The organism is Plantibacter sp. (assembly GCF_059073635.1).
This window is the reverse complement of sequence record NZ_JCACOF010000010.1, coordinates 284,944-342,295: the sequence shown is the minus strand read 5'-3', so window position 1 is coordinate 342,295 and position 57,352 is coordinate 284,944. Positions and strand designations below refer to the sequence as shown.

At 70.3% G+C, this 57,352-nt stretch carries 46 protein-coding genes and 7 pseudogenes (1 of these 53 cut by a window edge); 31 read left to right on the top strand and 22 right to left on the bottom strand.

Features of this window, described 5'->3' with window-relative positions; all coding sequences use genetic code 11:
- Window positions 1-54: 54 nt before the first annotated feature.
- Entirely contained in the window at window positions 55-774 is a 720-nt protein-coding gene (locus AC5JOC_RS13805; RefSeq protein WP_494246582.1) for a glycosyltransferase family 4 protein, read from the bottom strand.
- Window positions 669-1,184, bottom strand: a complete 516-nt coding sequence (locus AC5JOC_RS13800; RefSeq protein WP_494246581.1) for a glycosyltransferase — start codon at window positions 1,182-1,184, stop codon at window positions 669-671. Before AC5JOC_RS13800 ends, AC5JOC_RS13805 begins: the two co-directional genes overlap by 106 nt.
- Window positions 1,185-1,309: 125 nt before the next feature.
- Between AC5JOC_RS13800 and gmd the strand changes: the two genes are divergently transcribed.
- The 4 genes from gmd to AC5JOC_RS13780 all read left to right on the top strand — a co-directional run bounded on the left by gmd (window position 1,310) and on the right by AC5JOC_RS13780 (window position 7,934).
- The gene (gene gmd / locus AC5JOC_RS13795; RefSeq protein WP_494246580.1) at window positions 1,310-2,341 is read left to right on the top strand and encodes a GDP-mannose 4,6-dehydratase; all 1,032 of its coding nucleotides are present in this window, start codon (window positions 1,310-1,312) and stop codon (window positions 2,339-2,341) included.
- Between the two features lie 5 nt (window positions 2,342-2,346).
- Window positions 2,347-4,467: a DegT/DnrJ/EryC1/StrS family aminotransferase gene (locus AC5JOC_RS13790; protein WP_494246579.1), complete on the top strand. Its 2,121-nt coding sequence runs from the start codon at window positions 2,347-2,349 to the stop codon at window positions 4,465-4,467.
- A gap of 123 nt (window positions 4,468-4,590) precedes the next feature.
- Complete coding sequence (locus AC5JOC_RS13785; RefSeq protein WP_494246885.1) at window positions 4,591-5,418, top strand: HAD family hydrolase; 828 nt, start codon at window positions 4,591-4,593, stop codon at window positions 5,416-5,418.
- Window positions 5,415-7,934 (top strand): glycoside hydrolase family 65 protein, encoded by a 2,520-nt coding sequence (locus AC5JOC_RS13780; RefSeq protein WP_124769666.1) that lies wholly within the window; start codon window positions 5,415-5,417, stop codon window positions 7,932-7,934. Before AC5JOC_RS13785 ends, AC5JOC_RS13780 begins: the two co-directional genes overlap by 4 nt.
- Window positions 7,935-8,043: 109 nt before the next feature.
- Here the strand turns inward: AC5JOC_RS13780 and AC5JOC_RS13775 are convergent, their stop codons facing one another.
- Complete coding sequence (locus tag AC5JOC_RS13775; RefSeq protein ID WP_192006772.1) at window positions 8,044-9,138, bottom strand: glycosyltransferase family 4 protein; 1,095 nt, start codon at window positions 9,136-9,138, stop codon at window positions 8,044-8,046.
- Between the two features lie 73 nt (window positions 9,139-9,211).
- On the opposite strand from AC5JOC_RS13775, the pseudogene AC5JOC_RS13770 reads away from it, so the two are divergent.
- A pseudogene (locus tag AC5JOC_RS13770) lies at window positions 9,212-9,703 on the top strand (glycosyltransferase); the annotation flags it as partial.
- Between the two features lie 496 nt (window positions 9,704-10,199).
- Here AC5JOC_RS13770 and AC5JOC_RS13765 read toward each other — a convergent pair.
- The gene (locus tag AC5JOC_RS13765; RefSeq protein ID WP_494246578.1) at window positions 10,200-10,931 is read right to left on the bottom strand and encodes a lipopolysaccharide biosynthesis protein; all 732 of its coding nucleotides are present in this window, start codon (window positions 10,929-10,931) and stop codon (window positions 10,200-10,202) included.
- A gap of 127 nt (window positions 10,932-11,058) precedes the next feature.
- On the opposite strand from AC5JOC_RS13765, the gene AC5JOC_RS13760 reads away from it, so the two are divergent.
- Complete coding sequence (locus AC5JOC_RS13760) at window positions 11,059-11,526, top strand: hypothetical protein (protein ID WP_494246577.1); 468 nt, start codon at window positions 11,059-11,061, stop codon at window positions 11,524-11,526.
- Window positions 11,527-11,583: 57 nt separating this feature from the next.
- Here the strand turns inward: AC5JOC_RS13760 and AC5JOC_RS13755 are convergent, their stop codons facing one another.
- A complete protein-coding gene (locus tag AC5JOC_RS13755; protein ID WP_159879375.1) occupies window positions 11,584-12,429 on the bottom strand; it encodes a glycosyltransferase family 2 protein in 846 nt (281 codons plus the stop codon).
- 60 nt (window positions 12,430-12,489) lie between these two features.
- Between AC5JOC_RS13755 and AC5JOC_RS13750 the strand changes: the two are divergent.
- The 4 genes and pseudogenes from AC5JOC_RS13750 to AC5JOC_RS13735 all read left to right on the top strand — a co-directional run.
- A pseudogene (locus tag AC5JOC_RS13750) lies at window positions 12,490-12,909 on the top strand (glycosyltransferase); the annotation flags it as partial.
- Window positions 12,910-12,922: 13 nt separating this feature from the next.
- Window positions 12,923-13,615, top strand: coding sequence for a glycosyltransferase (locus AC5JOC_RS13745; protein WP_494246576.1), 693 nt, complete (start codon window positions 12,923-12,925; stop codon window positions 13,613-13,615).
- Window positions 13,615-14,061 (top strand): annotated as a pseudogene (locus tag AC5JOC_RS13740) (glycosyltransferase); the annotation flags it as partial. The gene AC5JOC_RS13745 and the pseudogene AC5JOC_RS13740, both read left to right, overlap by 1 nt.
- 334 nt (window positions 14,062-14,395) lie before the next feature.
- The gene (locus AC5JOC_RS13735) at window positions 14,396-14,728 is read left to right on the top strand and encodes a glycosyltransferase (protein WP_494246575.1); all 333 of its coding nucleotides are present in this window, start codon (window positions 14,396-14,398) and stop codon (window positions 14,726-14,728) included.
- On the opposite strand, the gene AC5JOC_RS13730 is transcribed toward AC5JOC_RS13735, so the two are convergent.
- Together AC5JOC_RS13730 and AC5JOC_RS13725 are read right to left on the bottom strand one after the other, a co-directional pair.
- Window positions 14,614-15,951: a hypothetical protein gene (locus AC5JOC_RS13730; protein WP_494246574.1), complete on the bottom strand. Its 1,338-nt coding sequence runs from the start codon at window positions 15,949-15,951 to the stop codon at window positions 14,614-14,616. The genes AC5JOC_RS13735 and AC5JOC_RS13730 overlap by 115 nt on opposite strands.
- Window positions 15,948-16,868, bottom strand: coding sequence for a polysaccharide pyruvyl transferase family protein (locus AC5JOC_RS13725; protein ID WP_124769658.1), 921 nt, complete (start codon window positions 16,866-16,868; stop codon window positions 15,948-15,950). The genes AC5JOC_RS13730 and AC5JOC_RS13725 overlap by 4 nt, the downstream gene beginning before the upstream one ends.
- A 369-nt stretch (window positions 16,869-17,237) precedes the next feature.
- Between AC5JOC_RS13725 and AC5JOC_RS13720 the strand changes: the two are divergent.
- Window positions 17,238-18,500, top strand: a pseudogene (locus AC5JOC_RS13720) (sugar transferase); the annotation flags it as partial.
- Window positions 18,501-18,522: 22 nt separating this feature from the next.
- Here the strand turns inward: AC5JOC_RS13720 and AC5JOC_RS13715 are convergent.
- Genes AC5JOC_RS13715 through AC5JOC_RS13705 form a run of 3 tightly spaced genes read right to left on the bottom strand, consistent with a single transcriptional unit; the run spans window position 18,523 to window position 22,470 of the window.
- Window positions 18,523-19,800: an O-antigen ligase family protein gene (locus AC5JOC_RS13715; protein ID WP_274500741.1), complete on the bottom strand. Its 1,278-nt coding sequence runs from the start codon at window positions 19,798-19,800 to the stop codon at window positions 18,523-18,525.
- Between the two features lie 7 nt (window positions 19,801-19,807).
- The gene (locus AC5JOC_RS13710; RefSeq protein WP_494246573.1) at window positions 19,808-21,235 is read right to left on the bottom strand and encodes an O-antigen ligase family protein; all 1,428 of its coding nucleotides are present in this window, start codon (window positions 21,233-21,235) and stop codon (window positions 19,808-19,810) included.
- Window positions 21,236-21,291: 56 nt separating this feature from the next.
- The gene (locus AC5JOC_RS13705) at window positions 21,292-22,470 is read right to left on the bottom strand and encodes an acyl-CoA dehydrogenase family protein (RefSeq protein WP_086474313.1); all 1,179 of its coding nucleotides are present in this window, start codon (window positions 22,468-22,470) and stop codon (window positions 21,292-21,294) included.
- Window positions 22,471-22,666: 196 nt separating this feature from the next.
- On the opposite strand from AC5JOC_RS13705, the gene manA reads away from it, so the two are divergent.
- Entirely contained in the window at window positions 22,667-23,866 is a 1,200-nt protein-coding gene (gene manA / locus AC5JOC_RS13700; protein ID WP_494246572.1) for a mannose-6-phosphate isomerase, class I, read from the top strand.
- A 31-nt stretch (window positions 23,867-23,897) separates the two neighbouring features.
- On the opposite strand, the gene AC5JOC_RS13695 is transcribed toward manA, so the two are convergent.
- Window positions 23,898-24,878: a GlxA family transcriptional regulator gene (locus AC5JOC_RS13695; RefSeq protein WP_124769652.1), complete on the bottom strand. Its 981-nt coding sequence runs from the start codon at window positions 24,876-24,878 to the stop codon at window positions 23,898-23,900.
- A gap of 292 nt (window positions 24,879-25,170) precedes the next feature.
- Between AC5JOC_RS13695 and galE the strand changes: the two genes are divergently transcribed.
- The 4 genes and pseudogenes from galE (at window position 25,171) to AC5JOC_RS13675 (ending at window position 31,551) form a co-directional block, all read left to right on the top strand.
- Window positions 25,171-26,133, top strand: coding sequence for a UDP-glucose 4-epimerase GalE (gene galE, locus AC5JOC_RS13690; RefSeq protein WP_159879353.1), 963 nt, complete (start codon window positions 25,171-25,173; stop codon window positions 26,131-26,133).
- A gap of 187 nt (window positions 26,134-26,320) precedes the next feature.
- Complete coding sequence (locus AC5JOC_RS13685; protein ID WP_079002812.1) at window positions 26,321-26,650, top strand: WhiB family transcriptional regulator; 330 nt, start codon at window positions 26,321-26,323, stop codon at window positions 26,648-26,650.
- A 111-nt stretch (window positions 26,651-26,761) separates the two neighbouring features.
- Window positions 26,762-27,418, top strand: a pseudogene (locus tag AC5JOC_RS13680) (glycosyltransferase family 2 protein); the annotation flags it as partial.
- 2,849 nt (window positions 27,419-30,267) lie between these two features.
- Window positions 30,268-31,551, top strand: coding sequence for a DUF5719 family protein (locus tag AC5JOC_RS13675; protein WP_494246571.1), 1,284 nt, complete (start codon window positions 30,268-30,270; stop codon window positions 31,549-31,551).
- Window positions 31,552-31,567: 16 nt separating this feature from the next.
- Here the strand turns inward: AC5JOC_RS13675 and AC5JOC_RS13670 are convergent, their stop codons facing one another.
- Entirely contained in the window at window positions 31,568-32,005 is a 438-nt protein-coding gene (locus tag AC5JOC_RS13670; protein ID WP_064295223.1) for a metallopeptidase family protein, read from the bottom strand.
- 107 nt (window positions 32,006-32,112) lie between these two features.
- On the opposite strand from AC5JOC_RS13670, the gene AC5JOC_RS13665 reads away from it, so the two are divergent.
- Both AC5JOC_RS13665 and ahcY read left to right on the top strand, forming a co-directional pair.
- The gene (locus AC5JOC_RS13665; RefSeq protein ID WP_369808449.1) at window positions 32,113-32,322 is read left to right on the top strand and encodes a DUF3499 family protein; all 210 of its coding nucleotides are present in this window, start codon (window positions 32,113-32,115) and stop codon (window positions 32,320-32,322) included.
- Window positions 32,323-32,404: 82 nt separating this feature from the next.
- Window positions 32,405-33,895, top strand: a complete 1,491-nt coding sequence (gene ahcY, locus AC5JOC_RS13660) for an adenosylhomocysteinase (RefSeq protein ID WP_079707263.1) — start codon at window positions 32,405-32,407, stop codon at window positions 33,893-33,895.
- 22 nt (window positions 33,896-33,917) lie between these two features.
- Here ahcY and AC5JOC_RS13655 read toward each other — a convergent pair whose 3' ends face one another.
- Window positions 33,918-34,778 carry an RDD family protein gene (locus AC5JOC_RS13655; RefSeq protein ID WP_085513390.1) on the bottom strand — a complete coding sequence of 287 codons (861 nt, stop codon included), beginning with the start codon at window positions 34,776-34,778 and terminating at the stop codon, window positions 33,918-33,920.
- A gap of 67 nt (window positions 34,779-34,845) precedes the next feature.
- Between AC5JOC_RS13655 and AC5JOC_RS13650 the strand changes: the two are divergent.
- Window positions 34,846-35,842 (top strand): annotated as a pseudogene (locus tag AC5JOC_RS13650) (stage II sporulation protein M).
- Between the two features lie 3 nt (window positions 35,843-35,845).
- Here AC5JOC_RS13650 and AC5JOC_RS13645 read toward each other — a convergent pair.
- Entirely contained in the window at window positions 35,846-36,241 is a 396-nt protein-coding gene (locus AC5JOC_RS13645; protein WP_056012681.1) for a DUF5997 family protein, read from the bottom strand.
- 98 nt (window positions 36,242-36,339) lie between these two features.
- Here AC5JOC_RS13645 and AC5JOC_RS13640 point away from each other — a divergent pair, with 98 nt between their 5' ends.
- A complete protein-coding gene (locus tag AC5JOC_RS13640) occupies window positions 36,340-37,206 on the top strand; it encodes a LysR family substrate-binding domain-containing protein (protein ID WP_411558604.1) in 867 nt (288 codons plus the stop codon).
- Between the two features lie 60 nt (window positions 37,207-37,266).
- Here AC5JOC_RS13640 and AC5JOC_RS13635 read toward each other — a convergent pair whose 3' ends face one another.
- The 5 genes and pseudogenes from AC5JOC_RS13635 to AC5JOC_RS13615 all read right to left on the bottom strand — a co-directional run bounded on the left by AC5JOC_RS13635 (window position 37,267) and on the right by AC5JOC_RS13615 (window position 42,868).
- Window positions 37,267-38,574, bottom strand: a complete 1,308-nt coding sequence (locus AC5JOC_RS13635; protein WP_494246570.1) for a DUF58 domain-containing protein — start codon at window positions 38,572-38,574, stop codon at window positions 37,267-37,269.
- Window positions 38,575-39,565, bottom strand: a pseudogene (locus tag AC5JOC_RS13630) (AAA family ATPase). It abuts the gene before it with no gap.
- Window positions 39,562-40,779 carry a DUF4350 domain-containing protein gene (locus AC5JOC_RS13625; protein WP_274500750.1) on the bottom strand — a complete coding sequence of 406 codons (1,218 nt, stop codon included), beginning with the start codon at window positions 40,777-40,779 and terminating at the stop codon, window positions 39,562-39,564. Before AC5JOC_RS13625 ends, AC5JOC_RS13630 begins: the two are co-directional and overlap by 4 nt.
- Window positions 40,776-41,444, bottom strand: coding sequence for a DUF4129 domain-containing protein (locus tag AC5JOC_RS13620; RefSeq protein WP_274500751.1), 669 nt, complete (start codon window positions 41,442-41,444; stop codon window positions 40,776-40,778). Before AC5JOC_RS13620 ends, AC5JOC_RS13625 begins: the two co-directional genes overlap by 4 nt.
- Complete coding sequence (locus AC5JOC_RS13615) at window positions 41,441-42,868, bottom strand: DUF7847 domain-containing protein (RefSeq protein WP_494246569.1); 1,428 nt, start codon at window positions 42,866-42,868, stop codon at window positions 41,441-41,443. Before AC5JOC_RS13615 ends, AC5JOC_RS13620 begins: the two co-directional genes overlap by 4 nt.
- Window positions 42,869-43,084: 216 nt before the next feature.
- Here AC5JOC_RS13615 and mtrA point away from each other — a divergent pair, with 216 nt between their 5' ends.
- The 5 genes from mtrA to hpf all read left to right on the top strand — a co-directional run bounded on the left by mtrA (window position 43,085) and on the right by hpf (window position 48,775).
- Window positions 43,085-43,768, top strand: a complete 684-nt coding sequence (mtrA, locus tag AC5JOC_RS13610; protein ID WP_064295232.1) for an MtrAB system response regulator MtrA — start codon at window positions 43,085-43,087, stop codon at window positions 43,766-43,768.
- Window positions 43,769-43,774: 6 nt separating this feature from the next.
- Window positions 43,775-45,466 carry an MtrAB system histidine kinase MtrB gene (gene mtrB, locus AC5JOC_RS13605; protein WP_079707256.1) on the top strand — a complete coding sequence of 564 codons (1,692 nt, stop codon included), beginning with the start codon at window positions 43,775-43,777 and terminating at the stop codon, window positions 45,464-45,466.
- Window positions 45,459-47,192, top strand: a complete 1,734-nt coding sequence (locus AC5JOC_RS13600) for an LpqB family beta-propeller domain-containing protein (protein ID WP_159879333.1) — start codon at window positions 45,459-45,461, stop codon at window positions 47,190-47,192. The genes mtrB and AC5JOC_RS13600 overlap by 8 nt, the downstream gene beginning before the upstream one ends.
- 167 nt (window positions 47,193-47,359) lie before the next feature.
- Window positions 47,360-47,989, top strand: a complete 630-nt coding sequence (locus AC5JOC_RS13595) for a ComF family protein (protein ID WP_494246568.1) — start codon at window positions 47,360-47,362, stop codon at window positions 47,987-47,989.
- A gap of 141 nt (window positions 47,990-48,130) precedes the next feature.
- A complete protein-coding gene (gene hpf / locus AC5JOC_RS13590) occupies window positions 48,131-48,775 on the top strand; it encodes a ribosome hibernation-promoting factor, HPF/YfiA family (RefSeq protein ID WP_064295235.1) in 645 nt (214 codons plus the stop codon).
- Here the strand turns inward: hpf and AC5JOC_RS13585 are convergent.
- A complete protein-coding gene (locus AC5JOC_RS13585) occupies window positions 48,750-49,370 on the bottom strand; it encodes a PadR family transcriptional regulator (RefSeq protein WP_079707253.1) in 621 nt (206 codons plus the stop codon). The two genes, hpf and AC5JOC_RS13585, sit on opposite strands and share 26 nt — an antisense overlap.
- Window positions 49,371-49,596: 226 nt before the next feature.
- On the opposite strand from AC5JOC_RS13585, the gene secA reads away from it, so the two are divergent.
- A complete protein-coding gene (gene secA / locus AC5JOC_RS13580) occupies window positions 49,597-52,425 on the top strand; it encodes a preprotein translocase subunit SecA (protein WP_494246567.1) in 2,829 nt (942 codons plus the stop codon).
- 94 nt (window positions 52,426-52,519) lie between these two features.
- Here secA and AC5JOC_RS13575 read toward each other — a convergent pair whose 3' ends face one another.
- The gene (locus AC5JOC_RS13575; RefSeq protein ID WP_249404928.1) at window positions 52,520-53,020 is read right to left on the bottom strand and encodes an Rv3235 family protein; all 501 of its coding nucleotides are present in this window, start codon (window positions 53,018-53,020) and stop codon (window positions 52,520-52,522) included.
- Window positions 53,021-53,167: 147 nt separating this feature from the next.
- Here AC5JOC_RS13575 and AC5JOC_RS13570 point away from each other — a divergent pair, with 147 nt between their 5' ends.
- On the top strand, window positions 53,168-53,758 hold the full coding sequence (locus AC5JOC_RS13570; protein WP_079707251.1) for a hypothetical protein: 591 nt from the start codon (window positions 53,168-53,170) through the stop codon (window positions 53,756-53,758).
- A 33-nt stretch (window positions 53,759-53,791) separates the two neighbouring features.
- Here the strand turns inward: AC5JOC_RS13570 and AC5JOC_RS13565 are convergent, their stop codons facing one another.
- Complete coding sequence (locus tag AC5JOC_RS13565) at window positions 53,792-54,088, bottom strand: helix-turn-helix domain-containing protein (protein WP_079707250.1); 297 nt, start codon at window positions 54,086-54,088, stop codon at window positions 53,792-53,794.
- Between the two features lie 188 nt (window positions 54,089-54,276).
- Between AC5JOC_RS13565 and AC5JOC_RS13560 the strand changes: the two genes are divergently transcribed.
- The 4 genes from AC5JOC_RS13560 to AC5JOC_RS13545 form a co-directional block, all read left to right on the top strand.
- Entirely contained in the window at window positions 54,277-54,933 is a 657-nt protein-coding gene (locus AC5JOC_RS13560) for a hypothetical protein (RefSeq protein ID WP_139382579.1), read from the top strand.
- Window positions 54,933-56,198, top strand: coding sequence for a CpaE/TadZ family protein (locus AC5JOC_RS13555; RefSeq protein ID WP_494246566.1), 1,266 nt, complete (start codon window positions 54,933-54,935; stop codon window positions 56,196-56,198). Before AC5JOC_RS13560 ends, AC5JOC_RS13555 begins: the two co-directional genes overlap by 1 nt.
- Window positions 56,199-56,407: 209 nt before the next feature.
- Window positions 56,408-56,743, top strand: a complete 336-nt coding sequence (locus tag AC5JOC_RS13550; protein ID WP_085513359.1) for a histone-like nucleoid-structuring protein Lsr2 — start codon at window positions 56,408-56,410, stop codon at window positions 56,741-56,743.
- A 139-nt stretch (window positions 56,744-56,882) separates the two neighbouring features.
- Window positions 56,883-57,352, top strand: the beginning of a protein-coding gene (locus tag AC5JOC_RS13545) for a sensor histidine kinase (protein WP_079002802.1). It continues 1,030 nt past the right edge of the window; only the first 470 of its 1,500 coding nucleotides appear in the window; it begins with the start codon at window positions 56,883-56,885; the stop codon falls past the right edge of the window.

Sequence of the window (57,352 nt, the reverse complement as noted above, 5' to 3'; positions counted from 1 at the left end):
AGCAAGCTTCCTCCGGCGGCCGAGATCGCCGGGCCGTGAGCGCCCGATCGCGGTTCAGCGGGGTCGCGCCGCCGTCGGGTCGAGCGCGGCACGGAACGCGTCGAGCGTGCGCTCGGCGGTCGACGCCCAGCTGAAGGCGGCTGCTCTCGCCCGCCCGCGCTCGGTGAGGCTCGTCACCTCGGCTGGGTCGGTCGCCAGGGTGCGGAGACCGGCCGCGATCGACGCGAGGTCGTGGGGATCGACGAACAACGCTGCATCACCGCACACCTCCCGGTGGACGTCGATGTCGCTCACGAGCACCGGAACGCCGCTGAGCATCGCCTCGAGCGGTGGCAGGCTGAACCCTTCGGCGAACGAGGGCACGGCCAGGGCGGTCGTCGTGCGGTAGAGCTCACCCAGCTCCTCCGGGGACAGCCAGGACCGCAGCTCCACGAACCGCTCCAGGCCGAGTTCGGCCACGACGGCGCGCAGCGGATCGTCGAGCCCGTGACTGCCGGTCACGACGAGACGCGGGCGCACCCGTTCCTCGACGAGGGCGAGCGCTCGGATCAATCCTTCGTAGTTCTTGTGCGGGCGGCGGTTGCCCGTGGCGAGGATGAACGGGTGCTCGCGATCCGGTTCCCGGGTGGCCGTCCACGGTGTCGACGCGGCCAGCGGGATGACGTCGATCAGGTCCGGGTCGACGTCCCGAGGTACTTGACGATCTCCGCCTTCGAGACCTCGCTGATCGTGATGATGCGGGAGGCCGCCCGCGAGACCCGACGCTCCATCCACTTCACCGGCCCGGTGTAGAACGGTGTCGACATCAGCTCCGGGTGGCTCCAGTACAGCAGGTCGTGCATGGTGACCACGAGGGGGAGCGCGGTGCGTGCCGGTCCGAGCGTCGCGGGTGCGTGGATGATGTCCGCTCCGTGTTCCGTTTCGCGATCCCGGCGATCCGCCAGAGTTCGCCGGCCGCCCAGGCGAAGCGGTTCTCGCCGCTGATCCCGGTGGCGACGATCTCGCCCGGGAACCAGGAGAGATCGCCCTGCATCGCCTCCGCGCTGGCGAGACCGACGAGGTCGAACTCCGCCGCCTGCGGACCGACTGCTCGGTAGAGCTCGCGGGTGTAGGTCTCCATGCCGCCCTTCGTCCCGGTGAAGGACAGGAGATCGACGGCAAGCAGAGGCACGAGAGCCGAGCATAGCGGTGGGTGAGGGGTGCTCGGGTAAGCTCGGGCGGGTCGATGTGCCTCAGCAGAGGAACGAACCATTCACCGAGGATCAGCGCGAAGCGATCCGGAGCGGACCCCATGACGGAGCAGCACCCCGTGACCCAGACCCCCATCAAGAAAGCCGTCATCACCGGTATCACCGGTCAGGACGGCAGCTACCTCGCCGAGCTCCTGCTGTCGAAGGGCTACGAGGTGCACGGCTTCGTGCGTCGCGCGTCGACCTTCAACACCGGGCGGATCGACCACATCTACGACCCCGAGGCGACCCACGACGGTTCGCCCAGGCTCCAGTTGCACTTCGCCGACCTGGCCGACGGGTCGCGCCTGGCGACGCTGCTCGCCGAGATCCAGCCCGACGAGGTCTACAACCTCGCCGCCCAGTCGCACGTGCGCGTCAGCTTCGACGAGCCGGAGTACACGGGCGACACGACCGGCATCGGGACGGTCCGGCTCCTCGAGGCCATCCGCCAGATCGGTCTCCACTGCCGCTTCTACCAGGCGTCGAGCTCCGAGATGTTCGGTGCGACGCCGCCGCCGCAGAACGAGGAGACCCCCTTCTACCCGCGTTCGCCCTACGGCGTCGCGAAGGTCTACTCCTACTGGATCACCCGGAACTACCGCGAGGCCTACGGCATGTTCGCGGTCAACGGCATCCTGTTCAACCACGAGTCGCCGCGACGCGGTGGCACCTTCGTGACCCGCAAGATCACCCGCGCCGCCGCGCGCATCGCCGCCGGCCAGCAGGACTTCCTGTACATGGGCAACCTCGACGCCGTCCGCGACTGGGGCTACGCGCCCGACTACGTCGAGGGCATGTGGCGGATGCTGCAGGCCGACGAGCCGACCGACTTCGTGCTCGCCACCAACACCGCGTACACGGTCAAGGACTTCCTGCAGTTCTCCTTCGAGCGGCTCGACCTCGACTGGGAGCAGTACGTCAAGTTCGACGAGCGCTACCTCCGCCCCACCGAGGTCGACGCGCTGATCGGCGACTACGCGAAGGCCGAGTCCGTCCTCGGCTGGACCCCGAAGGTGCTCCCGCCGCGGCTCGCGCAGATCATGGTCGACTCCGACGTCGCCGAGCTCGAGGCGTCGGGCAAGCCCTACATCGACACCGCGGAGGTCTAGGCGCGGTGCGCGTCCTCCTCACCGGTGGTGCCGGCATGCTCGGTTCGAGCATCGCCGAGGTCTGGCCCACGCTCCGCGCCGCCGACGAACTGATCGTGGCGACGCGCGCGGACGCCGACCTCACCGATCGAGCCGCCGTCGCAGCCCTCATCGGACGCACGTCGCCGGACGCGATCGTGCACGCCGCCGCGAAGGTCGCCGGCATCCAGGCGAAGCTGCAGCGTCCCACCGACTTCCTGCTCGACAACCTCCTGATCGACACCTCGGTCATCCGAGGCGCGATCGACGCCGGCGTCCCCGAGCTGCTCTACGTGTCGAGCGCGGCGATCTACCCCGAGGGGCTCCCACAGCCGATCGGTGAGGGCGCGCTCCTCAGCGGCACGCTGGAGGGCGCGAACGAGGGATATGCGCTCGCGAAGATCGCCGGGACGAAGCTCTGCGAGTACGCGAGTCGGCAGTACGGGTTCGCCTATCGCGCAGCAGTGCCGTCGAACCTCTACGGCCCGGGCGACGACTACACCCACGGTCAGGCGCACCTCATCGCCGCCGCCCTCGGCAAGGTCCACGCCGCCGTGACCGAGCGGCTCCGACGAGGTCGAGGTCTGGGGCGACGGCACCGCCCGACGCGAGTTCACCTACACGCCCGACCTCGCGGCGTGGCTCGTCACGCAGCTCGGCTCGCTCGACGCCTGGCCCGTCACGCTCAACCTCGGGCCGGGTGTCGACCACAGCATCACCGAGTACTACGAAGCAGCCGGTCGCGCCGCCGGCTTCACCGGTCACTTCCGGTACGACGCCACCAAGCCGTCCGGCGTGCACCAGCGCCTGCTCGATTCGGCCGCCGCCCGCGCGCTCGGCTGGAACCCCACCACCCCGCTCGCGGCCGGCGTCGCCGCGAGCTACCACGCCTACCTCGCAGCTCAGGAGCCACAGACAGCATGACCGACGACACCTTCGACTCCGGTTTCCCCCTCGCCACGTCCTCCTGGGATGCCGCGGAATACGCCGCCATCCAGCGCGTCGTCGACAGCGGCCGCTTCACCATGGGGCCGCTCGTCGCGCAGTTCGAGCGCGACTTCGCCAGCGCGTTCGGCGCCGGTTTCGGCGTCATGGTCAACTCGGGGTCCAGCGCGAACCTGCTCGCGATCGCGGCGGCCGTCCTCGACGACCGGGTCGACCTGCAGGCCGGTGACGAGGTCCTGGTGCCCGCCGTCTCCTGGGCCACCACCTACTACCCGCTCCAGCAGTACGGCCTCATCCCGAGCTTCGTCGACATCGACGTCGACACGCTCAACCTGGACCTCTCGCTCGCCGAGGCCGCGATCACCCCGCGCACCAAGGCGATCTTCGCGGTCAACCTCCTCGGCAACCCGAACGACTTCGCGGCGCTCACGGCGCTCGCCGAACGTCACGGTCTCCTCCTGCTGGAGGACAACTGCGAGTCGCTCGGCGCGAAGGACGACGGTCGGTTCGCCGGCACGGTCGGCGCGATGGGCACGTTCAGCGCCTTCTTCTCCCACCACATCTCGACGATGGAGGGCGGGATGATCCTGACGGACGACGAGGCCACGGCGCAGATGCTCATCTCGCTGCGGGCCCACGGCTGGACGCGTGGACTCCCCGAGCAGAACGCCGTGCACGACAAGTCGGGCGACGAGTGGGACGACCTCTTCCGCTTCGTCCTTCCCGGCTACAACGTCCGTCCGCTCGAGATGTCCGGCGCGATCGGCATCGAGCAGATCCAGAAGGTCCCATCGCTCATCGCCGGTCGTCGGGAGAACGCCGTGTACTGGACGGAACGCTTCGCCGACCTCGATTCCGTGCGCATCCAGCGCGAGCAGGGCGAGAGCAGCTGGTTCGGCTTCTCCCTCGTGCTCGAGGGCGCGCTCGCCGGCCGACGCAAGGAGGTCGTGCGGGCGTTCGCTGCCGAGGGGATCGAGTCACGGCCCATCGTGGCGGGCAACTTCACGAAGAACCCGGTCATGAAGTACCTCGACGCGAAGGTCCCGGCTGAACTCCCCGCCGCCGACAAGATCCACGAGGACGGGCTCTTCGTGGGCAACCACCACTTCCCGGTCCACGCCGGTATCGACCGCGTGTACGACGTGGTGGCCAAACTCTCCTAGGCTGGGTCTGCGCGGTCGCCCCACCGGTCCGCAGCAGCTTCCGTCCCACTGTCCACCTCTTCCCCCGACCGACGAGGACCGTGCACCGTGAACCAGCCGATCAACGCGCCATCGAACGACGTCCTGAGCCTCCCCGAGGCGGCCTCGCGCCTCCTCGGATGCAAGGCGGTGCTGTTCGACCTCGACGGCGTCATCACCCCGACCGCAGAGATCCACATGCATGCCTGGGCGAAGCTCTTCACCGACGAGCTCGTCGCCCGCGGGATCACTGAGCCGTACACCGACGCCGACTACTTCCAGTACATCGACGGCAAGCCGCGGTACGACGGGGTGCGCGCGATGCTCGCGTCGCGTGGCATCACGCTTCCCGAGGGCTCGCCGTCCGACGCCCCCGAGCTCGAGACCGTGTGCGGCCTCGGCAACCGGAAGAACTCGGTCTTCTCGGCCGTCCTGGAAGCCGACGGCATCGCAGCGTACCCGGGATCGTTGACCTTCCTCGACACCGTCGAGCAGGCAGGCCTCCAGGTCGCCGTGGTGTCCAGTTCCAAGAACGCCGAGGTCGTCCTCCGAGCGGCAGGACTCCGTGAGCGGTTCCCGGTCGTGATGGACGGCGTCGTCGCCGCGCGCGAGGGGATCGCCGGCAAGCCCGCTCCGGACACCTACGTCGAGGCCGGTCGTCTGCTCGGTTACGCGCCGTCTGAATGCGTCGTCGTCGAGGACGCGCACTCCGGGGTCGAGGCCGGTCGACGTGGCGACTTCGGTCTCGTACTCGGCGTCGACCGCGGCATCGGGCACCAGGCGCTCATCGATGCGGGAGCCGACATCGTGGTCGACGACCTCGCCGACCTCGTCGACCCGCTGCGGTCGGCCTCGCGAACAGCCGGGCCGGACGATCCGGCCGACTCCCAGACCCCCACGGCACCCCACGACTCCTCCGAGGACCAGGCATGAACCACATCACCAGCGACCCGCTCGACCGTCACCGGTTCCCGCTCGACGACTGGGCGCTCGTCGAGACCCATGTCGACGCGGACGACGAGGGCACGACCGAGACCCTGTTCGCGCTCGGCAACGGCTACCTCGGGTTCCGCGGCAACGTCGAGGAGGGCCGCGACGGCCACGTCCACGGCACGTTCATCAACGGGTTCCACGAGACCTGGCCGATCCGTCACGCCGAGGAGGCGTTCGGCTTCGCCCGCGTCGGTCAGACGATCGTCAACGCGCCCGACACGAAGGTCGTCCGCCTCTACGTCGACGACGAGCCGTTGATCCTCAACGACGCCGACCTCCTGAGCTTCGAGCGTCGCCTCGACTTCAAGACCGGTGTCCTCAGCCGTGAACTCGAATGGCGGACGCCCTCGGGCAAGCGGGTCCACATCCGCTCCCGTCGCATGGTGTCCTTCACCGACCGCCATCTCGCGGTCCTCGACTACGAGGTCACGTTGCTCGATGCGGACGCGTCGCTCGTGCTCTCCAGTCAGATCATCAACCGGCAGGACCGTCAGGACGACTACCTCACGAACGCACCCGAGCCGGGGATGGGCGACCCGCGCAAGGCGGAGTCCCTCACCGAGCGGGTGCTGCAGCCGCGGTTCAAGCTCATCGACGGTCCGCGCGCCATGCTCGGCTACCAGACGACGAACTCCGGGATGACGATCGTGGCCGGCGCCGACCACATGATCGAGACCGAGAACGAGTACGAGGTCTCGACGCACATCGAGGCCGACCTGGCGAAGCACGTGTACACGATCCGCGGCCGCGCGGGCGTGCCCACGAAGCTCACCAAGATCATCAGCTACCACACCTCCAACGCCGTCCCTCCGAAAGAACTCGCCGACCGTTGTGCCCGCACGCTCGACCGTTCCGCGGAGAACGGCATCGAATCGGCGATCCGCAACCAGGAGCTGTGGCTCGAGGACTTCTGGGCGCGCTCCGACGTCGAGGTCCACGGACAGCCGGCAATCCAGCAGGCGACGCGCTGGAACCTCTTCCAGCTGGCGCAGGCGTCCGCACGCACGGACGGTGGCGGTGTCGCGGCGAAGGGCGTGTCCGGCTCCGGGTACGGCGGCCACTACTTCTGGGACACCGAGGTCTACGTCCTCCCGTTCCTCAGCTACACGGCGCCGCTCGTCGCGCGGAACGCCCTCCGGTTCCGTCAGAACATGCTCGACGCCGCCCGCTCCCGCGCGACCGAGCTCAACCAGCACGGCGCCCTGTTCCCGTGGCGCACGATCAACGGGCTCGAGTCGTCCGCGTACTACGCGGCCGGCACGGCGCAGTACCACATCGACGCCGACATCTCCTATGCGCTGCGGCAGTACGTCGCGGCGACGGGGGATGAGGACTTCCTCGCCCGCGGAGCCGTCGACATCTTCGTCGAGACGGCGCGCATGTGGGCCGACCTGGGCTTCTGGCGCGCGAACGGCAAGGACTCGTTCCACATCTACGGGGTCACGGGGCCCGACGAGTACACGACCGTCGTGAACGACAACCTCTACACGAACGTCATGGCGCGGGCCAACCTGCTGTCGGCCGTCGAGGCCGTCGAGCGCCTCCGCGAGGACGATCCGGCCTCCTTCGAACGCCTGGTCACGCGGCTGTCGCTCGACGACGCCGAGGTCCGTGAGTGGCAGCGCGCCGCCGAGCACATGCACATCCCCTTCGACAAGCGGCTCGGCATCCACCCGCAGGACGCCCAGTTCCTCGAGAAGGAGCTGTGGGACCTCGACCACACCCCTCCCGAGCACCTCCCGCTGCTCCTGCACTTCCACCCGCTCGTCATCTACCGGTTCCAGGTGCTCAAGCAGGCGGACGTCGTGCTGGCGCTGCTCCTGCAGGGCGACCACTTCACCGACGAGGAGAAGCTCGCCGACTTCGACTACTACGACCCGCTGACGACGGGCGACTCGACCCTGTCGGCGGTCGTGCAGTCGATCATCGCCGCCGAGGTCGGGTACCAGCGGCTCGCGCTCAAGTACTTCTGGTCGGCGCTGTTCGTCGACCTCGCGAACCTGCACCGCAACACCCCGGACGGTGTGCACGTCGCCTCCACCGGTGGGGTGTGGAGCGCGCTCGTGCTCGGCTTCGCCGGGATGCGCGACCACGGCGGCGTGATCTCCTTCTCGCCGCGACTGCCGGTCGACTGGCAGGGCATCACCTTCCGGCTCACCGTCAAGGGCACGCGGGTGCGCATCTCCGTCCGGCGCACCGAGATGCGGTTCACCGTCGAGGAGGGCGATTCCGCCTCGTTCGTCGTCGGCGGCGGCAACGTCCTCGTCGAGGCCGGCACGACGGTCACCGTTCCGCTCGACAACCAGGGTCCGCACCTCGTCGGCGAGCCGAGCGCGAGCGACATCGAGGGCAGCCGCCGTGCCGACGGCTCGCTCATCACCGTGTCGATGCCGACCATCGCGCTCGGGCCGGCAGACACCGAGTCGATCCCGATCATCCAGCCGCAGTCGGAGTAGGCGACTCCCGTCGTCCACTGACCCGCTCGACCGACCGTCGAGTGGGTCAGTCGACGACGGTCGGCTCCGGGCTCGGTTCCTGGCCGCTGGGACCGGGGACGGCGCCGCGCTAGACGGTCAGTGCCCGCCGGAACGTCTCGAGCGTCTGGGTCGCCGTGCGCTCCCAGGAGAACCGCTCCGCCTGTTCAAGACCGGCCGCGGCCAGTCGTCGCATCTCATCGGGCCGGGTCACGGCGGTGCGCATGACCGACGCGATGCTGTCGAGTGACGTGGGGTCCAGGTAGAGGGCCGCGTCGCCGCACACCTCGTGGTAGACGGGGATGTCGCTCATCATGACGGGGAGGCCGACCATCATGGATTCGAGCGCCGGGAGGCTGAAGCCGTCGACGAAGGACGGCATCGCCATGATCGTCGCCCGGCGGTAGAGCTCTCCGAGCTCCTCGCTCGTGAGCCAGCCCTTCAGCTCGACCCAGTCCTGCATGCCGGTCTCCTCGACGACCGCCTGCAGGGGATCCTCTCCGTGGCTGCCGGTGATCACGAGCCGCGGGCGTTCGTGCTCGGCCAGCAACGGCAGGGCGCGGATGAGGCTCGCCCAGTTCTTGTGCGGGCGGCGGTTCCCGGTCGCGAGGACGAACGGATGCTCCTGATCCGGGTCGCGGTCGCCGTCGATCGTCGGCATGGTGCCGGCCAGGGGCACGAGGTCGATCCGGGCCCGCGGGACGTGCAGGTACTTCTCGATCTCGGCACGTGAGACCTCGCTGATGGTGAGGACCCTGGTGGCGTTCCTGGAGGTGAGGCGCTCCATGAGCTTCACGGGAGCGGTGTACAGCGGCGTCGTCATGAGCTCCGGATTGCTCCAGTACAGCATGTCGTGCATGGTGACGACCGACGGCATCGACGAGCGCGCCGGCCCGAGCGTGGCGGGGGAGTGGATGAGATCCGCTCCGTGTCGCTTCGCCTGGCGGGCCACCTGGAACAGCTCGCCGTAGGCCCAGATGAACCGGTTCTCGCCGCTGATCCCGGTGTCCACCATCTCGCCGGGGAACCAGGAGCGGTCGAGCCGGTATCCCTCTCGGCTGGCGAGTCCGACGAACTCGAACTCGCTGCCCTGGCGGCCGATCTCCCGATAGAGCTCGCGGGCGTAGGTCTCCATGCCGCCCTTCGTCCCGGTGTAGGAGAGGAGGTCGACGGCTACGCGGGGCATAAGGCCCGAGGATACCAGCGGGACGGTGGGGATAGGCTGGTGGGCGGTCCGGCGAGCGGTGAGGAGCGGGTCAATGCCAGCAGCACCAGTCGATGCACGGGTCTCCGTCGCCCTCTGCACCTACAACGGTGAGGCGTTCCTCGGCGAGCAGCTGGCGAGCATCGCCCGGCAGACCGTGCTGCCCGGCGAGATCGTGATCAGCGACGACGGGTCGACCGACGGGACGTCGGCCATCGTCGAGCGCTTCGCCGAGGCGTCGCCGATCCCGGTCCGCTTCCTGCGGAACCCGACCGCGCTCGGCGTGACGCGCAACTTCGAGAGCGCCATCCGTGCGACCGTCGGGGAACTGGTCGTCCTGTCCGATCAGGACGACGTATGGCGGCCCGACCGCGTCGAGCGTGCCCTTGCCGCCTTCGACGCGCGTCCGGAGCTCCAACTGGTGTGCTCGGACGCCAGGCTCGTCGGAGCCGACGGTACCCCGCTCGGCACCACCCTGTTCGCCTCGCTGTCGATCGGGCCGCACGAGCGCGACCGTATCCGCGCGGGCGACGCGTTCGGCGTGCTCTTGCGACGCAACCTCGTCACTGGCGCGACCGCGATGTTCCGACGTGCGGTCTTCGACGCGGCCGCGCCGTTCCCCGCTCCGTGGGTGCACGACGAGTGGTTGGCGATCGTGGCCGCAGCACGAGGACCGATCGAGTTCCTGGACGAACCGCTCGTCGACTACCGGCAGCACGGCGCGAACCAGATCGGGATCGTCGAGCCGACGCTGGCGTACAAGATCTCGAGACTGATGCAGCCGGGGCGCCAGCGCAACCGCGACATCGCCGATCGCGTCGCAGGGCTCGCTTCCTGGCTCGACGATGCCCGTGAGCCCGGCGCCGCGCGCCGATCCCTCGGCCGTCGTCGCCAAAGCGGCCTTCGAGCGGTTCCGGGCCGATCTCGCTCCGGCCCGGTGGCGACGGATCCTCCCCGTCATGCTGCGTGCTCCCCGCGGCGAGTACCAGCGGTATGCGAGCCAGGGGGCGCTGGACATCGTGCAGGGATCTGCTGCAGCCGGCCTAGCCTCGGGTCACCTGCCATACGGCCGCGCCGACCACGACGACGCCGAGGGCGAGGAGGCCGCCCCGCCACGGGGCCCGGTGGCGCGCGGCGAGGAGGAGCAGCGCCATCACGACGAGTTCCCGGGCGTTCACGAGCCAGGCCGCGAGCTGCAGGTCGTGGAGGGCGACGATGCCGACCGGGAGGGACAGCAGCACGCCGACCGCTTTGATCGGACTCGCCCAGCGCATCCGGCTCTCGGCCTGGAGGACCGCCGTGACCGACCAGGCGACGACCGAGGGAGCGACCGACAGGGCGAGGACGGGGACGAGTGCGAGGGCGGGGTCCCAGTCGTCTGCGAGGAAGGGGTCCACGACCAGCTCAGCCCCGATGCTCGTCGCCACGGCGGCCACGACCGCCAGGACCAGCGATCGTCGGAGCGAAGCCTCCGTGACCGCGACGATCTCGGACCCACGGCCGTCGCGTGCCGCTTCGGCGAGGACCGGCCGGAGGACGTTGATCGTGGCCAGCGCCGCCGCATCGCCGATGCTCCGTGACAGCGACATGGCGAACGCGTACTGGCCGAGGCGTGCCCCGCCGGCGAGAGCCCCGATCGAGAGGCGGTCGGTCTGCCCCTGTCCCCAACCGAGGAGCGAGAACAGCGCCGTGTGCAGGTAGTCGCCGAGGACGTTCACGGTCGGTTCGCGGGAACGCGCGTCGGTGGCTGGACGCGCGGGGGAGTCGCGCTGCACGTCGCCGGTTGAGCAGGGCGAACCCCGCCTCCGCGAGCATCGCCTGCAGGGCGCTGGCGAGCAGCGATCCCGTCGCCAGGAGGGTCGGCACGCTGCAGAGCAGGGAGGCTGTCGACGACCACGCCTGATGCGATGCGATCTCCTTCCATCTCCCGGCTCGCTGCAGGCGGACCAGGGCGTCGATGCCCACGGCCGAAGCCGCCGGGACGAGGACGAACGGCGCGAGGGCGATCGCCTGCCATCGGTCCTCCGCGTGATGGGTCAGGAGCAGGGCTCCGACGGTCACGGCGAGCGCGGCGCCTCCGATCAGCGCGGACCAGACCCGGAACCGGAGGACGAACCGGTCCCCGGCCTCGGTGCCTCCGTGGACGACGGCGGTCTGCCGGGCGGCCGTGTCGCCGACGGTCTGGACGAGCGTGAGGGCGAGGACCATCCAGGCGTACATACCGACGAGGGACGGCGTGAGCCGGGCGGCCAGGACGAGCATGACGAGCGCCGACGCCACCCGGGGAAGGATCCGCTCGACGATCGCCCAAGCGAGGTGGATCATCGTCCGCTCACCCGCACGGTGGTCGATCCGCGTCTCGGTCGGTGAGCGTTGTCGTGGCGTCGGCGGGACCCTCGTCGTCGTCGGATGCCACGATCGTCGTGATCACAGGTACCACGTCCTCGATTGCAGGCTCTCGAATGCGCGCCCTGCCCTCGACGAGAGCCGCTCGACACCACGTCGACGGCGCGTGCCGTCGCGGCTCGGGCTGATGACCTGGAGCGCTCCGACGACGAGGACGATGGGGAGCTCCCAGCCGAAGGACCTCGGCATGCCCAGCCCACGGTGTCGTCGGAACAACCGCACCGTTCCCCGGCCGTAGCCGAAGAACTGCCGAGCCACGGCTCGAAGGTCACCGCGAAGTCGGTACTCGACCACGGCCTCAGGGACCGCGGTGGTCGGGTGACCAGCCGCCGCCGCCCGCCAGAAGAAGTCCGTCTCGTCGCCGCCGCCGAGCAGGGTCTCGTCGAATCCACCGAGCCGGTCGAACACCCGTCGTTGAAACCCACAGTTCGCTCCCGGCGGCCATGGATGGAAGCCGTGCACGGTGCTGACGGCCTCCTGTCTTCCCGCAGGTGTGCCGTCCGGGAGGGTCCGCTCGAGCGCGCCGCCGACGCAATCCGCACCGGCTTCCAGCGCGCGCCGGTGAGCCTCGATCCAGCCGGCCTGGACGACGTCGTCGGCATCGCAGAGGAGCACCGCTGAACCCCGTGATGCCCGGATGCCGGTGTTGCGAGCGTGGTTGATACCCGGCCTGCCGCTCGCGTCGACGAGGCGAACGCGCCCGTCCTTCTCACTGAACCGGCGGACGAGTGCTGCGGTGCCGTCGACGGAGCCGTTGTCGGCGACGATGATCTCGATGTCGACGGACGAGCCTTGGGCGAGCAGGGCTTCGAGTTGCGTGGCGAGGGTCTCCGAGCCGTTTCGGCAGGGAATGACGATCGAGTACACGGTCCTCCGGATCTGGCATGGGCGAGGTGACCAACTTTGCCGTCGTCTAACATACAACATATGAGATATGAGCCTGATCGTCGTCGTCCACCCGCTCCTCCCGTTCGACGAGCGGCAGACATGACGACCGTGCTCCATGTCACCGATTGCTACGCGGGTGGGATCCCCGTGGCGATCGAGGCCTACGTGCGGAATTCACCGCCGGGCGTCGAACATCACCTGCTCGCGCAGATCCCGGACGGCGCCCCGGTCGACGACACGCTGTCCGACTGCTTCGCGTCCGTGACCGCGCTCGGGCGGCGACGGCTCGCTGCCGTGCGAGCGATCCGCCGGGTGCGCCGTCGTACCGGAGCGGATATCGTGCACGCCCACTCGAGTTTCGCCGGCGCGTACGCGCGGGTCGCCCTGCGGAGCTCGCCGCGGACCCGCATCGTCTACACCCCGCACTGTTACGCGTTCGAGCGCGCCGACCTCTCCGTCTGGAGCCGCCGCTATGTTCCGGGCCGTCGAGTGGCTGCTCTCGTTCAACGTCGAGACCATCGCTGCCTGTTCCGAGGGCGAGGCCGCAGCCGCGGAACGGCGCGGGCCCCTCCGGCCGCGCGTCGTCCACGTGCCGAACGTGGTCGCGGTTCCGCTGCCCGATGCCCGCCGAGACGACCCGGGGCAGCACCGGCCGCTGCGGGTCGCGAGTCTCGGACGCATCGCTCCCCAGAAGGATCCGATGCGGTTCGCCGAAGCCATCGCGTCGATCCGGGCGAGCGGGGTCGAGGTGGCTCCCGTGTGGATGGGCGGCGGCCGCGTCGAGGACGTCACCCGGCTGGAGAGGGCTGGCGTCGACGTCACCGGATGGATCCCGCACGCCGAGGTGGGCTCGCGCCTCGTCCAGAGCGACGTCTACCTCCACACCGCCGCGTGGGAGGGCTTTCCCCTCGCCGTTCTGGAAGCCGTGCAGGCCGGCGTGCCGACGCTCGTCCGGCCGATCGCCGCGTTCGGAGTGGTCCCGGACGCCCTCACCCTCGAGGGCGGGCTCGAGGCGATGGTCGCCAGTCGGCTGGCCGGACCACAGGCGTTCGCCGCCTGGGCTGAGCGGAACGTCTCCCGCTGGTCGGAACGCCTCAAGGATCACACCCCGGCCCGCCAACGCGCGGCCCTCGCCGAGGCGTACCGGATACCGCAGGTGGCCTGATGCGGGTCGCTGTCGTGCAGTGGGGCCGCACCGGTGCGGGCCCGCTCTTCGCCCAGGAACTGGCTCAGGCGCTGCAGGAGGACGGCTGCGATGTCGTCGTGTCCTATTCCCTCGACGCCGAGGTGGCCGACCGGTTCGTGGCACTCGGTGTGCCGTCCTTCACGATCCGCACGTATCGCGACAAGCGCGGCGCGGTGCTCGGTCTCCCGCGTCTGCTCGGGGCGGCGTTCCGGCTCGACCGGTTCCTCCGGCGGCATCGCATCGACGTCGTCGTCATCGCCATGGAGCAGCTCTGGCAGGGGGTGGTCGCGCCCGTGTTCCGCTTCGGCGGTCGTCGGAGTCTGCTCTGCGTCCATGACGCGACGATGCACCCCGGGGACTTCTCGCGGCTCGAGCACCTCCTGCGTCGTGCCGAGCGCCGGGCGGCGGACGGAGCGATCGTGTTCTCCGCCCCGGTCGCCGCCGCACTCACGTCCCGTGGTGAGTTCCGCGCGGACCGCGTCCACGAGACCGTCCACGCCGCGTACCGTGTCGACGCGGGCCGTGCCGTGGTCCGGTCGACGTACCGGGAGGGTGTTCCGGTCGTCGGATGCTTCGGTCGGCTGTCGGCGTACAAGGGGCTCGGTCTCGGGGTGGGAGCGATCACCGAACTGCGACGTCGCGGGATCCGGGTCCGGTTGCGGGTCGTCGGGTCCGGGACCGACGACGCCCTCGAGCTCCTCCGACACGAGGACGACGAAGCTGGAGAACCGCTGGGTCGGCCAGGAGGAGATCGCGCAGGTGGTCGGCGGGTTCGACATCGCCCTGCTGCCGTACACCGAGGCCAGTCAGTCCGGGGTGCTCGCCTACGCGATGGCGCTCGGGGTGCCCTCCGTCGTGACGCCGGTCGGCGGCCTCGCCGAGCAGGCGATCGCGTCAGGATCGGGCATCGTGGCCACGGCGGTGACGTCGACCGCGCTCGCCGACGCGCTGGAGCAGATCCTCGCCGACGCCGATCGTTACCAGGCGCTCTCCGCGGCCGGTGTGCTCGCCGCAGCGGGTCCGTTCTCCTGGGCGCGCGTCGCAGCCGACGTGCGTGTCGCGGCAGCATCCGTCGTGTCCACGGGTCGCTGACCCCTTCGGGATGCGGCGGACGGCGGCCCCCACCGGGCTGAGGCTCCCGTCGCTCCGGGCCGCAGGCTCAGGAGGAGGCACACGGCGACGATCAGCATCGGTGTGAGATGCCGGAGGAACGAGCCGTAGTCCGGCTCGAAGATCGACTGCACGATCAGGAAGGCGAGGATCGCCGCGAACAACCGGTTCTGGAACGCCGTGAGGACCGACGAGCCGCGGGGCGCTCGGAGCCTCGCCGACCGGATCGCGGCGATGAGTGATCCCCAGATGACGAGCAGGACGAGCGCCACGACGAGGTAGATCGCCCCGCCGCGGAGCATCAGCGGGATCGGGATGATGAACGAGGCGAAGGTGAGGACACTGTTGACGAACCCGGACACGGGGCCGGCACCGGGGAAGAACTGCACGATCAGGGTGTTGACCGATTCCGCGGTGCGGTGCTCGTTCACCGTCAGGCGGTAGTGGTCGAGGTCGACACCGACGATCAGCGGGAAGACGACGGAGAGCCCGGCGTAGAGCACGAGGACGACCGCCACGGTGGCCGTCCAGCCGCGCCGCGCCCGCAGCGCGAGACGGAGCGCCAGATAGAGGCCGGCCACGAGGAACCAGTACGTGCGGAAGCCTTGGGCGTACAGCAGCATCGCGGCCACCGGCACCAGCTCGGCCGACAGGCCTCGTCCGCGGTGGGCGATGAGGGCGAGTACCGCGCCCACGGTCAGCAGGTCCTTCGTGTACGCGCCGTGGTAGACGGCGGCGAGTGCGACGCAGCTGATGATGATGGCCCAGTCCACCCACTCGGCGGTCGTCGTCCGGGTGCGCGAGATCGCCACCGTCAAGACGAGCAGGTAGCTCGCGACACCGACGAGGGCGGCGAGCGTCGGCAGCTCGGCGAGGCCCATCCAGCGGTAGACCGCGGCGATGAGCTGGAACGACGAGTCGGCCTCGGTGAACGTCCCCCGGTTCACGCTGATGATCGTGCCCTCGTCGTTCGCGAAGTGCCCGGGCAGTCCTGGTTGGTCGGCTGCCACCCAGGCGAGGGCGAGGAGCGAGGCGATCAAGAGGAGCGAACCGCCGACGAGCGGGCGGTCAGGTTCCCGCCCGCCGATATCGGGCGTCCGTTGCGTCAGCTGCCGGCGCCACACGGCACGGTGGGCGCTGGCCTCCGCGCGGGCCCTGGCCGCGTCCCGCCGCGTCAGGTGCGCGGACGGCTGCCCGGAGGTCACGGACGGATCGTGTGCTCGAAGCGCAACCTCGGCTGGAGGTCACCGAACCAGGTCTCCGCGTAGTTCGACAGCTTGCGGTTGTTGTTGTCGAGCGCGACGACCCGGCGGCCCATCTGCAGCCCGATGAGCATGGCGTGGAGGCGATCGGTGACGACCACCTCGCCGCGGCCGATCAGCCGGACGGCGGCGTCGAATCGACGTTCGGCTCGCCGCATCCACGCGGCATGGTCGCGCTCCATGAGGGGTTTCAACACCGGGTGCTTCGCCGCCCGCCAGCCGAGCCACTCGTGCGCCCGGAGGTCCAACGGGTCGGCCGGCCAGTCGGCGCTCTCGGAGCCCACGAGCCCACCCGCGCTCTCGCCGTCGGTCCGGGCGATGACGATGCGCCGCTGGGTCGGTTCGGGGGCGCTGATCGGGCCGAGGAGGTGCACCGCGTCCGGCGAGAGGCTGAGGTCGTCGACCTCGTCGCGGAGGAGGTCGTAGGAGGTCTGGTCGCGGACGGCGACCCGCAGCTTGGGCCGGGCGGCGAACCGTCGGGAGAACGCCCGGCGGTCTGCATCCGCGGGGAACACGACCGACTGCGGTGCCTGGATGAGCAACGTGTCGACCGGGAGGCGCTCTGCGAGTTCGTAGCGAGCCTCGCTCAGCACCGGGTAGAGGCCTCCGAGATTGCCGCCGCCCTGGATGAGGACCGGGATCGACGAGTCCCGGACCCGCTCCGGCATGCTGCCGGCGCTCGAGGTGGTGCGGACCGCGATGTCGTGTGCGCGCCAGAACCTGGCCTGTCCGAGCGCGATGGCCGAGTCGCCCGAGTTCCGGTGATCGGGGAACTGTGTGTAGTGGAGTTCGGTGACACCGCGATGCAGCTCGACGAAGGAGGCTTCGGTGCGCTGTCGCATGGTCTCGAGGTAGGGCATGGGTGCTCCGTCCGGATCGACACCGAGCGCTGTGCTGGAATCGGATACTTCAGTTGGTCGAATACATTATGCTCGATTGTCGCCGGGTCGTCTCGCGCTCCGGCGATCGACCTCGCCCGCCGCGACCCGTGCGCGCCGCTGCTCGATCCGATGCACACCAGAACATCCCCAGGGAGGCCACCGTCATGCCCTTCGTCGAAGCCCGCCGCTGCTGGGAGCGACGGTGCTCGCGCATGGTCCTCGTCCTCGACCTCCTGGCCGTCACCCTGGCGCTCACCGTGACCCAGCTCCTGTGGTGGGACGCGTACTGGCGCGGGACCGTGGAGGTCGCGGGGCCGTTCGGACGCCTACGACCTCGGCTACCCGGCGGTCACCCTCGCGCTCGCCGTCGCGTGGTGGTCGCCCCTGGCCGCGGCCCGATCGCGCCACCCGCGGGTCCTGGCGGACGGTTGGACGCCGTATCGACGGGTCGTGGTCGTGACGACGACGGTCTTCGGCACGGTGGCGATGGCGTCCTACCTCCTCAAGCTCGAGATCGGACGCGGGTTCCTGCTCACCGCCATGCCGCTCGGAGTCGCCCTCCTGCTGGCGGTCCGATGGGGCGCCCGTCGACACCTCCGTGCGCGGCGACGCGGAAGCGCACTCGTCTACCGCACGCTGCTCGTGGGTGACCGAGACCACGCGGTGCACGTCGCCGAGCGCATGCGCAGGGGCGACTGGGCCGGGCATCGGGTGGTCGGTGTCGCGACCCCGGGCATCGTCGACGACGACCGCATCGTGGATGCCCCGGTCCTCAGCGGACGACCGTCGATCGTCGATGCCGCCGAGGAGGTCCAAGCGGACACGGTGATCCTCGTCGGCCCCGTCGAACTCACCCCCGCCGAGCTCCGCCGCCTCGGTTGGGACCTCAGCGAGCGCGGGGTGAAGTTCATCATCGCGCCGACGCTCACGGGGGTGGCCTCGACCCGCCTGTACCTCCAGGCGGTGGCCGGCATCCCGCTCATCCACGTCGACCACCTGGAGTTGTCCCGGCTCGAGGCGGCGGCGAAGCGGGCGTTCGACGTCGTCGGTTCCGCGACGCTGCTCCTGCTGCTGGCCCCGGTCATGCTCGCGGTCGCGCTCGCGGTGAAGACGACGAGTCGGGGGACCGTGCTGTACCGGCAGGAGCGCGTCGGCCTGCGCGGCCGCCCCTTCCAGATCCTGAAGTTCCGCTCGATGGCCGCCGAAGCTGACACCGGCGCAGCCCTCGCCGTGCAGCAGCATGCGGACGAACTGCTCTCGAAGGCTCCGGACAACCCGCTCGTGACCCCGGTCGGACGGATCCTCCGGAAGTATTCGCTCGACGAGCTCCCGCAGTTGTTGAACGTCCTGGGCGGTTCGATGAGCCTCGTCGGCCCGCGGCCGCACCGTGGATGGGAGGTCGAACGCTACGATCTGCTCGCCCAGCGACGACTCCTGGCGAAGCCGGGTATGAGCGGGCTGTGGCAGGTCAGCGGGCGGTCCAACCTCTCCTGGGACGACTCGGTCGACCTCGACCTGTACTACGTGGAGAACCGGTCGGCCGCGATCGATCTGAAGATCCTCGCGCAGACGGTGCGAGCGGTCGTCGCCCCGGGAACCGATGCACGGTGATCCGGATCCGCGCGGGCCGGGTTCAGCGTTCGGGGAGCCTGTGCCGCCAGCTCAGCCCGCCGGCACCGATGACCGCGCAGACCACGAGGAGCAGCCAGCCGCCGCTCAGCAGCAGGCTGCTCTCCGCGGCGCCCGATGCGAGCAGGGTCACGACGATGAGCGCAGCCCAGACGTGCACGACGCTGCGCCGATTGGTCGCGATGAGCCAGGTCCGCACGAGCGCCAGGCCGCCGAGGAGGAGGAACAGGGCGAGCCCGATCAGTCCGAGCTGCAGGTACACGTCCAGGTAGGCGTTCAGCGCCGAGTCGTTCGCGCGGCCGAGGCCCGCGTCGATGAACCGGTACGGGACCGCATCGGAGACCCAGCCACCCGTCCATCCCCAGCCGTTGATCTCGCTCGGGGCCAGGCGTCGCAGGGTCTCCTGCCAGAGTGCGTAACGCTGCTCGATCTCGAGTCCGAGACCGAGGACGCGGAACACCTCGGATCGGAAGAAGTACCCGATGAGGCCGACGAGCGCGAGGACGGTGAGGAGGACGAACTGCCAGGTGCGGCGCAGTTCCGGACGGAGTTGCCGGAAGACGTAGAGCACGGCGGTCGCGATGCCGAGGGTCGCGGCGAGGAGCGCGATGCTCGGCGAGCGGGTGCCGAGGATGAGCCCGGCGGCGAGGGCGATGGACCCGATCGTCACCCCATGACGCACGGAACGGGTCCGCCATTCGACGACGAAGGTGACGAGACCGAGCAGAGCCGTGATGCCGAGAGCGCTCCGGCTTCCGAAGACCCCCTCCAACGGGCCACCGAAGGCGAGGTTCCCGCTGATCCCGAGGAACGGCAGCGGGGTGTCGATGAGGACGCCGCTCACGACCTCGAGTGCCAGTGAGGTGCCGAGGAGCGCGCGGAAGGCGGTGCCCGTCGCCCGGACGATCTGGATGGTGTCGCGGGTCAGCGCGATCACGATGGCGATGAAGGCCCACGCGAGCTGTCCGCCGATAGCGGGCACGGTCGCGAGCGGCGTGGCGCTCCACACCAGCGACAGCGCGCTCCAGGCGAGGAACAGCAGGACTGATATCGGCAGGAGGCCACGCCACTCGATGATGGGGAGGCGTGCGAGGAGGATGCCCGTACCGATCGTCGCGAGGCCCACGAGCATCGCGCTGAACCCGGCGACACCGATCAGGCTCGTGACGAGGTGCTCACCGAAGGCGGTCGCGACGGCGATGGTGGCGAACGCGGCGGCCAACGGCGCAGACGACAGGACGCGCGCGGCGACGGAGAACGCGTCGAAGTCCGCCGGTCTCACGCCGGGCTCATCCGTCGACGACGTCGCGGCGGTGCGCGAGTGCGAGGTCGGACGAGGCTGCGACGGTGGGGATCGGCCAGGCAGGTTCCTGCTTCGTCTTCACGACGAGGAGCACGAGGAGGACCCAGCCGGATTCGATGAGCAGTCGACTCTCCGCGACCGACTGCACGACGAGAGAGACCGCGATGAGGACGGGAGCGAGCGAGAGGGCCGTGTACGGCCGATGTGCGTCGAGGTCGACGCGCGGACGGTCGACGGCCAGGAACCAGGTGCGGGTCAACATGGACAGGACGACCGCGGCGAAGAGCACGAGGCCGACGATGCCGAGTTGGAACCAGACGTCGAGCCAGGCGTTGTGCGCCTGGAGCTGTCGGACGCCGCGTCGGATGACGAGGTCGGTGAAGAGCGGCTCCCACGGTGCCCACGGGCTCGAGAAGCCCCAACCGAAGACCGGCCGCTGTTCGATGAGGCGCCAGACGGTCGCCCAGATGTCGAGTCGACCGGTGAGGTCCGGGCTCTTCCCGAGGAGGCCGAGGAGTTGCGTCCGGAAGACGACCGCTCCCACCGCGCCGACGACCCCGATGCCGAGGAAGCCGAGGTACACCGGTGTCCTCGCCTCCGGGCGAGGTGCCCGACGGATCGCGAGTGCAGCGGCGAGGACCACCGCCGTCACCACGGCGGCGAGCAGGATGGTGGTCGAGAAGCTCAGGAGGAACATCACGACGGAGAGACCGAGGCGGATGAGCAGGGTCCAGCGACGTTCCGGGCCGGTCAGCCTGGCTGCGCCGGGCTCGTCGCGCCGCGCCGCCAGCCGAAGCCCGAAGACGATGATCCCGAGCAGCGCCACCACGGCGAGGAGGTTGGCGTTCCCCGAGATGCCCTGGATGCGTCCTCCGGAGAACAGGAGGTCCCGCGACCAGTAGTCGAGCAACGGCGGGTCCGCCGCGTCACCGGCGTAGAAGTTGGGGAGCACCGGGTGCCGGATGATCGCCGCGACGACGAACTCGAAGAGGAGGGAGAGTGACAGCACCCACGTCACGGCACGTCCGAGGACCCGGATGACCTCGGGCCAGGTGAAGCAGCCGGCGAGGGTCACGCCGAGGATGGTGCAGAGCGCCGCACCGAGCAGGGTCGCGGCCGTGCCGCTGGGGTAGGCGGACCAGGCGAGCGAGACGATCGACAGCGCCCCGTACCCGACGAGCGACCACGGCACCCGGGTGCGCCGCCACTTCGGGCGGACGACCATCAGGCACGCGAGCGCGGCGCCGCCTGAGACCAGGGCCACCGCCGTGTACCCCCAGATGGTGAAGAGGTTCGTCCAGAACGTCCCGGCGAGGACCGCGAACGTCGCGAACACGGCGACGTGCCTGACGACGAGCGCGCGTGTCGTCAGCGCTGCCGGCGGGCGGGGCGGGGCGGGTTCGGTTGACAGCATCGTGCCCCCAGGGTAGCGGCTGCGGCCGCCACCCAGGCCCTCGTCGAGCGCGGTGGTCAGACGAACGCCGCAGTGCCGGTGATGGCCCGCCCGACGATGAGCGCGTTCATCTCCCGCGTGCCCTCATAGCTGTAGAGGGCTTCGGCATCCGCGAAGAACCGGGCGGCGTGGTAGTCCAGCACGATGCCGTTCCCGCCCATGATCTCCCGTGCCCAGGCGACCGTCTCGCGCATCCGCGCGGTGCAGAACGCCTTGGCGAGCGCGGAGTGCTCGTCGCGCTGGGTGCCCTCGTCGAGCATCTGCGAGACCCGGACGCACATCGCCATCGATGCCGTGATGTTCCCGAGGCACTTCGAGAGGAGGTCCTGGATCAGCTGGTGGCCCGCGATCGGCTTGCCGAACTGCACGCGCTCCTTGGCGTAGGCGACCGCCGCCTCGTACGCGCCGACAGCGACGCCGACACTCGACCAGGCGACGCCGGCGCGGGTGAGCCGCAGGACCTTCGCCGTGTCGCGGAAGGAGTTCGCGTGCTGCAGCCGGAGGCGCTCGGGGACCCGGACGTCCTCGAGGGTGATGTCGGCGTTCTGCACCATGCGCAGGCTGATCTTGCCCTCGATCTTGGTCGCGGAGTAGCCGGGGGAGTCGGTCGGCACGATGAAGCCCTTCACCTGACCGTCGGCCGTGTCCTTCGCCCAGATGATCGTGATGTCACTGAAGGTCGCGTTGCCGATCCACCGTTTGGAGCCGGACAGGATCCAGTCGTCGCCGTCCCTCGTGGCCGTGGTGCGAAGCCCCTGTGCGCTGTCCGACCCCGACTGCGGCTCGGTGAGGCCGAACGCACCGAGGACCTCGCCCGAGGCGAGCTTCGGGAGCCACTCGTCCTGCTGCTCCTGCGAGCCGCACTCACTGATCGATCCCATGGTGAGACCGTCCTGCACGCCGACGAAGGTGGAGATCGACGCGTCGATCCGGGAGAGCTCCATCGAGGCGAGGCCGCGGAACACGGCGCTGTTCTCGAACGGCGTCGTCTCCGGCCAGGCCCACCTGGCGACGTCGAGCTCGAGGAGCGGGGTGATGAGGTGCTTCGGGAACTCGGCCCGCTCCCAGTACTCGTTCACGATCGGCTTCGCCTCGGTCTCGGCCCAGGCTCGGAGGCGGGCGATGGCCTCCTGCTCGGGAGCCGTCAGGAGGCTCTCGAAGCCGTAGAAGTCGCTGGCGAGGGGTTCGAAGATCATGGTCCGTTGCTCCATTGCGTCCGCTGGCGCCGGATCGGCGTCCCGGCCAGCCTAGGCAGGTGTGCTCGGCGCGGACAACGGCTTGGTAGTTTGGTGCACGGTGCCGGGCGACCGCGTCGCACGGCTTGTAGGACGACGCCAAGCGGCCCCAGGGTCCGGCTGGCGCGTCACCCTCGTCCGTCGAAAGGGCCCCACCATGTTCGTGCCGCTCCGTGCCACTCCTCGTGACTACGCGTGGGGGTCGTCGACGGCGATCGCGGAGGTGCTCGGGTCCGAGCCCTCGGGACGTCCGGAGGCGGAACTCTGGCTCGGCGCACACCCCGGGGCTCCGACGCCGATCGCGGATCCGCCGAGGGTGGGAGGGCACGCTGATCTCGAAAGCTGGCTCGCCGCCGATCCCGCCGCGCTCGGCGGGCACGGCTCGCTGCCGTTCCTCCTCAAGGTCCTCGCAGCGGCCCATCCGCTCTCGCTGCAGGCCCACCCCGACCTGCACCGGGCCGCCGCGGGCTTCGCCGCCGAGAACGCGCGAGGTGTGCCGCTCGACGCTCCGCACCGCAACTACAAGGACGCGCTCCACAAGCCGGAACTCATCGTCGCGCTCCGGGACGGCTTCGAGGCGCTCTGCGGGTTCCGCGAACTCGCCGCGACCGATGCGCTGCTCGTCGAGCTGGTGGCCTCGGCACCCGATCCGGCTGCGGCAGCGCGCATCACGATGCTCCGCGGGATGCTGGCCGCCCCCGACGGGCTCCGCGACACCGTGCGGATCCTGCTCGAACAGCTCCCCGGCGGGCTGCTCGACGCCCTCGTCGCGTCCGCCGCGGCTCCCGGGTCGGGTGCATTCGACGCCGAGCGGGCCCTGGTCGGGCGGCTCGCGGAGGAGTATCCGGGCGATCCCGGCATCGCGGTCGCCCTGCTCCTCAACCTCGTCACGTTGCGAGCCGGCGAAGCGCTCTACCTCCCCGCCGGCAACATCCACGCCTACCTCAGGGGGATCGGCGTCGAGCTCATGGCCGCGAGCGACAACGTCCTGCGCGGCGGGCTCACGCCGAAGCACGTCGACGTGCCCGAGCTGCTCGAGGTCCTGGAGTTCGAGCCGCGGCCGGTGCCGTGGCTGACCCCGACGGACCTGGGTGGGGGACGCAGCCTCTTCGTCCCGGACGTGCCGGACTTCGAGCTGCTGCGGGTGGATCTGCCCGCAGAGCCGTCCGAGCAGGATCCCTCGTTCCACCTCCCCGGACCCGGCATCGCGATCGTGACCGACGGTTCGGTGCGGATCACCGGAGCCACCTCGTCGGTGGAGCTCGCTCGAGGTGGCTACGCCTTCATCACGCCCGACGAGGCGGAACTGCGCTTCTCCGGGACCGGGACCCTCTTCCTCGCGACGACCCAGGGCTGACCGCCCGGCCGACTGGTCCGGTCCACGCAGCTCAGGCGCTCTCCCGCATCCCGAAACTCCGCCGGTAGGCGGCGGGCGTGGTGCCGAGGACGCGGTCGAAGTGGTGACGGAGGACCGCCGCGGTGCCGAACCCGGTGTCCGCAGCGATCCGCTCGACACCGTGGTCGGTGCGTTCGAGCATCTCCTGCGCTCGGAACAGGCGTTGCCGGTTCAACCAAGCGGCCGGCGTGCTGCCGAGCTCCGAGCGGAAGCGGCGTGCGAAGGTCCGCTCGGACATGTGCGCCTGCCGCGCGAGACGCCCGATGGGCAGGTCCTCGGCGAGGTGGTCGAGCATCCAGTCGACGACCGGGGCGAGCGACTCGCACTGCTGCGCCGCGACGGGGGAGAGGACGTACTGCGCCTGACCGCCGTCGCGCTGTGGCGGGACGACCATCCGGCGGGCGATGACGTTGGCGCTCGCCGCGCCGTACTCCTGTCGTACCAGGTGCAGACACGCGTCGATGCCGGCAGCGGTCCCCGCGCCCGTGATGACCTTGCGGTCCTCGACGAACAGCACGTCGGGGTCGACGGTGGTGCCCGGGAACATCGTCTGCTGCTCGCTGGTGTACATCCAGTGGGTCGTGCTGCGGCGACCGTCGAGCAGCCCCGCCTGACCGAGGACGAACGACCCGCTGCACACGCTGAGGACCCAGGCACCCCGCGCCTCCGCCGCTCGGAGGACGTCGAGGTAGGCCTCGTCGACCGCTCCGCCACGCGATCCGCCACGACCGGTGATCACCACGAGGTCCGCCTCGGCCGCGAAGGACAGGTCGTCGTCGACGATCATGTCGAAGCCCCGCGCACCGTCGTCGCTCAGGTTCATCCGGACCGGACCTGGGTCCTTCGTGACGATGCGGAGGTCGAAGGCGGGACCGCCCTGGTCCGACCGGTCGATGCCGAAGACCTCGCAGACGACGCTGAACTCGAACGGTTGCAGCCCCGGAATGGCGAGCAGGGCGACCTTCGACAGCATGGGACCTCCGGATGATCGATTTGGCAGGAATGTGCTGCTTTGCGTCCATCCTGCCACTGGTGGCAGTTTTTCGCTATTCCTAGAGTTTCAGACATGTCCATCATCGCACTCGTCGTCGGCTTCCTCATCGTCCTCGTCGCGGTCGTCGCCTCCGCCGCGACCATCCGTGCCGTCCTGACGGACGGCTATCGCCGCGTCCCCAGTCCGCCCCGCCGCACGGGGCACGCGCCTCCAGTAGTCTGGTCACTCCGTCTGCAGCACGGCAGGTGGAGGACTCCCTGGAGGAAGCATCGTGGCGTGGCTGGTGACGGGCGGAGCCGGATACATCGGAGCCCATGTGGTTCGGGCCTTCCAGGCGGAGGGGATCGACGTCGTCGTCCTCGACGACCTGTCGAGCGGGCACGAGCGCTTCGTCCCGGCCGGGGTGCCGTTCGTCCGCGGAACCCTGCTCGACGGCTCGGTCCTCGAGCGCACCTTCTCCGAGTTCGAGCTGAGCGGTGTCGTCCATGTCGCCGGGTACAAGTACGCGGGTGTCTCCGTGCAGCGCCCGCTCCACACCTACGCCCAGAACGTCACGGCCACCGCGATGCTGCTCGCCGCGATGGAGGAGCACCGGGTGGAGCGCATCGTCTTCTCGTCGAGCGCCGCGGTGTACGGGACGACGGACGTCGACCTGGTCACCGAGGACACCCCGAAAGCGCCCGAGTCGCCCTACGGCGAGTCCAAGCTCATCGGCGAGTGGCTGCTCCGCGACCAGGGTGTCGCCACCGGGCTGCGTCACACCTCGCTGCGGTACTTCAACGTCGTCGGTTCCGGGACGGACGAGGTCTACGACACGAGCCCACACAACCTCTTCCCACTCGTCTTCGACGCGCTTCTCGCCGGACGCACCCCCCGCATCAACGGTGACGACTACCCGACGCCGGACGGCACCTGCGTCCGCGACTACCTGCACGTCGCGGATCTCGCGGCCGCGCACGTCGCCGCAGCCAAGCGGCTCGATGCGGGTGAGTCCCTCGAGGCCGCCTACAACCTCGGGAGCGGCGACGGGTCGAGCGTCGGCGAGATCATGACCGCGATGGCGGAGGTGACCGGGATCGACTTCACCCCCGAGATCATGCCGCGGAGGGCGGGCGACCCCGCGCGGATCGTCGCGTCCGGTGCGCTCGCAGCTCGCGATCTCGACTGGCGGATGCGACACGATCTGCGCCAGATGGTGGAGAGCGCATGGCGGGCCAGGCGCGCCGCCGACTGACGTCGCGCGACCGCATCGATCCGCCCAGGCAGGCCCCGACACCCAGTTCGGGTCACACCCGGCGCGTCGCGAACCCTCACCTCGTGATTGAGGCTTTACGATGTGCGACTTGACTCGACCATAACTACAAGGGTGTAATTATGTATCGCGCCGCGTGGCGCAGGGTACGACTAGGTGGGGAGACGGTATGGCGATTCCTGAGTATCGTGCCGGAGTACCCGACGACTGGTTCGTCGATCCGGTCAATCTCGGAGTCCCCGGCGTCCGTCAGCCCGCTGCCGAGGGCGAGGACGACACCCAGCTCTCCTGGCAGACCGACGCGCTGTGCGCGCAGACCGACCCTGAGGCGTTCTTCCCCGAGAAGGGTGGCTCCACGCGCGACGCGAAGCGGATCTGCACCAGCTGCGACGTCAAGTCGCAGTGCCTCGAGTACGCACTCGCGAACGACGAGCGCTTCGGCATCTGGGGCGGCCTGTCCGAACGCGAGCGTCGCAAACTCCGCAAACGCGCCGTCTGACCCGTCGCCGGACGCTGACCGAACCGCTCCCGACTCACCGGAACACCCCCGATTCGGGGCGCGCCCGCTCGGTTCCCGCTCTTCCGGCCGGACCCGCTTAGTCTGAATCCGATGTCTCCCCGAGTAACGGCGATTCTCGTGGTGCGCGACGGCTCAGAGCCGCTCGCACGCACGCTCGACGCCCTCCGTGCCCAGACCCGTCCGGCGGACGGGATCATCGCCGTCGCCACCCGCGCGAGTGAGGCGACGATCGAGGAACTCGGTCGCGTCCCCGGCATGAAGCTCGTGACCTCGACCGAGGACCTCAGCTTCGCGCAAGCTGTGGCCGCCGGCGTCCGCGTCACCGATCAGCCGGAGGACGCCGAGCAGATGCTCTGGTTGCTCTCCGAGGACACGGCTCCCGAGCCGACGGCGCTCGCCGCCCTGTTGGGCGCCCTCGAGGTCTCGCCGTCCGTCGGTGTGGCCGGCCCGAAGATCCTCGACTGGGACGACGCGTCGTTCCTCCGTCGCTACGGCGAGACGATCACCACCCTCGGGGCGGCGGTCCCGGTGGTCGAGGACGAGCTCGACCAGGCCCAGCACGACACGATGAACGACGTGATGGCGGTCGGTCCGGCCGGCATGCTCGTGCGCCATCAGCTGTGGGACCAGTTGGGCGGCTTCGACCAGGCCCTCGTGGCGGACGACGCCCTCGACTTCTGCATCAGGACCCGCCTCGCGGGCTACCTGGTCGCGGTCGTGCCGACGGCGCGGGTCGCCTCCGCCGGCGAAGGCATCGCCGGGCCCTCCTGGTCGAACCGGCTCGGCGCGCGTCGTCGTCGCCATCGCCAGGCCCGCGCCGCACAGCTCCACCGGCGTCTCGTCTATGCGCCCGGGATCATGGTCCCCGTGCACTGGCTCAGCCTCGTGCCCCTCGCCATCCTGCGGGTCATCGGCCACTTCGTGAAGAAGCAACCCGAGCTCGTGCTGGGCGAGCTCTCGGCGGCGTTCGCCGTCGCGTTCTCCGGAACGAAGGTCGGGAGTGCCCGGCGCCAGCTCGCGAAGAACCGCACCTTGGGCTGGTCGAGCATCGCCGGCTTGCGGATGCGACTCGACGAGGTCCGACGCAAACGCGCGCTCGCGCGGGAGGCGACGCAGATCGGCTTCATCGGTGAGGAACGCGACCTCCGCTTCTTCTCCGGCGGAGGCGCCTGGGTCGTCCTCGCGACGGCGGTCATCGGAGCGGCGATCCTCGCTCCGCTCCTCGGAGCCACGTACCTCACCGGTGGGGGACTCCTCCCGCTCTCGGCGACCGTCGGCGAACTCTGGCAGCACATCGGCTTCGGGTGGCGCGACGTCGGCCTCGGCTTCGTCGGTGCCGCCGACCCGTTCAGTGCGGTCCTCGCGGTGCTCGGGACCATCACCTTCTGGCAGCCTTCGTTCTCCCTGGTCCTGCTCTTCCTGCTCGCGCTGCCGCTCTCGGCGCTCGGCGCCTGGTTCGCCGCCACCCGGCTCACGGAGCGCAGCGGTCCTCGTGCGGTGGCGGCGCTGCTCTGGGCGCTCGCCCCGACGCTCCTGACCGCGCTCGCCGACGGTCGTCCCGCCGCCGTCATCGTCCATGTCCTGCTGCCCTGGCTCTTCTACGCGGGTGTGGTCGCGTCCCGGTCGTGGGCCGCAGCCGGCACGAGCGCCTTCCTGTTCGCAGCGATCACAGCGAGCTCGCCGTCCCTCGCCCCGGCGTTGCTCGTCATCTGGGTCGTCGCGATGGTCTTCGCCGGTCGAGGTGTCGCCAGGGTCGGACTCGTCCCGATCCCCGCCATCGCGCTGTTCGCCCCGCTCATCTGGCAGCAGGGGCTCCATCGCGACAACTGGCTCGGACTCCTCGCCGACCCGGGCGTCGCGACGCCCGGGACCGCGGCGTCCGGCTGGCAACTGTCCCTCGGCTTCCCCGGCGGCAGCCTGGGTGGATGGAGCCAGCTCGGCGCAGCGCTCGGGCTGCCGGGTGCGACTCCCGCCATCGTGGTACCCGCGCTGCTCGCGCCACTCGCGATCGTCGCTCTGCTGGCCCTGTTCCTCCCGGGCTCCAGACGGGCCGTCCCGTTGCTGATCGCGGCGTTCCTCGGACTCGTGTCGGCGGTGTTCGCCACGCATCTCCTCCTCGCCTCCGCCGCCGGAACGGCCGTCCCCGTCTGGGCCGGCGCGGCGATCAGCCTCTACTGGCTCGGGATCGTGGGCGCTGCGACCCTCGGCCTCGACCGCATCCCGCGGTTCCGGGCTGTCCCGGCGCTCGTCATGGTCCTCGCCGCCGCGGTGATCGCCCTCCCGCTCGCCCTCGCCCAGCCCCTCGGCACCTCGGTGGTCCGTGAGAGCTCCGGTCGCCAGTTGCCCGCCTACGTGACGGCCGCGACGCAGACCGATCCTCGGCTCGGCACCCTCGTCATCACGCCCGGCGACGACGGGACCATCACCGCGGTCGTCATCCGTGGCCAGGGGGAGACGCTCGACGGCCAGTCGACCATCGCCCAGACGGCCCCCGGCGTGTCCTCGGACGACCGCGTCGTCGCCGAGCTCGCCGGCAACCTCGCGTCGCAGAGCGGACTGGACCCGACGGAGACCCTCGTCGAGCACGGCATCGCCTTCGTGCTGCTGTCGCCGGTCGCCGACGGCGAGGAGCAGACGGTGGCGGGTCAGACCGCCGGCCGTGCGGCGAGTGCGCTCGACGCCAACGCGGCGCTGGTCGCCGTCGGCGACACGACGAGCGGGACGCTCTGGCGCACCGTCGCGGACGTCGGCACCGGTCCCGAGCTCCCCACGTCCAACGTGCTCGGCACCCTCATCGGTGTCGGCCTGGGCGTCGTGTTCCTCATCACCCTGCTCCTGAGCATCCCCAACGGTGCGTCCCGCGACGGGTACCGCGCGGGATCCAGGAAGCCGGCGAAGCTGAAGGGCCGTGCCGCTCGTAAGGCGGCCGCCTCCGGGGCGACGGTCGCGGTGATCGACGACGACGCGACCGGCACCTATGACGACGAGGAACCGACCGCCGATCTCGACGACGAGGCGGAGGGATCCGAGTCGGCCGACACCGCCGACGCGTCGACCCGCCCGCCCAAGCCGCGCTGGTGGCGTCGGGGTCAGGCCTCCGCCGAGGCGCCCGCGCCCGCGGCGGTGACTGCCGAACCAGCCGATGACGCCGAGTCCGTCGACGACCGTGCATCGACCGTCGACACCGGGTCGGCCGACGACACCGTCGCTCGCGATGGAACCGTGCCGGTCACGGACGACACCGTCGACACGGACCGCGACGTGACCGGGTCGACTCCAGACGCCGACGCGACGCGACACGAACACCACAGCCGACCAGGTCCCCGACGAACCGGCGGTCGCCACGGGCGATGTCGCCGTGCCCGATCCGGATCCGAGCGACTCGACCGAGACGACGCCGGATCCCGACACCACCCGCCGGGACACCCCGGGAACGGAGCAGCCGCATGCCCAGTAAGCGCGGAGTCGCCATCACCTCCGGTCGGATCGTCACCGGCCTCGTCGGGATCGGGATCGCCGCGGTCACGATCGCAGCGGCCGGGCAGCTGCCCCTCCCGACGGTCGAGATCGCCCCTCAGGACATCCGAGTCACCCCGGTGGCCGGCGACCAGTCGGTCGTGTGCCCGGGGCCGCTGCTCGCCCTGGCCCAGGACGCGACGGCCGCCACGGCAGCCGGCTCCTTCGGCCCGGCGAGTGTCGACTTCGGAGCGAACGGGGTGACGCCCACGACGAGTGAGCTGGCCGCACCCGACAACACGAGCGGTGCGGCGGACGGCGGACCCACGGTGATCACCGTCCCCGGCGCGACCGACGGCACGGTGACGCCCCTGAGTGGCGCGCAGTCGCAGATCGCCGCCGAAGCCGAGGTCGCCGGTCTGGCGGCCGCCGCCTGCACGCCGGCATCGGCCGAGAGCTGGCTCGTCGGTGGTTCGAGCGACATCGGTCGTACCACCCTGATCCTCTTGAGCAACCCGTCGGCCGTCGACGCGAACGTGACCCTCGAGGTCTTCGGTGCCGCCGGGCGGATCGACGCTCCGGGTGCCGCCGGGATCGTCGTCGCCACCGGCACGCAGCGCGTGATCGCCCTCACCGGCCTCGCACCCAACGAGCCGACCCCGGTCGTGCACGTGACGAGCGAGGGCGGCCAGGTGGTGGCCGCGCTCCAGCAGAGCACGGTCCGCGTCCTGACCCCCGGTGGCGTCGAGGTCCAGGGGCCGACCGCGTCGCCTTCGACCGACCTCGTGATCCCCGGTGTCGTCGTCACGGCCCCCGCGGCCGCAGGCGCGAGCTCCGACACCGCGTCCGTCGACGACCGGGCCACGGCCCTCAGACTGTTCGCGCCGGGATCCGAGCCAGCCGACGTCGTCATCACCGCCACCCGAGAGAATGCGAAGGACGAGCCGATCGTCATCGACGCGACCATCCAGCCGGGCGTTCCCGGTGAGATCGCCCTGGCCGAACTCCCGGCCGGTGAGTTCTCGCTGGAGGTCACCTCGACCCGACCGGTGGTCGCGGCGGCCAGGACGAACTCGCGCGGCGGAACGCTCGAGGACTTCGCCTGGTTCGGAGCGACGCCCGCACTCGACGACACCGCGGCCCTCACGGTCCCCACCGGGCCGGGGCAGAAGCTCCACGTCTTCAACCCGTCTGGCTCCGACGCCGAACTCACGTTGACGGGGGCTGACGGCAAGGAGACCACGGCGAAGGTCGGCGCCGGAGCGGCGGTGACCATCGGCGTCGGCGCCGGTCAGAGCTACGTCCTCGCCGGGGCCGACGGCCTCCACGCCTCGATCAGTCTCGCTGCGGCGGGGCGGCTCACGTCGCTGCCGGTCACGCCGCCGAACCCGCTGGCGGCGCCGATCAGCGTCTACCCGCGCTGACCGCGGCGGCCTCGGGTCAGAGGAACCGGTAGCGTTCCGGCCCGAGGTCCCAGGGGTCCTTGCCGAGGAGCTCGGCGACGGCGCGGAACACGCAGCTCTCCACCATCATGCGCTGATGCAGCTCGTCGTTCCGGTGGAGCTTGCTCATCCGCTGGATGGGCAACCGGTACAGGATGATGCGTCGGCGTGCTCGGTCGACGAACCAGCGGTCGACGCCGTCCGTCCCGGAGTTCTGCGCCGGCATCGCGCCGACCTCGAACCGGACGTCGGCGAGTTCGGCGGGCCAGGCTCCGCGGAGGTAGTCGGCGGTGGTGGCGACCGTCAGGTCGAACTGGTCGATCCGGGTGTCGATCGGTGGCACGTCCGGTCCGACGACGCTCGACCGACCGTTGCGACCGTGCCGTGATCGGCGGCGCGAGAGGGCGCCTCGCGTCTCCTCGTCAGCCTGCGCCATGCGTCCAGTCTAGGTGTGGTCGGCGGCCCGGTTCAGACCCGCTCGACCGGCGAGCCGGACGGTGCCGCCGGCGCCCGCGGGCTACGCTGGGGCAAATGGTGGACAGGATGTGTTCGAAGGTCGGCTGCTCGCGCGAGCCCGTGGCGACGCTGACCTACGACTACCGCGACTCGATGGCCGTCCTCGGTCCGCTGAGCATCGAGAAGAGCCCGCACAGCTACGACCTCTGCTCCATCCACGCCGTACGGCTGAGCGTGCCGCAGGGCTGGAGCGTCGTGAAGCACAGCGTCCTCGGCGACGTCGGCTACGGCTCCTGACCGTCGGCGCGCCACCGCGCCGTGCCGATCTCGGGCCCGACATGAAGGTCCACGACGCCTGACGGTCTGCGAGAATGGCGTCATGAGTTCTTCCGCACCGACTGCCCCCACGACCACCCTGCCCTACAAGGTGGCCGACCTGTCGCTCGCCGAGGCCGGCCGACACCAGCTCCGCCTCGCCGAGAACGAGATGCCCGGCCTGATGGCCCTCCGCGAGGAGTTCGGCGCGAGCCAGCCGCTCGCCGGTGCCCGCATCGCCGGTTCGCTGCACATGACGGTGCAGACCGCGGTGCTCATCGAGACACTCGTCGCGCTCGGTGCCCAGGTGCGCTGGGCGAGCTGCAACATCTTCTCGACCCAGGACGAGGCGGCGGCGGCCGTCGCCGTCGGTCCGCACGGGACCGTCGAGGCACCGGCCGGCGTGCCGGTCTTCGCTTGGAAGGGCGAGACGCTCGAAGAGTACTGGTGGTGCACCGAGCAGATCTTCGACTGGTCGACCGAGGCCGCCACGGCCGGAGCCGAGTGGACCGGACCCAACCTCATCCTCGACGACGGCGGCGACGCGAGCATGCTCGTCCACCAGGGCCGTCGGTTCGAGCTGGCCGGAGCGGTCCCCGACACGACCGACGCCGACAGCCACGAGTACAGCATCGTCCTCGACGTGCTCCGTCGTTCGCTCGCCGGCAGCAGCGACCGTTGGACGAAGGTCGCCGCCGACATCCTCGGCGTGACCGAGGAGACCACCACCGGTGTCCACCGCCTCTACGAGCTGGCGAAGCAGGGTGAGCTGCTGTTCCCCGCGATCAACGTGAACGACTCGGTCACGAAGAGCAAGTTCGACAACAAGTACGGCATCCGGCACTCGCTGCCGGACGGCCTCAACCGCGCGACCGACGTGCTCATCGGTGGCAAGGTCGTCTTCGTCGCGGGCTACGGCGACGTCGGCAAGGGTGCAGCTGAGGCCCTCCGCGGCCAGGGCGCTCGGGTCATCGTCTCCGAGGTCGACCCGATCTGCGCCCTCCAGGCGTCGATGGACGGCTTCCAGGTCGCGACCCTCGAGAGCGTCGCCGACCAGGTCGACATCATCGTGACGTGCACCGGCAACTTCAACGTCGTCACCCTCGATCACATCCTCGCGCTCAAGCACCTCGCGATCGTCTCGAACGTCGGGCACTTCGACAACGAGATCGACATGGCCTCGCTCGAGGCGCTCGAGGGCGCCGAGAAGATCGAGATCAAGCCCCAGGTCCACGAGTGGCGCCTCCCCACGGGGCGCAGCGTCCTCGTGCTCAGCGAGGGACGACTCATGAACCTCGGGAACGCGACGGGGCACCCCTCGTTCGTGATGAGCAACTCCTTCACGAACCAGGTGCTCGCACAGCTCGAGCTCTGGACGCGGATCGAGGAGTACCCGATCGGCGTGTACGTGCTGCCGAAGCACCTCGACGAGAAGGTCGCACGCCTGCACCTCGACGCGCTCGGCGTGCAGCTGACGACGCTCACGGGCGAGCAGGCCGACTACATCGGCGTGCCGGTCGAGGGCCCGTACAAGGTCGACCACTACCGCTACTAGGCGGTGCCGCCGGTTCCCCGCCTCAGCGGTCGGGGAACCGGTGCGGCTGACCGCTCAGCACCGGCTGGAGGAGTGACAGGCGCTGACGGGCCGCGAGTTGGGCCTGGTACTCGCGCTCCCGGCGGATGACGGAGACACCGACGAGGAACGCCTCCGGCGGAGCGATCGGCAGCGGCGACACGAATCGGGACACCTCTGCCGCGAGTTCGGCCGCCAATCGGGTCCTCGTGGCCGGGGTGAGCGATCCGGCCTGCTTGAGGAACTGGGTGACGCGCCGCGCCAGCGGATCGGGCAGCCGGGCCACGTCGGCACCGCCGGCCCAGGCCGCGAGCTGCGGTGGGATCATCGCGACGGGCTCCACCACCCGCGGCAGACGCTCACGTTGACTGTAGGTCCCGGCGAGCACGTCGCCGAGGCGCTTCGAGCGAGCACTGAGCAGGCCGGTGAGTGCGGCGATGCCACCAGCTGTGGCGTAGATCTCGAAGTACCCGGTGAGGGCACGGATGAACGCGTGCCGGAAGCCGGGTGCACCCCCGTCGTCCCGGACGATGCGGGCACCGACCACGAGTCTGCCGAGCGACCGTCCGCGGGTGGCGATCTCGACCGCTGCCGGCAGGACGACGAGGCAGAGCACCGTCAGGCCGAGCACGATGGCGGTGAACATCGCGGTGTCCATGGCGACCCCGGACAGGATCCAGGAGAACATCGCGAGCATGAGGCCGACGAACACGAGGATGGACACCACGTAGTCGATGATGGCGCCCGCCGCGCGCAGGATGAATCCGGTGGGCCGCACGTCGAGGGCGACCGCCTCGCCGGTGATCAGCTCGGTGCCGTCGTCCAGCGTCGTCTCGTGCAGCGGGACCCGGGCCGGTTCGGACATGTGCTCCATTCAAGCAGATGCGCGGGGGACCGGCCATGGAGCGCCACCACCGCGTAGCATGGCTGCGATGGACCTCGACGCCTACTCCGCAGCCCACCGCCAGGAATGGGACCGCCTCGACGCGCTCGGCAAGCAGCGGTTCTTCAGCGGGCCGGAGGCCGACGAGCTGATCGACCGCTACCAGGCCGGAGCGACCCAGCTCTCCGCGATCAAGACGACGGCCGGATCGACCCTCGTCGGCGACCGCCTCTCGGTGTCGCTGTCGCGGGCGCGCCTCCGGTTCACCGGGGCCAGCGCGAACGTGTTGTCGAGTGTCCCGCGGTTCTTCGTCCTGGCGCTGCCGGCCGCGCTCTACCGGGTCCGGTGGGTGACCCTCGCCGTCGCGGTCGCGACGGTCGTCATCGCGACCCTGTACGCCGTGTGGATCGCCGGCAACCCGCAGGTCCTCGCGAACCTCGGTACCGACGCCCAGCTCAAGCAGTACGTCGAGGACGACTTCGTCGCCTACTACTCCAACAACCCGGCCGCGAGCTTCGCCGGCCAGGTGTGGACGAACAACGCGTGGATCGCAGCGCAATGCGTCGCGTTCGGCATCAGCGGTGTCTGGGTCCCGTACATCATCGTCACCAACGCCCAGGGGGTCGGGCAGGCCGCAGGGGTCATGTTCGCCTACGGCAAGGGCGACGTGTTCTTCGAGTACATCCTCCCGCACGGCATGCTCGAGCTCACGGCGGTGTTCGTCGCGGCAGCGGCGGGTCTGCGCATCTTCTGGGCCTGGGTGGCACCGGGGCCACGGACGAGGGGCCAGGCGCTTGCCGAGGAGGGCCGAGCGCTGTTCACGATCGCCATCGGGCTGGTGATCGTGCTCTTCGTCTCGGGGCTCGTCGAGGGTTTCGTGACGCCCGCACCGTGGCCGTGGGCGGTCAAGATGCTCATCGGCGGGGGAGCGCTCGCCGCATTCCTGACGCTACATGTGCTGGTGGGGCGGCCGCGCGTACCGCTCGGGCGAGCGCGGTGACCTGGCTGAGTTCGAGGCCGGCGCGAAGCGGATCGTCGCCGGCTGACGGCTACTCGCCGGCTTCGGATCGTGCGCGGCGCTCGGCGTTCCTCGCGTTGACCCGGGCGTTCTCGGCGTTCACCTCGGCGTGGACGGCGCGCTCCTGCACGAGCCAGGCGGGCAGCGTGCGGAGGAGCTCCTGGATCTGTTCGGTGGTCAACGCCTCGGTGATCTCGGCGCGAGCCAGACCGGAGGTCGACACGCCGAGCTTGCGGGCGACGACGTCGCGCGGGTGCGGTCCGTTCTTGCGGAGCTCGACGAGCCAGTCCGCCGGGTTCGCCTGCAGTTCGAGGAACGCCGACCGCGTGATCGGCTCCTCCTGGAACGACGCCGGGGTCGCCGGCAGGTAGACCCCGAGCTTCTTCGCCGCGGTCGCCGGTTTCATGATCTGTTCGCTCGCACCCATCCGCTCAGCGTACCTCGCTGCGGTGTCCTCGCCCAACCGGCCGGATCACCCGTCGACTGAGCTGCAGTAGTGTGGCAAGCCGAGCAGTGGAGGCTTCGATGGACAGGCAGGACGACCAGGTCGACGGGATCGAGGTCGGCGACGACGGGATCGGTGCCGACACGGTGCCGGAGATCGTCCCGCCGGCGCTGACCGTCGCCTACGCGCGCGGCGTGAACCCGGGGAAGTGGGCGCGCATCTGGAGCGAGCGCCGTCCGGACGACGAACTCCGCCTGATCCGAGTGGACCTCGACGAGCAGCGAGCGGTCCTGGCCTCCGGTGCGGCGGACGTCGTGCTCGCCCGGGTCCCGATCGACCAGGACGGGCTGAACACGATCGCCCTGTTCGAGGAACTCCCCGTCGTCGTCTTCGCCAAGGGCGCTGCACTCGGAGCCGAGGACACGGTCGGGATGGCCGCGCTCGCCGACGAGCAGCTGATCATGACGCCGCTCGTCCTCGAGTGGGCCGAACGTGCCGCCGTGCTCGGGTTCGACGCCCCGGCGGCCCCGTTGACCGACGACCCGGAGGCAGCGGTCGAACTGGCCGCGTCCGAGGTCGGGATCGTCGTGGTCCCGCAGTCGGTCGCGCGACTGCACCAGCGGAAGGACGTGGAGTACCGTCCGATCGTCGGTCTTCCTTCGATCCCGGTCGTGCTGGTCTGGCCGCAGGACCGCGAGGACGAAGCCGTGGAGGAGTTCATCGGCATCGTGCGCGGACGCACGGCCAACAGCTCGCGACGGTCCGCCCCGACCGAGCAGGCCGCCGCTCCTGCACCGCAGCAGGCCGCGAGACGACGGAAGGCGCCGAAGGCCGGTTCGACCCAGGGCACCGCCGCCGGGACGAGCCGAGGCGCCCAGCTCGCCGCGCGCAAGGCCAAGCAGGAGGAGCTCGCCCGGGAACGCCGCAAGAAGCGTAAGGGCCGCTGACCCGTCGATCCGGTTCCGGCCGGCACTCGGAGGAAGCCGCTCGATCGGCGACGGATCGGGCTAGAGCCGACCGGAGGCCTTGAGCGCGATGTAGGCGTCGGCGAGCGCCGGGGGCAGGGTCTCCGGCGAACCGGTGACGACGTCGGCCCCGAGCTGTCTGATCGCCGCCGACACGCGTTCGATGTCCAGCAGGGCGCGTTCGGCCGCAGCGGCGCGGTAGACGGTCTCGCGGTCGCCGCGGTCGCGCGTGGCCTCGAGGGTCGCCGGGTCGACGACGCTCGTCACGACGACCGTGTGGCGCTGCGTGAGCTGGGGGAGGACGGCGAGGAGCCCGCGCGCGGCCCCGGGGGCGTCGATCGAGGTCTGCAGGACGACGAGGGCGCGCTGGTTCGTGATCTGCCTGACCTGGCCGGGGACGGCGTCCCAGTCGGTCTCGATGAGTTCCGGGTCGACGAGCGCCATCGCATCGACCATCCTGGAGAGGAGTTCGGCGCCGGTCGCCCCCTGGACGCGACCACGCACGCGACGGTCGTAGGCGAGATAGTCGATGCGGTCGCCTGCTCTCGTGGCGAGCGCGGCCAGGAGGAGCGCGGCTTCGAACGCGGTGTCGATGCGCGGCTCGTCGGCGATGCGCGCGGCGGAGGTGCGGCCGGTGTCGGTGACGATGACGACCCGGCGGTCGCGCTCGGGCCGCCAGGTGCGGATCATGACGTCGCCGCGTCGTGCCGTGGCACGCCAGTCGATCGAACGGACGTCATCACCTCGCACGTATTCGCGGAGGGAGTCGAACTCGGTGCCCTGACCGCGGACCATGACGCTCGTCGCGCCGTCGAGCTCGCGGAGGCGTGCGATCCGGCTCGGGAGGTGCTTCCGGGAGTTGAACGCCGGCAGGACCCGGAGGTGCCCGGCGCTGTTCAGCGTCGCCTGTCGAGCCAGGAGACCGAGCGGACCGAACGACCGCACCGTGACCTGGGACACCCGTCGCTCGCCCCGACGGAACGGGGTGAGCACCAGGCTGACGCTCCGCCGCTCACCGGGCGGGAGGTCGACGCGGAGTCGCTCGGCGGGCGCGCCGGCGGACGGCTGCCAGGCGTCGCGCACCAGCGCCCGGACGCGGCGACCTCCGCGGTTGGTGAGGAAGAGGGTGCTCGTCGCCGAGTCACCGAGCCGGACCCGGGACGGCAGCTGCCGTTGCAGGACGATGTCCCGAGGCGAACCGGCGACCACGAGGTCGACCGCTCCGAGCGCGGCGGCGAGCACGAGCCACGCGATGAACGCCGGAGCCGCGTCGCCCGTGAGCACGCCGAGCACCACGATCGGCACGATGCCGAACGCGACGAGCGCGACGAACCTCCCGGTGACGGCCATCTAGATGGGCACCTGCACCTGCTGCATGATCGAACGCAGGATCGCGTCGACCGAGACACCCTCGAGCTCGGCCTCGGGCCGCAGCTGCATGCGGTGGCGCCACACCGGGAGGACCATCGTCTGCACGTGGTCGGGGGTGATCGACTGGTAGCCGCTCAGCCAGGCCCAGGCCTTCGCCGACGCGAGGAGGGCGGTCGTCCCTCGAGGGCTGACCCCGAGCCGGACGGACGGGCTGCGCCGAGTGGCGCGCGCGAGGTCGACGATGTAGGCGAGGACGTCGGCGCTGGCACCCACGCGTCCGACCTCGAGCTGCGCCGCCCGCAGATCGGCCGCGCCCATGACCGGCCTGACACCCGCAGCCGTGAGGTCGCGCGGGCTGAACCCGGCGGAATGCCGACGGAGCACCTCCACCTCGACGTCGCGTTCGGGCACGTCGAGGACGAGCTTCAGCAGGAAGCGGTCGAGCTGCGCCTCGGGGAGCGTGTAGGTGCCCTCGTACTCGATCGGGTTCTGCGTGGCGGCCACGATGAACGGGTCCGGGAGTGGGAGCGAACGGCCGTCGACGCTGACCTGGCGCTCCTCCATCGCCTCCAGCAGGGCGGACTGGGTCTTCGGGGGTGTGCGGTTGATCTCGTCGGCGAGCAGGATGTTCGTGAACACCGGGCCCTCGCGGAACTCGAACTCGCCGGTCTTGGCGTCGTAGACGAGCGAGCCCGGTGACGTCGCCGGGCATGAGGTCGGGCGTGAACTGCACGCGCTTCGTGTCCAGACTCAGCGCGTGGCTGAGCGAGCGGACGAGGAGCGTCTTCGCGACGCCGGGCACACCCTCGAGGAGCGCGTGGCCCTTGGCGAGAAGCGCGATGACGAGCCCGGTGACGGCGGCGTCCTGACCCACGACGGCCTTGCCGACCTCGACCCGGACCTGGGCGAGTGCTCGCCGGAGGTCGTCGGGGTTCGGTGCGGTGGATCCTGGCACGGGGGCGTCGGTCATGGATGGTTCCTTCCGGTGAGGTCCGTGGCGCGCGCGACGGCGGCTTCGAGATCGAGCAGGTGATCGGACAGGGAGACGAGGTCGGCGTCGCTCGTCGGTACGGCGTCGAGCAGGACGGACCGCACGTGCCGAGGGTCGAGTCCGGCGAGCCCGGCGACCGTGTCGGCGACCTCGACGACCGAGGCGTGGCGGGAGAGGCCTGCGGCGACCGCGAGGCGGGACACGGTGCCGATCCGCAGTGCGTCGAGCGCCCGCTGACGGTTGCCGGACCGCTGGTAGAGGCGTGCGCGCCCCTCCATCGTCTCGCTCGCGCGGACCGCGACGGGCAGGTCCTCGATGACGAGCGGGCCGAAGCGTCGTCCGCGCCAGAACATGGCCAGGATCGCCGTGACGACGACGGTGCCGGTGACTCCGGCGACCCAGCTCGGCGTCAGCTCGTCGAGGCTCGGGGGACCGGTGACCGGCACGTCGGCGAGGCTCGGCAGGTACCAGACCAACTGCTCGGTGGAGCCGAGCAGGCCGAGCGCGAGGGCGGCGTTCCCCGCACGGTCGATGACATCGTTCGTCAGGGCGTCGGCCGAGCCGAGCAGCACCCGTGCGCCGTCCGCCTGCGTCACGACCGCGCTCCCGCCGCCGTCGGCGGTGAAACAGCGCTCGGCGTCGGCGTCGGTGGTCGTGTACAGGGTCCAGCCACCGGTGACCGTCCCCGCCCGCTCGGCGGTGGGGTCGCCGCAGTCGGACGACAGGACGTCGGCGGTGTCCGAGCTGCCCGCGAACGAGACGCCGGGGAACAGGGTGCGGAGCGCCGCGGCCCGGGGGGTGACGACGACGAGTCCGGCGTCGGCGTCGCTCAACCGCTCGAGCTGCGAGGCGTCGAGCAGTCCGCTGGGATCGAACAGGAGGACGGTGCTGTCGGTGTCCTCGACCGCCTCGAGCGTCGCGTCGAGCGAGGTGGTCTCCGTCACGGTGACGCCCTCCTGGCGGAGCACCTGCGCGAGCGCGCGTCCGCCGTTCGGGGTCTGGTTGCCCGGGCTGAGCAAGGCTGCGTCGATCGACGCGCCTCGCGTCGCGAACATGAGCACGAGGGCGATCCCGACCGCGAAGACCGCCGCGACGATCCAGAACCGGTTCCGTCGCAGCCGGGTTCGCAGCCGAGGCGTGGCGACGTCGGGCTCGGGCTCCCGCTGCACCGTGGGCTTCATCGTGAGCGTCACCGGACCAGCTCCTCGGGGTCGGCGAGCAGCTGCGGCGCGGCGGCGGAGAGCCGTGCGTCGAGCGCTTCGAGCTCACGGTACTGTGCCTCGGTGCCCGTCGCCTCGAGGTAGCGGACGGCGTCGAAGACGTCCGCGGCCTCCGCGAGCGCCCGCCCGTCCTGCGGGAACGCGGCCGCCGCCCGGGCGGCGAAACCGTGCGCCGTCGTGCCGGGGGTGACCACGACGATCGTCCGCTCGGACAGTCCGCGAGCGATCGCCCGGTACAGCTCCTGGAGCGCGAGGGTCCAGTCGCCGGCCGCGGCGGCGGTCCTCGCGTCCTGGCGCAACCGATCGGCGGTCCGATCGTCGCGTTCGCCGAAGAGGTCGAGCTGACGGGCGCTCCGCCGGTTGAGGCGGGGGACGCCCCACACGATGAACGCGATGACGATCCCGACGACGACCACGGTCATCGCGATGATCGGGAACAGGCCGGTGAACGGGCCCTCACCCGGCACCCGGAGGGAGTTCACCCAGTCCCAGAACGCCTTCGACACGATGTCCCACAACGACGGTTGCGCTGTCTGGTACTCGGGCTTCGACAGCTCACGCTGCAGGAGGTCCCGGGCGCCCGGTGCATCAGGGACGAGCGGGACGTCGAGGCGCGACGCGAGGAACAGCGGGCTCATCGGGTCGCTTTGCCTCCGGCGGCGGCGACGTCGAAGGGGTTGTCGACCGTCTCGCGACCGCCGGCGCGCGCCTCGACGAACCGCGCGAGGTCGAGGTCGAGCCCCTCCTTGCGCATCCGCAGGTCCACATAGATGACCGCCGACGTGGCACTGATGACGACGACCGTGATCGCACCGATGATGACGGAGACGAGCAGTGACAGGCCCTGCGCGGCGATGGTGGCGACGATCATGGTCGCCTCCGAGTCCACCCCGACGAACAGCACGGGGACGAGACTCGCGAGCAGGCTGATCGGGGTCGCGACGACCTGCGACGCGACACTGACGACCGAGGAGACGAGGAACTGGACGCCGAAGGTCCGCCAGAAATAGCCGTCGGTCAGGCGCCAGGAGCGAGCGAGCGAGGCGAAGACCTTGCCGTTCTCGAGGACGATGATGCTCGGTGTGAGGGAGAACTTCGTCCCGAGCCACACGGAAGCGGCGATCAGGACGAGCAGTGCGCCGATGCCCATGACCACCGTCAGGGCCACGCCCGCGGTCCCGCCGAGACCGGTCAGCACGAATCCGAGGCCAACCGCGACGGCGATGAACACCGTCACGACACCGATCAGGAGGAAGGTGTAGCCGATGAGCGGCAGGAACCGCGCCTTCGTGCGTCGCCAGAGCACGCCGAGCGGCAACTTCTCGCCGAGGGTGCCGCGAGCGACCTCTTGCGCGATGATGCCCTGCAGGATCGCGCTGCCGGCGATCGAGACCGCCACCGGGATCAGGAAGGACAGGATGATGGCCGTGATCGCCCCGGCGCTGATGGCGTCCTCCTCGCCGGGGGCCGCCTGCGACAGCCGGCTCAACGAGAGCCAGGTGACGACGCCGACGATGACGAGGGAGAGGACGGCGGTGAGACCCTGCAGGAGGAGGGCGCTCCCGAACGTCGCCTTCGGGTTGCGTCGCAGCACGAGGAAGGGGGCGCCGAACAGGTCGCTGAAGGACAGCGGCCGGAGCGGGATGAGCCCCGGCTTCGGCGGCGGTGCCCATCCCTGCTGGGGACCCGGGGCCCAGGACGCACCGGTCGCGTACGGGTTCGCGTCGTAGGCGGCGGTCGGAGCCGAGGGAGGGGTCCCGTACCCGGGCTGCTGAGCCTGGGGGTACGGCTGGGTGTACTGGGGCGGGATCTGCTGCGGATACGGCTGCTGGCCGTATCCCGGCTGTGGGTACCCCGCCTGCGCCGGATACCGGCTGCTGCGGTATCTGCTGCGCGCGTGGGTATCCCTGCTGCGGCGGGTACCCGGGCTGCTGTGGGGCTCCCTGCGGCGGCAGCGGCGGATAGCCGGGCTGCTGTGGATACCCCTGCTGCGGTGGCAGCGGCTGCGGTGTCGCCTGCTCCGGCGCCACCGGCTGCTCGTGGCCCCTGCGGGGTCGCCCACGGGTTCGGATCCTGATCGCCCATCTCGCCCCCGGCTCGCTGTTCCGTGTCCATCAGCAACACCCCCTCGCCGTCTCGAACCCCTCCATGTTGTCACACCGAGCCTGCCCGCGACCGGCGGTTCGGCGGTTCTCCTGGACACTTCGACTACGCTGAGGCGAGACGTAAGGACACCGGTCAGGCAGCGCGGCCGGCCGGTCACACCCGAGACGGAGCTATGAACGCACGCATTCTCGTCGTCGACGACGACACCGCACTCGCCGAGATGATCGGCATCGTGCTGCGCACCGAGGGCTTCGAGCCGTCGTTCTGCGCGGACGGGGGCGGCGCGCTCCAGGCGTTCCGCGACACCAAGCCCGACCTCGTCCTCCTCGACCTCATGCTCCCGGGGATCGACGGGATCGAGGTGTGCCGCCTGATCCGTCAGGAGTCCGGTGTCCCGGTCATCATGCTGACCGCGAAGTCCGACACCGCGGACGTGGTGAAGGGGCTCGAGTCCGGCGCCGACGACTACATGGTGAAGCCGTTCAACCCGAAGGAGCTCGTCGCCCGGATCCGCACGCGGCTGCGCGCGCCGGCCGCCGACCTCGCGGAGACCCTCCGCATCGGCGACCTCACCGTGGACGTCGCGGGCCACGAGGTCCGTCGCGCCGACGGGGTCATCGGGCTCACGCCGCTGGAGTTCGACCTCCTCCTCGCACTGGCGAGCAAACCCCAGCAGGTGTTCACCCGCGAGATGCTGCTCGAACAGGTCTGGGGATACCACTACAAGGCCGACACCCGACTCGTGAACGTCCACGTGCAGCGGCTCCGCGCGAAGGTCGAGGAAGACCCCGACAACCCGAAGATCGTCATGACGGTGCGTGGCGTCGGATACCGCGCCGGCGCGGTCACCGGCTGATCCGACATGGCCTCCCGACTCGCCGGCTGGGCGGCCGACTGGCGGCTGTGGCGGAGGTGGCCGCAGCAGGTGCGCTCGCAGTGGCGGCGCTCGCTGCAGTTCCGGACGGTCGCCATCACGGTCGGCCTCTCGGGACTCGCCATCCTCCTGACCGGTGCCTACCTCTCGTTCAGCATCGGCAACGATCTCTTCCAATCCCGACTGCAGCAGGCGCTCGGCGGCTCCGGTCGTGCCATCGCGTCCGCGCAGAGCATCCTCGACGCGTCCGACGCCAGCGAGCGCGTCGCCCTCCAGCAGCTCATGGGGACCGTCCGGACCGATCTCCAGACGACCTCCGGCAGCAGTCTCATCGCCGCCTACCGGGCGCCCGGGCAGGACCCCAGTCAGGTCACGCCTCCGGGCTTCGAGTCGCCGGGGCTGGGAGGGGGCGTCATCTCGGACGCGCTCAGCGAGGCGGTCCGGGCCGACCCGGACACCCTCCAGTGGCAGTCGGTGACCCTCACGGCCGCCGACGGCTCGACCACCGCCGGCATCGTCGTCGGTTCCATGGTGTCGATGCCGACCGCGGGGTCATACGAGATCTACCTGGGTTACGACCTGAGCGACTCGGAGCAGACGCTCGGCTTCGTCCAACGGACCCTCTTCCTCGCGGGCGTCGGCCTCATGATCCTCGTCGGTGGTGCCGCGTGGTTCATCGTCCGCTTCGTCGCGACACCGATCCGGTTCGCCGCCGAGACGAGTCAACGTCTGGCCGGCGGCGACCTGGACGTGCGGATGCCCGAGAAGGGCGAGGACGAGCTCGCCATCCTCGCCCGCTCCTTCAACGGGATGGCCGCCAGCATGCAGAAGCAGATCAAGGAACTCGCGGACCTCTCGCTCGTGCAGCAGCGGTTCGTGTCGGACGTCTCACACGAGCTGCGCACACCTCTGACGACCATCCGCCTGGCCGGCGACGTGCTCTACGACCAGCGCGACTCCTTCCCACCGGCCACCGAGCGGACGGCCGAGCTCCTCCACGATCAGGTCGGGCGGTTCGAGATCCTGCTGGCCGATCTGCTGGAGATCAGCCGCTACGACGCCGGGAGCATCGAACTCGAACTGGAACCGACGAGTCTCGTCCATCTCGCGGAGGAGGTCGTGGAGGAGCTCCGACCGCTCGCGGAGCCGACCGGTTCGGACCTCCGGATCGTCGCACCGGGTGGCTACTCGGCGGTCCCGATGGACCCGAGGCGGATCCGGCGGATCGTGCGCAACCTCGTCGGCAACGCCATCGAGCACGGCGAGGGCAAACCGATCGTGGTGTCGGTGGACAGCAACGAGTCCTCGGTCGCGATCGCGGTGCGCGACTACGGCCAGGGCATGACGCGTGAGGCCACCGAGCGCGTGTTCGACCGCTTCTGGCGCGCGGACCCGTCCCGCAAGCGCACCATCGGCGGCACCGGGCTCGGACTCGCGATCTCCCTCGAGGACGCGGTCCTGCACGAGGGGTGGCTGGAGGTCTGGTCGGAGCCCGCCGCCGGCTCGTCCTTCCGCCTCACCATCCCACGCGAACCCGGGACGGAGATCGTCCGCTCGCCCATCAGCCTGCCGCCCGACGATGCGATCGAGTCCATCGTCGACGAGCTCACCGCGCCGACGACCCGCTCACTCCCGACCGTGCGATCGGCCGACGACGACAAGGAGGATGCTCGTGGTTGACGTCCCCGCACGATCGCCGAGACGACGATCCGCAGTACGTCGGATCGCTGCGGCGGCGCTGCCGATGCTCCTCGTGGTGGTGCTCAGCGCCTGCGTGGGCATCCCGCGGGGCGGTTCCGTGCAGGACGGCGGAACGGTCGAGGGGGACGGCGGCGACGTCGACGTCAACTTCATCGCGCCGGGCCCCGCCGAGGGGGCGACGCCGGAGCAGATCCTCCGGGGCTTCATCGACGCCGCCGCGAGCCCGCAGAACAACTACGAGATCGCGCGCGAGTTCCTCGCACCGGCGCTCCGGTCCGACTGGGATCCCGACGCCGGAGTGACCATCGACCAGGGCGGCCGCACGTTCGCCCCGGTCGCCGACACGGTGCAACTCACCGTCAGCCCCGTCGCGGCGGTCGACGACCGGGGTGAGTACCGCGAATCGGGGAACTCGTCGCCGCTGAGCTGGACCTACTCCTTCGAGCAGGTGCGGGGGGAGTGGCGGATCGCGGCCGCTCCGCCGGGCATCGTCCTCGAGTCATCGACCTTCGCCGACGTCTTCGCGGCCTACTCACTGAGCTACTTCGACCCGAGTTTCACCCGACTCGTCCCCGACCAGCGTTGGTTCCCCTCGCGGGCGTCGACCGCGACGAGGATCGTGGGGGCGCTGCTCGACGGACCGGCGGAGTGGCTGAAGGGCGCGGTGGCGACGGCGTTCCCCGAGGGGACCTCGCTCACGAGCGACGCCGTTCCGGTCGAGGCCGGGACCGCGCGCGTGGACCTGACCAAACCGGCCCTGCAGGCGGACGCCGTCACGCTCCAGCGGATGCAGCTCCAGCTGAGCAGCAGCCTCGTGCAGCTGTCCGGCAGCGTCGGCGGGGTGGCCGCCGTCTCGAACGTCGCGATCACCGTCGTCGGCAACTCCACGCAGACGGTCTCGCCGCTGTCGCTCGCCGCACCGCGGGTCGACCCCCGGGCGCTCGTCCAGCGCGGGGACGAGTTCGGCTTCGCCTCGGGGAACCGGCTCGAGGCCGTGCCGGGGATCTCGACGGCGGTCGTGGCGGCCGGGGCCGACGCGGCCGTGTTGTCCGCCGACCATGACCAGGCCGCGGTCCGTTCCGCCGCCGGTGTCACGGTGATCCAGGCCGACGGCGACATCCGGCTCGTCGACAACCGCCCGGGACTCCTCCCGCCGACGATGGACCCGTTCGGCTTCACCTGGACCGTGCCGGCGGCGGCGCCGTCCGCGCTGCTCGCGCACGACGCCGCGGGTGGCACGGTGCAGGTCGCGACGAGTTGGACCGGCGCGTCCACGATCGATTCGATCCAGGTGTCCCGGGAGGGTACGCGCCTCGTCGCGCTGCTCCGGGACGGGACGCAGTCGCGGCTCGTGGCCGCCGCGATCATCCGCGGTGACCGGAACGCGCCGTTGCGACTCGGCGATCCCGTCGAGCTCCGCGTCATGTCCACGGAGGCGACGACCGTCACCTGGGTCGACGACATCACCGTCGCCGTCCTGCTGGGCGGCGGTGACGGGACGACGATCGTCACGCAGCAGATCGGCGGCCGCTCCGCGCCCGTGCCGAAGCTCGCGGACGTCACGAACCTGGTCGGGGGCAACGGACCGACGCAACTGCGGGCCCTCACGAGTGACGGTCGGCTGCTGTTGCCCCGTGGGTCGAGCTGGCAGGAGGCGGGCAGCGACGTCCGGTTCATCGCGACCCAGCTGGGGTCGCCCGACTGAGTGAACGCGCTCCACAGCGCGTTCGGAGTGCCGGAGCCGTCTGCGTCTCGGACGATGCGCCACCGGACGCGCCGCGTGGGCGCGACCATCGGATGATGCGATCCTCGTCGAGTCGAAGCACGCCCCTCGCTCATGCCCGCGAGGCCTGCCTGGACGCATGGGCCCTCGTGGTCCCGGTCACGTGCGCCGGATGCGGTGCGCCGGACCGCGGGCTGTGCGACGACTGCCGCGGGCGTCTGGTCCGACCGGCGGCCCCCGACGACGACGCCCACTTCGTGCGGTGGAACGGTGCGGACGGCACCCCCGGTCTCGCCGCCCGTCGCTACGACGAGTTCGTCGGCGCCATCCTCCTCGCCTACAAGGAGGATGCCCGGACCGGCCTCGTCCGACCGCTGGCCGCCGCACTCGAACCGGCGTTCCGGTCCGCCGTGCTCGAGGCGAGCCGGGCGATGGGCGGCGTCTCGCCGGAGATCGCGACGATCCCGGCCAGACGACGCGCCGCCCGCGATCGGGGCTTCCACCCGGTGGAGCAGCTCGTGCGCCGGCTCGGCGCCAGACCGTCGCGCCCGCTGCGATGGGCGCGGGAGCCCGCCGACCAGCGGGACTTCGGCCGGGCGGAGCGTCTCGAGAACCTCGCCGAGGCCCTGGTCGCGCCACGGCGGCTCGACGGGCGCCGCTTCCTGCTCGTGGAGGACGTCGTCACGACGGGCGCCACCGTCGGGGAAGCGGTCCGGGCGATGCACGACGGCGGTGGCCTCGTCGTCGGTGTCGTGGCCCTCGCCAGGGTCGGACCGTGAACGGACGGCGGGTCACGAGGCCGGAAGATGAACGTTCCCTGAACACCGCTGATGACTTCCGCAGGCTCGGGCACTACGGTTGCAGAACGGCGTGAAAGGACCGCCCGGGACCGGGTGGTCAGCCGGATGAGGAGGTCGAACGTGGATATCAACATCGTCGGACTTGGACTCGGCATCACCGATCGGTTCCGCGAGTACGCGACCGAGAAGGCGGAGAAGGTCGCCCATCTGGTCGAGCAGGCGCAGTCGCTCGACATCAAGGTGTCCCGCCATCACGACGCCAACGGACGCAAGGGCGAGGACCGCGTCGAGCTGACGCTCGTCGGCCCCGGACCATTGGTCCGTGCGGAGTCGACCGGCTCCGACAAGTACGTGGCCTTCGATCTCGCGATCGCGCGGATGCTCGAGCGCGTCCGCCGCTCGAAGGACCGCAAGAAGGAGCACCGCGGCAAGCACCGCACCTCCCTGCACGCCGCCAGCAGCGAGGGGTTCAGCGGCGTCGACATCACTCCTGCCGCGCCGGAGCTGCTCGAGCAGGTCGCGACCGGCAGCGTCGCGACGCTGACCCACGAGGACGAGGAGCAGGAGGCGTACTCGCCCGTCGTCATCCGCACGAAGGAGTTCCCCGCGGAGTGGATGAGCGTCGAGGACGCCGTCGACCGCATGGAACTCGTCGGCCACGACTTCTTCCTGTTCATCGACGCCTCGTCGGAGCGGGCGAGCGTCGTGTACCGCCGCAAGGGCTGGGACTACGGCGTGATCAGCCTCGAGGACGGCTCGAACTAGCGTCCTGCACCCCGACCGACGCGGTCGCCCGGTTCGCCGGGCGGCCGCGTCGTGGCATGTCGGTGGCGACGTCGAAGACGGCGTCGTGTACCCGCAGGCGTGCCGAGGTCACCTCGAGCCAGTCGAGCTCGGCCAGGGAGCGTCGCCGTCTGGCTTCGAGCCCGATCCACGCGATGTCACCCTGCGGCGTCGGGGGGAGCGTCGACAGATCCTCGTCGAGCTGCTGCACGAGATCGAGCGCCCACGCGCGTTGGACGGCGATGACCCCGAACACGTCGACGCCGTCGAGTGACGCCGCGAGGGCGACCTTGTTCGGGAGTTCGTCTCGCGAAGCGCTCGCCGTGACGGGTGTCGCCCACCAGCGTTCGAGGACGTCGCGCCCGTCGGCGGTGATGCGGTAGAAGACATGCCCCTGCGCATCCACGGCGGCCCGCTCGACGAGCCTGTCCCGCTCGAGACGATCGAGGGTCGCATAGGCCTGGCCGACGTTGAGCGGTGTGTCGGGTGTCGTCCGCCGGTCGAACTCACCGCGCAGACGGTACCCGTAGTCGTCGCCGAGCGCGAGGATCGCGAGCAGACCGTGCTTGACCGACATCGAACCTCCATGAAATACCTACGCCGTAGGTGTCGCCAGCCTAGTGACCCGTCCGTCCCGCGCTGCGGCGGCGCTCCGTCGACATCCGTCCGCCCCTCGATACACAGCGTCCACTCAAGGGACTCCCCGCTAACATGTTCAGAGGACTGCCCCGTTCTGGTGCACCCCGTCCGTCCCGGTCAGTCGACCAGGACGGAGATCAGGAACACGTAATGGAGAGCAATTCGTGGCCTCACCACTTGAGAAGATCCTTCGCGTCGGCGAAGGTCGCATCCTCCGGAAGCTGACCAGCCTCACGAAGGCGGTCAATGCCCTCGAGGACGACTTCACGGAGTTGAGCGACGAGGAGCTGAAGAGCGAGACCGTCGAGCTGCGCGAGCGCTTCGAGAACGGCGAGACCCTCGACGACCTCCTCCCCGAAGCCTTCGCCGCGGTGCGCGAAGCTGCACGCCGCACGATCGGCATGCGCCACTTCGACGTCCAGATCATGGGTGGCGCCGCGCTGCACCTCGGCAACATCGCCGAGATGAAGACCGGTGAGGGCAAGACGCTCGTCGCGACCCTCCCGGCCTACCTCAACGCCATCGCCGGCAAGGGCGTGCACATCGTCACGGTGAACGACTACCTCGCGTCGTACCAGTCGGAGATCATGGGGCGCGTCTTCCGCGCGCTCGGCATGACGACCGGCGTGATCGTCGAGGGTCAGACGCCGGAGCAGCGCCGCGAGCAGTATGCGGCCGACATCACCTACGGCACGAACAACCAGTTCGGGTTCGACTACCTCCGCGACAACATGGCGTGGCAGGCCAAGGACATGGTCCAGCGCGGTCACTTCTTCGCCGTGGTCGACGAGGTCGACTCCATCCTCATCGACGAGGCACGGACCCCGCTCATCATCTCCGGGAAGGCCTCCGGCGAGGCGAACCGCTGGTTCCAGGAGTTCGCCCGGCTCGCGGTGCGACTCGAGCCCGGTGAGGACTTCGAGGTCGACGAGAAGAAGCGCACCGTCGGCGTGCTCGAGCCCGGCATCGAGAAGGTCGAGGACTACCTCGGCATCGACAACCTCTACGAGTCCGCCAACACCCCGCTCATCTCCTTCCTGAACAACGCGATCAAGGCCCGCGCGCTCTTCAAGAAGGACAAGGACTACGTCGTGATGAACGGCGAGGTGCTCATCGTCGACGAGCACACCGGGCGCATCCTGGTCGGACGTCGCTACAACGAGGGCATCCACCAGGCGATCGAGGCCAAGGAGGGCGTGGCCGTCCAGGCCGAGAACCAGACCCTCGCGACCGTGACGCTCCAGAACTACTTCCGTCTCTACGAGAAGCTGTCCGGTATGACCGGTACGGCCGAGACCGAGGCGGCGGAGTTCATGTCGACGTACAAGCTCGGCGTCGTCCCGATCCCGACCAACCGCCCGATGCAGCGCATCGACCAGTCGGACCTCGTGTACAAGAACGAGGAGGCGAAGTTCGCGCAGGTCGTCGAGGACATCGTCGAGCGCCACGAGCAGGGCCAGCCGGTCCTCGTCGGCACGACGAGCGTCGAGAAGAGCGAGTACCTGTCGAGGCTCCTCGCCAAGAAGGGCGTCAAGCACGAGGTCCTCAACGCGAAGAACCACGCGCGTGAGGCCGCGATCATCGCCCAGGCCGGTCGACTCGGCTCGGTCACCGTCGCCACCAACATGGCCGGTCGTGGAACCGACATCATGCTCGGCGGCAACGCCGAGTTCCTCGCCGTCGCGGAGATGAACGCCAAGGGTCTCAGCCCGATCGACACCCCCGAGGAGTACGAGGCCGCGTGGGACGAGGTCTTCACCGAGGTGAAGGCCGCGGTCAAGGAGGAGGCCGACAAGGTCATCGACGCCGGCGGACTCTACGTCCTCGGTACCGAGCGCCACGAGTCGCGCCGCATCGACAACCAGCTGCGCGGTCGCTCCGGCCGTCAGGGCGACCCCGGCGAGAGCCGGTTCTACCTGTCCCTCACCGACGACCTCATGCGCCTCTTCAACGCCGGAGCCGCGGAGAGCCTCATGGGGCGCCAGAACGTGCCGGACGACCTCGCGATCGAGTCGAAGATCGTCAGCCGCGCGATCCGCAGCGCCCAGTCGCAGGTCGAGGCGCGGAACGCGGAGATCCGCAAGAACGTGCTCAAGTACGACGACGTCCTCAACCGGCAGCGCGAGGCGATCTACTCCGACCGCCGCCACATCCTCGAGGGCGACGACCTCCACGATCGCGCACAGCAGTTCCTGGAGAGCGTCGTCGACGACGTCCTCGACGAGCACACCGGCGAGGGCAACGGCGACGACTGGGACTTCGACGCACTCTGGGCCGAGCTGAAGACGCTCTACCCCGTCGGCCTGACGATCGACGAGGTCGTCCAGGAGGCGGGGACGAAGGGGCGGATCAACCGCGACTTCATGCGCCGCGAGATCCTCTCCGACGCCAAGCTCGCGTACACCAACCGCGAGGAGTCGCTCGGTGCCCCGGCGATGCGCGAACTCGAGCGCCGCGTCGTCCTCCAGGTGATCGACCGCCGCTGGCGCGACCACCTGTACGAGATGGACTACCTGAAGGACGGCATCGGTCTGCGGGCCATGGCGCAGCGCGACCCGCTGGTCGAGTACCAGCGCGAGGGCTACGCGATGTTCCAGCAGATGATGGGGCAGATCCGCGAGGAGAGCGTCGGCTTCCTCTTCAACCTCGAGGTCGAGGTCGCCGGCGAGGTCGATGCGGGCACCGCTGCACCGGCGATCACGGCCAAGGGCCTGACACAGGAGACCCCCGACACCGAGAAGCTCAGTTACTCCGCTCCGAGTGAGCAGGGTGGGGTCGAGGTCCGCAACCAGCGCGGGCAGATCGAGAAGGCGGCCACCGAACGCGCACAGCGGCTCCAGCAGACGAACCGTCCCGCCGGCGATGCGGCTGCGGCGACGAAGGCCGCCCCGGCCGCGAAGGCGTCGCGCGGGGCTTTCGGTCAGCAGTCCGAGGCGCCTGCGGCTGCTCCGAGCAACCGTTCGGACCGTCGGAAGCAGGGCAAGAAGAAGTAGGCCCACGCCGGAACGAACGGGAGCCCTCCGGACCATGGTGACATCGGTTCGGAGGGCTCCCGTCTGTCGGTTGCGGGCGGATGTGCAGCGGCGGTCAGAGCACGCTCACCGAGGTCGCCCGCCAGCGGCCGTCCAAGCCCTCCAGCCGGATGGCCACGGCTCGGGACCGTGCTCGTCCGTGGACGATGACCACGGACTCGACGACGCCGTCGCGTGGCTCGGAGACGGTCACGGTGCCGATGGAGACGACCGGGACGGTGCCCGGGACACCGCGGACGCGTCGTGCCCGTTCGGCGAGGATCACGCGCTTCAGCAGGACGGTGTGCACGTCGGCGGTGATCCACCGCGCGAGCTGTGTGAGGTCGCGGGCTCCGGCGATCACCTCGATCACGCTCCGCGTGAGGTTCTCGAGCAGTGGTCGCGGATCAGGGAGTTCGGCTCGGGGCGCCGGCTGCGGCGCGAAGTAGTCGTCAGCGCCGGTGCGCGCCGCCGCCCGCATCTCCGGCGTGCGTCGCTCGGGGAGCGGAGGCGCCGGCCGGAGGCGAGCCGTGCGTGCTTCGGGCTCGTCGTCGTCGTGCCGGGCAACGGTGCTCATGGGGCCTCCGAGGGGTGAGCGGCCGCCACGAGTCGGGCGACCAGAATCTGACATGTCACACTCATCATGTCAGTTCCCTGGTGTCCAGGACCAGGGGTCTGTGGAGAACGCAGGACGTCGCCGCCCTCTGCGCACTACCGTCGGCGTATGCGTTGGGACAGCCTGTTCGACGATCTCGCCGGTCAGCTCGACGACGAGCTCGCCGTCGACGACGACGCCGTCCGCATCGAGGCCGAGCGGCTTCGGCGTGGGCGTCTCATGCTCCGCGAGCGGCTGGTCGCCCTCTGCGGCGACGCCGACGCACCAGGACCGCTCGTCGTCGAACTCGTCGACGGGACGACCTGGCGGCTGCGGGTCCGGAGCATCGGGAAGGACTGGTTGCAGGCCGATTCCGGTACCCCGGGCGGCCGAGAGGTGGTCGTCCCGCTCGATGCGATCGCGGCGATCGCCATGACGCAGACGCAGATCGATTGGAGTCTCGACGACGTCGCGGTCCGCGAACCGCGACTGCTCGACCGCCTCACCGTCTCGTTCCTGCTCCGTGATCTGTGCCGACGCCGTGCAGCAGTGATCGTGCGGACCCGGACGGGGAGCTGGACGGGCACGGTCGACCGGGTGGGCCGCGACCATCTGGATCTGGCCGTCCACGAGCCAGGGTCGCCGCGCCGCAGCCGGAGCATCGAGCAGATCCGCGTCATCGTGCTCGCTGAGGTCGTCGTCGTCGAGCGTGCCGCCTGAGGCGGCGCGTCGGACGCTTGCCGGAACCGGGGCTCAGCCGAGGGGCGGCACGGGCCGGAGCATCGGGGCGCCGGTGAACTCGGCGAGTTCGGTGAGCTGGGCCTGGTGCCAGAGGCCTGCACGACGTGCCTCCTCGTACTGACCGCTGATGAAGGCTTCGAGTGCCGGGAACTCGATGCGCCACGGTCCGCTGCGCCCGATCCGGATGGCGGGCAGTTCACCGCTCGAGATGAGCTCGGCCACGTGCTGGGCCGAGACGTTCAAGACCTCGGCCGTATCGGCGACGGTGAGGAAGCGACCGAGCGGGGCCGCATCGCGCTGCGATTCCATTCCTCGATTATCCTCTCGCGCGGGCGGCGTCCGCCGGGCTGTGGATAACTTCGGCGCGATGTCCGGAGCCCGGGCAGCATGGGACCGGAGGCGGCGCACGGGGTGCCCATGAAGGAGGAGACGGTGCGGGGAAGCGAGCGGGGACACGGATCGGAGTCGGGAGGAGCGCGAATCGACGGCGGGAGCGGATGACCGACCGTCTCGCCGGACTGCGTCATGGTGTCGGCGGACGGCAGGTGTCCCGGTCGCGCATCTGGGTGGACCCACGCTTCCTGGTGGGCCTCATGCTGGTGGTCGCGTCGATCCTGGGAGTGTGGTGGCTCGTCACGACCTCGAGTCGGACGACCCCGGTGTATGCGGCGTCCGAGACGCTGACGCCCGGAACGCGGCTCGACCGCTCCTCACTCCAGGTGATCGACGCACGTCTGGGGTCGGTCGAGGGCGGGTACCTCGGAGCTGGAGCGGCACCGCCGCCGGGGATCGTCGTCACGCGGACGATCGCAGCGGGGGAGCTCGTGCCGCTCGACGCGCTCGGCGAGGCGAGCGCCGTCGGCGTGACCACGCTCGTCGTCGAACCGGCCGGACGGCTCGGCGCCGACATCGTGCCGGGGACCGTCGTCGACCTCTGGGCGGCCGCGCCGGACGGCGACGGGTACGGTGTCCCGGAGGTGCTGGTCTCGGCCGCGACCGTCGTCCGGGTCGGCGAGGACGAAGGGCTCCTGTCGGGTCGTGGTTCGGTCGCCCTCGAGCTCGCGGTCCCGCGCTCCGCCGTCGCGACGGTGCTCTCGGCGACGGCGGCGGCGCACCTACTGTCCGTGGTCCCCACCGAGCCCGGCGAACGCTGATGCTGCGCGTCGGACTCGCCCTCGATCCACGGGTCGAGGGTGAGATCCTCGCGACGATGCTCGACCTCGGACACCGCGTCGCCTGGCGCTGTCACGACGGCGCCGAACTCGAGGAGCGCGTCGGCGCCGGTACGCCCGTCGACGTGCTGCTCGTGTCACCCGGGGCCGACCGCCTGCGCGCCGAACTCATCGACCTCGCGGACCGCGTGGGCACGAGGGTCGTGGCGCTCGCGTCCGGCGAGTCCGAACGGCGCCATGCGGCTGGGCTCGGTCTCGTCGACATCGTCCTCCTGCCGGTCGATCCCGAGGAGCTCGATCGGAGCATCGCGCCGCTCGACCTCGGCGGCGACAGCCCTCGTCCGGTCGCCCAGGCCGCAGGGCGGGTCATCGCCGTGTGGGGTGCGGCCGGGTCGCCCGGCACGACCACCGTCGCCGCAGGCATCGCCAGTGAGCTCGCTGCGCGCGGCCGCCGGGTCGTCCTCATCGATGCGGACACCTACGGGTCATCCGTCGCGGCCATGCTCGGCCTCCTCGACGAGGCACCCGGGTTCGCCGCGGCCTGCCGACTGGCCGGAAGTGGGGCGCTCGACATCGAGCAGCTCGAGCGGATCGCGGTCGTCCATCCGTCGCCGTCCGGCGCGTTCCGGGTCCTGACCGGCATCTCGCGCGCGGCACGCTGGACGGAACTGTCGACCGAACGCGTCGCGACGACCATCGAACGGTGCCGGGCGTGGATGGACGACATCGTGATCGACACGGCGTTCTGCCTGGAGGCGGACGAGGAGATCTCGAGCGACCTGTTCGCGCCCAGACGGAACGGCGCGGCGTTCGCCGTCCTCGGGTCCGCAGACCGGGTGGTCGAGGTCGGTGCGGCAGACCCGGTCGGGGTCACGAGGCTGCTCCGCGGCCACGCGGAACTCGTCGAACTCGTCGACCCGTCGCGCATCTCGGTGGTGGTGAACCGGCTGCGTGGCGTCGCGCTCGGTACCGGCCCGGCCGGTCAATTGGCGTCCACGCTCTCCCGCTTCGGCGGGATCGAGGCGGCCGCGCTCCTGCCGGAGGACCAGCGGGTGGTGGACGCCGCGGTGATCGCGGGGAGGAGCCTCCGCGACCAGGCCCCGCGCGGGGCGCTGCCCGTCGCGTTGCGGCGGTTCGTGTCCACCCTCCTCGACCAGGAGCCGGCGCCGGTGCGCGACCGCTCGCGGCGCTCGGCGGGTGGAGCACGCGGGCGTCGTGCGCGGAGTCGGTCACGCCGAGCGGAATAGTCTCGACAGATTCACTCAATACAATTGGGCGATCAACCGAATATGCATTGGCTCGCCGATATATGCATCTGCATTCTTCTCCGAAGCATCGCTATCCGTTGGGTGATGAATTACTTCGGTATCGTGTCGGTATTCAAATTCGCTTGGTGGTGTTCGATATGATCGGATAACCGTCGGACCCACCACGGATATCTTCAGGAGGACCCCCCATGGCTCAGAAAGTCATCACCACATACATCGACGATCTCGACGGCAGCGAACTCGCTTCCGGTGCAGGAGAGACCGTCCGGTTCGCGATCGACGGAACCGAATACGAGATCGATCTCGGGGCAGACAATGCGAAGAACCTCCGCGAGTCGCTGAAGCCCTACATCGGAGCCGGACGCCCGGTCAAGCGTGGGCGCCGCACCTCGAGCACCAGCACCCGCAACAGCGCCGAGAACCTCGCCGCGATCCGCGAGTGGGCCGCGAAGAACGGGCACGCCGTGTCGTCGCGCGGACGCATCCCTCAGGCGGTCCAGGACGCCTACCGCGCAGCCAACTGACCCATCACGTCCGGCGACGGCGCTCAGCGGCCCCCCACGGGCCGCTGAGCGCCGTCGCCGTTCCACGCCTGCCTGACCAGTGGTCGTCAGGGCACGCTCGGCGCACTCGGTGTCGGCCGGCCGAGCCTAGACTGGAATCGTGTCGACGCTCAGTGATCTCGTTCTCGCCCAGGGCCGCTCCAGTGCGGCCGACGTGGAGTGGCTGCACATGCTGCTCGCGGACAGCCAACTCCTCGCGGATCTGGCGTTCGCCGATATCGTCATCTGGGTACCGACCGATTCCGGCAGTTTCATAGCGGTCGCGCATTCGCGTCCGTCGAGTGCCGCGACACTCTTCTATCGCGACTTCGTCGGGCAATCCATCAAGCAGGAATGGCGCAAGCAGGTCACCGACTGTTTCGAGAGTGGACGGATCATCGAGTCGTCAGCACCGGACTGGTACGAAGAGACCCCGACCAGGGTTCGTGCCGTACCCGTCGCCCGGCGGATATCTCCGACCGAGACGACCAATGCCGACGGACCGATCGCGGTCATCACCCGCCACACCAATCTCGGTGAGGCTCGGACGCCCAGCCGCCAGGAACTCACGTTCAACGACTGCGCGAGCGA

What these genes read in the sequence shown, in the direction of transcription:
- AC5JOC_RS13620 (WP_274500751.1), bottom strand. Translation starts at nt 41,444, where the DNA reads ATGAGCCCGCTGTTCCTCGCGTCGCGCCTCGACGTCCCGCTCGTCCCT.
- AC5JOC_RS13640 (WP_411558604.1), top strand. Translation starts at nt 36,340, where the DNA reads ATGGACAGGCAGGACGACCAGGTCGACGGGATCGAGGTCGGCGACGAC.
- mtrA (WP_064295232.1), top strand. Translation starts at nt 43,085, where the DNA reads ATGAACGCACGCATTCTCGTCGTCGACGACGACACCGCACTCGCCGAG.
- AC5JOC_RS13705 (WP_086474313.1), bottom strand. Translation starts at nt 22,470, where the DNA reads ATGATCTTCGAACCCCTCGCCAGCGACTTCTACGGCTTCGAGAGCCTC.
- AC5JOC_RS13710 (WP_494246573.1), bottom strand. Translation starts at nt 21,235, where the DNA reads ATGCTGTCAACCGAACCCGCCCCGCCCCGCCCGCCGGCAGCGCTGACG.
- AC5JOC_RS13800 (WP_494246581.1), bottom strand. Translation starts at nt 1,184, where the DNA reads ATGCTCGGCTCTCGTGCCTCTGCTTGCCGTCGATCTCCTGTCCTTCAC.
- AC5JOC_RS13655 (WP_085513390.1), bottom strand. Translation starts at nt 34,778, where the DNA reads ATGTCCGAACCGGCCCGGGTCCCGCTGCACGAGACGACGCTGGACGAC.
- AC5JOC_RS13745 (WP_494246576.1), top strand. Translation starts at nt 12,923, where the DNA reads ATGTTCCGGGCCGTCGAGTGGCTGCTCTCGTTCAACGTCGAGACCATC.
- AC5JOC_RS13685 (WP_079002812.1), top strand. Translation starts at nt 26,321, where the DNA reads ATGGCGATTCCTGAGTATCGTGCCGGAGTACCCGACGACTGGTTCGTC.
- manA (WP_494246572.1), top strand. Translation starts at nt 22,667, where the DNA reads ATGTTCGTGCCGCTCCGTGCCACTCCTCGTGACTACGCGTGGGGGTCG.
- AC5JOC_RS13775 (WP_192006772.1), bottom strand. Translation starts at nt 9,138, where the DNA reads ATGCCCCGCGTAGCCGTCGACCTCCTCTCCTACACCGGGACGAAGGGC.
- AC5JOC_RS13645 (WP_056012681.1), bottom strand. Translation starts at nt 36,241, where the DNA reads ATGGGTGCGAGCGAACAGATCATGAAACCGGCGACCGCGGCGAAGAAG.
- AC5JOC_RS13550 (WP_085513359.1), top strand. Translation starts at nt 56,408, where the DNA reads ATGGCTCAGAAAGTCATCACCACATACATCGACGATCTCGACGGCAGC.
- AC5JOC_RS13565 (WP_079707250.1), bottom strand. Translation starts at nt 54,088, where the DNA reads ATGGAATCGCAGCGCGATGCGGCCCCGCTCGGTCGCTTCCTCACCGTC.
- AC5JOC_RS13670 (WP_064295223.1), bottom strand. Translation starts at nt 32,005, where the DNA reads ATGGCGCAGGCTGACGAGGAGACGCGAGGCGCCCTCTCGCGCCGCCGA.
- AC5JOC_RS13560 (WP_139382579.1), top strand. Translation starts at nt 54,277, where the DNA reads ATGACCGACCGTCTCGCCGGACTGCGTCATGGTGTCGGCGGACGGCAG.
- AC5JOC_RS13665 (WP_369808449.1), top strand. Translation starts at nt 32,113, where the DNA reads ATGTGTTCGAAGGTCGGCTGCTCGCGCGAGCCCGTGGCGACGCTGACC.
- AC5JOC_RS13780 (WP_124769666.1), top strand. Translation starts at nt 5,415, where the DNA reads ATGAACCACATCACCAGCGACCCGCTCGACCGTCACCGGTTCCCGCTC.
- AC5JOC_RS13555 (WP_494246566.1), top strand. Translation starts at nt 54,933, where the DNA reads ATGCTGCGCGTCGGACTCGCCCTCGATCCACGGGTCGAGGGTGAGATC.
- AC5JOC_RS13575 (WP_249404928.1), bottom strand. Translation starts at nt 53,020, where the DNA reads ATGAGCACCGTTGCCCGGCACGACGACGACGAGCCCGAAGCACGCACG.
- AC5JOC_RS13570 (WP_079707251.1), top strand. Translation starts at nt 53,168, where the DNA reads ATGCGTTGGGACAGCCTGTTCGACGATCTCGCCGGTCAGCTCGACGAC.
- AC5JOC_RS13695 (WP_124769652.1), bottom strand. Translation starts at nt 24,878, where the DNA reads ATGCTGTCGAAGGTCGCCCTGCTCGCCATTCCGGGGCTGCAACCGTTC.
- AC5JOC_RS13635 (WP_494246570.1), bottom strand. Translation starts at nt 38,574, where the DNA reads ATGGCCGTCACCGGGAGGTTCGTCGCGCTCGTCGCGTTCGGCATCGTG.
- AC5JOC_RS13585 (WP_079707253.1), bottom strand. Translation starts at nt 49,370, where the DNA reads ATGTCGGTCAAGCACGGTCTGCTCGCGATCCTCGCGCTCGGCGACGAC.
- AC5JOC_RS13760 (WP_494246577.1), top strand. Translation starts at nt 11,059, where the DNA reads ATGCGATGCGATCTCCTTCCATCTCCCGGCTCGCTGCAGGCGGACCAG.
- AC5JOC_RS13725 (WP_124769658.1), bottom strand. Translation starts at nt 16,868, where the DNA reads ATGCCCTACCTCGAGACCATGCGACAGCGCACCGAAGCCTCCTTCGTC.
- ahcY (WP_079707263.1), top strand. Translation starts at nt 32,405, where the DNA reads ATGAGTTCTTCCGCACCGACTGCCCCCACGACCACCCTGCCCTACAAG.
- mtrB (WP_079707256.1), top strand. Translation starts at nt 43,775, where the DNA reads ATGGCCTCCCGACTCGCCGGCTGGGCGGCCGACTGGCGGCTGTGGCGG.